Origin of the sequence: Desulforhopalus sp. (genome assembly GCA_030247675.1) — a bacterium.
GTDB lineage: Bacteria > Desulfobacterota > Desulfobulbia > Desulfobulbales > Desulfocapsaceae > Desulforhopalus_A.
Genome location: JAOTRX010000011.1, coordinates 115,344 through 166,351, shown reverse-complemented (window position 1 = coordinate 166,351; position 51,008 = coordinate 115,344). Strand labels below are relative to the sequence as shown.

At 48.8% G+C, this 51,008-nt stretch carries 51 protein-coding genes and 1 tRNA gene (1 of these 52 only partly in view); 31 read left to right on the top strand and 21 right to left on the bottom strand.

The window, feature by feature from the left end:
• Positions 1–793: 793 nt before the first annotated feature.
• The 13 genes from ffh (at position 794) to OEL83_20025 (ending at position 10,500) form a co-directional block, all read left to right on the top strand.
• Positions 794–2,149: a signal recognition particle protein gene (ffh, locus tag OEL83_20085; GenBank protein MDK9709344.1), complete on the top strand. Its 1,356-nt coding sequence runs from the start codon at positions 794–796 to the stop codon at positions 2,147–2,149.
• Between the two features lie 70 nt (positions 2,150–2,219).
• Positions 2,220–2,468: a 30S ribosomal protein S16 gene (gene rpsP / locus OEL83_20080; GenBank protein MDK9709343.1), complete on the top strand. Its 249-nt coding sequence runs from the start codon at positions 2,220–2,222 to the stop codon at positions 2,466–2,468.
• Between the two features lie 2 nt (positions 2,469–2,470).
• The gene (locus OEL83_20075) at positions 2,471–2,701 is read left to right on the top strand and encodes a KH domain-containing protein (GenBank protein MDK9709342.1); all 231 of its coding nucleotides are present in this window, start codon (positions 2,471–2,473) and stop codon (positions 2,699–2,701) included.
• 3 nt (positions 2,702–2,704) lie between these two features.
• Entirely contained in the window at positions 2,705–3,265 is a 561-nt protein-coding gene (gene rimM, locus OEL83_20070; protein ID MDK9709341.1) for a ribosome maturation factor RimM, read from the top strand.
• A 19-nt stretch (positions 3,266–3,284) separates the two neighbouring features.
• Positions 3,285–4,055: a tRNA (guanosine(37)-N1)-methyltransferase TrmD gene (trmD, locus tag OEL83_20065; GenBank protein MDK9709340.1), complete on the top strand. Its 771-nt coding sequence runs from the start codon at positions 3,285–3,287 to the stop codon at positions 4,053–4,055.
• Entirely contained in the window at positions 4,052–4,621 is a 570-nt protein-coding gene (locus OEL83_20060; protein ID MDK9709339.1) for an RNA methyltransferase, read from the top strand. Before trmD ends, OEL83_20060 begins: the two co-directional genes overlap by 4 nt.
• A 70-nt stretch (positions 4,622–4,691) precedes the next feature.
• On the top strand, positions 4,692–5,045 hold the full coding sequence (gene rplS, locus OEL83_20055; protein ID MDK9709338.1) for a 50S ribosomal protein L19: 354 nt from the start codon (positions 4,692–4,694) through the stop codon (positions 5,043–5,045).
• An 87-nt stretch (positions 5,046–5,132) separates the two neighbouring features.
• Entirely contained in the window at positions 5,133–5,780 is a 648-nt protein-coding gene (locus tag OEL83_20050; GenBank protein MDK9709337.1) for a ribonuclease HII, read from the top strand.
• The gene (locus tag OEL83_20045) at positions 5,770–6,144 is read left to right on the top strand and encodes a YraN family protein (protein ID MDK9709336.1); all 375 of its coding nucleotides are present in this window, start codon (positions 5,770–5,772) and stop codon (positions 6,142–6,144) included. Before OEL83_20050 ends, OEL83_20045 begins: the two co-directional genes overlap by 11 nt.
• Before the next feature lie 216 nt (positions 6,145–6,360).
• Complete coding sequence (gene pdxA / locus OEL83_20040; GenBank protein MDK9709335.1) at positions 6,361–7,341, top strand: 4-hydroxythreonine-4-phosphate dehydrogenase PdxA; 981 nt, start codon at positions 6,361–6,363, stop codon at positions 7,339–7,341.
• A gap of 10 nt (positions 7,342–7,351) precedes the next feature.
• Positions 7,352–7,984 (top strand): dTMP kinase, encoded by a 633-nt coding sequence (gene tmk, locus OEL83_20035; protein ID MDK9709334.1) that lies wholly within the window; start codon positions 7,352–7,354, stop codon positions 7,982–7,984.
• A gap of 4 nt (positions 7,985–7,988) precedes the next feature.
• Positions 7,989–9,698 (top strand): tetratricopeptide repeat protein, encoded by a 1,710-nt coding sequence (locus tag OEL83_20030; GenBank protein MDK9709333.1) that lies wholly within the window; start codon positions 7,989–7,991, stop codon positions 9,696–9,698.
• A complete protein-coding gene (locus OEL83_20025; protein ID MDK9709332.1) occupies positions 9,679–10,500 on the top strand; it encodes a hypothetical protein in 822 nt (273 codons plus the stop codon). Before OEL83_20030 ends, OEL83_20025 begins: the two co-directional genes overlap by 20 nt.
• Before the next feature lie 10 nt (positions 10,501–10,510).
• On the opposite strand, the gene OEL83_20020 is transcribed toward OEL83_20025, so the two are convergent.
• Complete coding sequence (locus tag OEL83_20020; GenBank protein ID MDK9709331.1) at positions 10,511–11,590, bottom strand: AMIN domain-containing protein; 1,080 nt, start codon at positions 11,588–11,590, stop codon at positions 10,511–10,513.
• A gap of 193 nt (positions 11,591–11,783) precedes the next feature.
• On the opposite strand from OEL83_20020, the gene OEL83_20015 reads away from it, so the two are divergent.
• The 4 genes from OEL83_20015 (at position 11,784) to OEL83_20000 (ending at position 16,673) form a co-directional block, all read left to right on the top strand.
• A complete protein-coding gene (locus OEL83_20015; GenBank protein ID MDK9709330.1) occupies positions 11,784–14,333 on the top strand; it encodes a TIGR03960 family B12-binding radical SAM protein in 2,550 nt (849 codons plus the stop codon).
• A 54-nt stretch (positions 14,334–14,387) separates the two neighbouring features.
• Positions 14,388–15,653 carry a D-alanyl-D-alanine carboxypeptidase gene (locus OEL83_20010; GenBank protein ID MDK9709329.1) on the top strand — a complete coding sequence of 422 codons (1,266 nt, stop codon included), beginning with the start codon at positions 14,388–14,390 and terminating at the stop codon, positions 15,651–15,653.
• Between the two features lie 102 nt (positions 15,654–15,755).
• Positions 15,756–16,079, top strand: a complete 324-nt coding sequence (locus tag OEL83_20005; GenBank protein MDK9709328.1) for a cytochrome c — start codon at positions 15,756–15,758, stop codon at positions 16,077–16,079.
• 162 nt (positions 16,080–16,241) lie between these two features.
• Entirely contained in the window at positions 16,242–16,673 is a 432-nt protein-coding gene (locus tag OEL83_20000) for a hypothetical protein (protein MDK9709327.1), read from the top strand.
• Positions 16,674–16,971: 298 nt separating this feature from the next.
• On the opposite strand, the gene OEL83_19995 is transcribed toward OEL83_20000, so the two are convergent.
• A complete protein-coding gene (locus OEL83_19995) occupies positions 16,972–18,213 on the bottom strand; it encodes an isocitrate dehydrogenase (NADP(+)) (GenBank protein ID MDK9709326.1) in 1,242 nt (413 codons plus the stop codon).
• Between the two features lie 436 nt (positions 18,214–18,649).
• Here OEL83_19995 and OEL83_19990 point away from each other — a divergent pair, with 436 nt between their 5' ends.
• Positions 18,650–19,414 (top strand): phosphatase, encoded by a 765-nt coding sequence (locus OEL83_19990; GenBank protein ID MDK9709325.1) that lies wholly within the window; start codon positions 18,650–18,652, stop codon positions 19,412–19,414.
• A 7-nt stretch (positions 19,415–19,421) separates the two neighbouring features.
• On the opposite strand, the gene OEL83_19985 is transcribed toward OEL83_19990, so the two are convergent.
• The 3 genes from OEL83_19985 to rfbB are packed head-to-tail and all read right to left on the bottom strand — an operon-like array spanning position 19,422 to position 21,364.
• The gene (locus tag OEL83_19985; GenBank protein MDK9709324.1) at positions 19,422–19,634 is read right to left on the bottom strand and encodes a hypothetical protein; all 213 of its coding nucleotides are present in this window, start codon (positions 19,632–19,634) and stop codon (positions 19,422–19,424) included.
• Positions 19,635–19,654: 20 nt separating this feature from the next.
• Positions 19,655–20,236 (bottom strand): dTDP-4-dehydrorhamnose 3,5-epimerase, encoded by a 582-nt coding sequence (gene rfbC, locus OEL83_19980; protein ID MDK9709323.1) that lies wholly within the window; start codon positions 20,234–20,236, stop codon positions 19,655–19,657.
• Positions 20,237–20,290: 54 nt separating this feature from the next.
• Complete coding sequence (gene rfbB, locus OEL83_19975) at positions 20,291–21,364, bottom strand: dTDP-glucose 4,6-dehydratase (protein MDK9709322.1); 1,074 nt, start codon at positions 21,362–21,364, stop codon at positions 20,291–20,293.
• 114 nt (positions 21,365–21,478) lie between these two features.
• Here rfbB and OEL83_19970 point away from each other — a divergent pair, with 114 nt between their 5' ends.
• Positions 21,479–23,065, top strand: coding sequence for a peptide chain release factor 3 (locus tag OEL83_19970; protein MDK9709321.1), 1,587 nt, complete (start codon positions 21,479–21,481; stop codon positions 23,063–23,065).
• A gap of 49 nt (positions 23,066–23,114) precedes the next feature.
• On the opposite strand, the gene OEL83_19965 is transcribed toward OEL83_19970, so the two are convergent.
• Positions 23,115–23,417, bottom strand: coding sequence for a DUF134 domain-containing protein (locus OEL83_19965; GenBank protein MDK9709320.1), 303 nt, complete (start codon positions 23,415–23,417; stop codon positions 23,115–23,117).
• 188 nt (positions 23,418–23,605) lie between these two features.
• Complete coding sequence (locus OEL83_19960) at positions 23,606–23,995, bottom strand: dinitrogenase iron-molybdenum cofactor biosynthesis protein (GenBank protein ID MDK9709319.1); 390 nt, start codon at positions 23,993–23,995, stop codon at positions 23,606–23,608.
• Positions 23,996–24,379: 384 nt separating this feature from the next.
• Here OEL83_19960 and OEL83_19955 point away from each other — a divergent pair, with 384 nt between their 5' ends.
• The 4 genes from OEL83_19955 (at position 24,380) to hemB (ending at position 29,753) form a co-directional block, all read left to right on the top strand.
• Positions 24,380–24,940 carry a DUF4390 domain-containing protein gene (locus tag OEL83_19955; GenBank protein ID MDK9709318.1) on the top strand — a complete coding sequence of 187 codons (561 nt, stop codon included), beginning with the start codon at positions 24,380–24,382 and terminating at the stop codon, positions 24,938–24,940.
• A 9-nt stretch (positions 24,941–24,949) separates the two neighbouring features.
• Entirely contained in the window at positions 24,950–27,217 is a 2,268-nt protein-coding gene (locus OEL83_19950; protein ID MDK9709317.1) for an ATP-binding protein, read from the top strand.
• A gap of 90 nt (positions 27,218–27,307) precedes the next feature.
• Positions 27,308–28,675, top strand: a complete 1,368-nt coding sequence (locus OEL83_19945; GenBank protein ID MDK9709316.1) for a sigma-54 dependent transcriptional regulator — start codon at positions 27,308–27,310, stop codon at positions 28,673–28,675.
• 100 nt (positions 28,676–28,775) lie between these two features.
• The gene (gene hemB, locus OEL83_19940; GenBank protein ID MDK9709315.1) at positions 28,776–29,753 is read left to right on the top strand and encodes a porphobilinogen synthase; all 978 of its coding nucleotides are present in this window, start codon (positions 28,776–28,778) and stop codon (positions 29,751–29,753) included.
• A 130-nt stretch (positions 29,754–29,883) separates the two neighbouring features.
• Here the strand turns inward: hemB and OEL83_19935 are convergent, their stop codons facing one another.
• The 4 genes from OEL83_19935 to OEL83_19920 all read right to left on the bottom strand — a co-directional run bounded on the left by OEL83_19935 (position 29,884) and on the right by OEL83_19920 (position 33,341).
• Positions 29,884–30,042 (bottom strand): hypothetical protein, encoded by a 159-nt coding sequence (locus OEL83_19935; protein MDK9709314.1) that lies wholly within the window; start codon positions 30,040–30,042, stop codon positions 29,884–29,886.
• A 166-nt stretch (positions 30,043–30,208) separates the two neighbouring features.
• Positions 30,209–30,631 carry a VanZ family protein gene (locus tag OEL83_19930; GenBank protein ID MDK9709313.1) on the bottom strand — a complete coding sequence of 141 codons (423 nt, stop codon included), beginning with the start codon at positions 30,629–30,631 and terminating at the stop codon, positions 30,209–30,211.
• Entirely contained in the window at positions 30,628–31,140 is a 513-nt protein-coding gene (locus OEL83_19925; protein MDK9709312.1) for an SEC-C metal-binding domain-containing protein, read from the bottom strand. Before OEL83_19925 ends, OEL83_19930 begins: the two co-directional genes overlap by 4 nt.
• A 29-nt stretch (positions 31,141–31,169) precedes the next feature.
• The gene (locus OEL83_19920; GenBank protein ID MDK9709311.1) at positions 31,170–33,341 is read right to left on the bottom strand and encodes an adenosylcobalamin-dependent ribonucleoside-diphosphate reductase; all 2,172 of its coding nucleotides are present in this window, start codon (positions 33,339–33,341) and stop codon (positions 31,170–31,172) included.
• A gap of 606 nt (positions 33,342–33,947) precedes the next feature.
• On the opposite strand from OEL83_19920, the gene OEL83_19915 reads away from it, so the two are divergent.
• Positions 33,948–35,153 (top strand): hypothetical protein, encoded by a 1,206-nt coding sequence (locus OEL83_19915; GenBank protein MDK9709310.1) that lies wholly within the window; start codon positions 33,948–33,950, stop codon positions 35,151–35,153.
• Between the two features lie 305 nt (positions 35,154–35,458).
• Here OEL83_19915 and OEL83_19910 read toward each other — a convergent pair whose 3' ends face one another.
• From OEL83_19910 to OEL83_19885, 6 genes are all read right to left on the bottom strand, one after another.
• On the bottom strand, positions 35,459–36,355 hold the full coding sequence (locus tag OEL83_19910) for a radical SAM protein (GenBank protein ID MDK9709309.1): 897 nt from the start codon (positions 36,353–36,355) through the stop codon (positions 35,459–35,461).
• Positions 36,356–36,413: 58 nt separating this feature from the next.
• On the bottom strand, positions 36,414–36,824 hold the full coding sequence (locus OEL83_19905) for a hypothetical protein (GenBank protein ID MDK9709308.1): 411 nt from the start codon (positions 36,822–36,824) through the stop codon (positions 36,414–36,416).
• 172 nt (positions 36,825–36,996) lie between these two features.
• Positions 36,997–37,587 (bottom strand): N-acetylmuramoyl-L-alanine amidase, encoded by a 591-nt coding sequence (locus OEL83_19900; protein ID MDK9709307.1) that lies wholly within the window; start codon positions 37,585–37,587, stop codon positions 36,997–36,999.
• Positions 37,588–37,636: 49 nt separating this feature from the next.
• Positions 37,637–38,533, bottom strand: a complete 897-nt coding sequence (locus OEL83_19895) for a hypothetical protein (GenBank protein ID MDK9709306.1) — start codon at positions 38,531–38,533, stop codon at positions 37,637–37,639.
• A gap of 186 nt (positions 38,534–38,719) precedes the next feature.
• Positions 38,720–39,367, bottom strand: a complete 648-nt coding sequence (locus tag OEL83_19890) for a hypothetical protein (GenBank protein ID MDK9709305.1) — start codon at positions 39,365–39,367, stop codon at positions 38,720–38,722.
• Positions 39,368–39,579: 212 nt separating this feature from the next.
• Entirely contained in the window at positions 39,580–41,277 is a 1,698-nt protein-coding gene (locus tag OEL83_19885) for a hypothetical protein (protein ID MDK9709304.1), read from the bottom strand.
• Positions 41,278–42,455: 1,178 nt separating this feature from the next.
• Here OEL83_19885 and OEL83_19880 point away from each other — a divergent pair.
• From OEL83_19880 to OEL83_19850, 7 genes are all read left to right on the top strand, one after another.
• A complete protein-coding gene (locus tag OEL83_19880; protein ID MDK9709303.1) occupies positions 42,456–42,848 on the top strand; it encodes a hypothetical protein in 393 nt (130 codons plus the stop codon).
• Positions 42,849–43,181: 333 nt separating this feature from the next.
• Positions 43,182–43,520 (top strand): hypothetical protein, encoded by a 339-nt coding sequence (locus OEL83_19875; protein MDK9709302.1) that lies wholly within the window; start codon positions 43,182–43,184, stop codon positions 43,518–43,520.
• Between the two features lie 85 nt (positions 43,521–43,605).
• Positions 43,606–44,895 carry a hypothetical protein gene (locus tag OEL83_19870; GenBank protein MDK9709301.1) on the top strand — a complete coding sequence of 430 codons (1,290 nt, stop codon included), beginning with the start codon at positions 43,606–43,608 and terminating at the stop codon, positions 44,893–44,895.
• On the top strand, positions 44,885–45,217 hold the full coding sequence (locus OEL83_19865; GenBank protein ID MDK9709300.1) for a hypothetical protein: 333 nt from the start codon (positions 44,885–44,887) through the stop codon (positions 45,215–45,217). The genes OEL83_19870 and OEL83_19865 overlap by 11 nt, the downstream gene beginning before the upstream one ends.
• Positions 45,180–46,073 (top strand): tyrosine-type recombinase/integrase, encoded by an 894-nt coding sequence (locus OEL83_19860; GenBank protein MDK9709299.1) that lies wholly within the window; start codon positions 45,180–45,182, stop codon positions 46,071–46,073. The genes OEL83_19865 and OEL83_19860 overlap by 38 nt, the downstream gene beginning before the upstream one ends.
• A 459-nt stretch (positions 46,074–46,532) precedes the next feature.
• Positions 46,533–47,042: a type II toxin-antitoxin system HicB family antitoxin gene (locus OEL83_19855; GenBank protein MDK9709298.1), complete on the top strand. Its 510-nt coding sequence runs from the start codon at positions 46,533–46,535 to the stop codon at positions 47,040–47,042.
• Between the two features lie 225 nt (positions 47,043–47,267).
• Entirely contained in the window at positions 47,268–47,567 is a 300-nt protein-coding gene (locus OEL83_19850) for a hypothetical protein (GenBank protein MDK9709297.1), read from the top strand.
• 137 nt (positions 47,568–47,704) lie between these two features.
• Here OEL83_19850 and OEL83_19845 read toward each other — a convergent pair.
• The 4 genes from OEL83_19845 to OEL83_19830 form a co-directional block, all read right to left on the bottom strand.
• Positions 47,705–47,780 (bottom strand) — tRNA-Arg (locus OEL83_19845).
• A 134-nt stretch (positions 47,781–47,914) separates the two neighbouring features.
• On the bottom strand, positions 47,915–49,198 hold the full coding sequence (locus OEL83_19840) for a sugar phosphate nucleotidyltransferase (GenBank protein MDK9709296.1): 1,284 nt from the start codon (positions 49,196–49,198) through the stop codon (positions 47,915–47,917).
• On the bottom strand, positions 49,195–50,448 hold the full coding sequence (locus OEL83_19835) for a sugar phosphate nucleotidyltransferase (protein MDK9709295.1): 1,254 nt from the start codon (positions 50,446–50,448) through the stop codon (positions 49,195–49,197). Before OEL83_19835 ends, OEL83_19840 begins: the two co-directional genes overlap by 4 nt.
• A gap of 145 nt (positions 50,449–50,593) precedes the next feature.
• Positions 50,594–51,008, bottom strand: partial view of a DHH family phosphoesterase gene (locus tag OEL83_19830; GenBank protein ID MDK9709294.1) — the 3' portion only. Its footprint extends 605 nt past the window's final position; only the last 415 of its 1,020 coding nucleotides appear in the window; the start codon falls outside the window, past its right edge; its stop codon occupies positions 50,594–50,596.

Here is a 51,008-nt window from a genome sequence, read left to right as displayed (position 1 = left end):
GGCGAACTCCGATGGAAACCCTTGTGGATGGAAAGACAGTATGGCAGGATAAAAACTTGAACTGAATTTGATCTGACAGACACCTGCAAAAAACTGGTAACTGTCAGATCAAGTCGTAACTACTACACATGAGAAGCGTTTCTCCGTGCTATCTCAGATCACTTCTCATTTGCAATGCCAACGTCTATAGTCTACACTGTCATTCTGAACCTCAAGAAACCCTCTCTGCTATAGTATCTTTAGTTAACCTCCCTGGACCGCATGAATCTCTTTGAAAAAGTATATTCCGTCCTAGCTATGACCTTTGCAGTTGGTTTGATCCTTGCTCTAATTCTCCTCCCCCAACTCCGTCAGATAAATTACCTCCTTCCAATAAGCTTCATAGGTTTCACCTTGAACATAGGCCTCATGTTCATTGTTTTAAGAGACATTTTTCTCCGCTCTTTTGAGAGTCAAACCATAAAATTCCTTTGGATCACCGCCGTGCTAATCCTTTGGCCTTCCATTGCCTATTACCTCTTTCAGCACGGAATGAAACCACGCTCCGCATAAGTATCCCTGGCAACAAACGTCGCCAACTTGGGCAAATGAGCGAATTTCCACAAGCCTATTCTTTCCCTTCTTGACATTGATATCAATACACAGTATTTTTCTTCTCTTTTGAATTTCTAATTACCGAATTTAGTGAGCTTCCCACGATGAAAAATTCGTTATTTTGCTGTTGATGCAAAAAAACAGATAAAGATCAAAGGGAAAACCCATATTGGGTGACAGCGAACTCTACTGACATATTATGTTTGAGAATTTATCCGATAGACTAGAAGGGGTTTTTAAAAAACTCCGTGGCCAAAGCAAGCTTACCGAAGAGAATATCGGCGAGGCATTGCATGAGGTGCGCAGTGCCCTTCTGGAAGCAGATGTCAACTTTAAAGTAGCGAAAGACTTCGTTGCCAATGTCACCGCCAAAGCCATCGGTCGCGATGTCTCAAAAAGCTTGTCCCCGGGCCAGCAGGTCATAAAGGTCGTTCACGAAGAACTCGTCGATCTCCTAGGTGGTACAGCCCAACAAATCAAACTCGACGGCAGACAGCCTGTAGTGGTTATGATGGCTGGCTTGCAAGGATCTGGCAAAACCACTACGGCCGGCAAACTTGCCAAACTGCTCCAGGAGAAAGGCCGCCGCCCCTACCTGGTTCCAGCTGATATCTATCGCCCAGCCGCCATTGAGCAACTGCAGGTACTTGGTGAACGCATTAACGTGCCGGTCCATCCATCTGCCCTTAATGTAAAGCCAGTTGACATCTGCCGCCAGGCATTGAACGAAGCTGGGCTCCGTGGCTACGACACATTGATCATTGACACCGCCGGCCGATTACATGTCGACGAGACTCTTATGATCGAATTGCGAGAAATCCGCTCTGCAATTCCTCTTACCGAGATCCTTTTCGTGGCTGACGCCATGACCGGCCAAGATGCAGTAACCGTAGCTGACAAATTCAATACCGATCTTGAGTTTACCGGAGTCATTCTCACCAAAATGGAAGGTGATGCCCGGGGTGGCGCTGCCCTATCCATAAAGTCCATAACCGGAAAGCCAATTAAATTTGTTGGCATCGGTGAAGGACTCGATGACATTGAGGTATTTCATCCAGAACGGGTTGCCTCGCGTATCCTTGGCATGGGTGATATTCTCACCCTGATTGAAAAAGCCGAAGCGGTGGTCGACAAAGAAGAAGCCGACAAAATCGCCAAAAAACTCAGAAAAAATCAATTCACCCTGGAAGATTTTCTTGAGCAGATCCAGCAGATTAAAAAGATGGGTTCTCTCGAAAAAATTCTTGATATGGTCCCGGGTATAAACAAGCTCCGTCAGCTCAAAGACGTCCCAAAGCCTGACCAGAAAGAACTCGTTAAAACGGAGGCTATAATTCGCTCCATGACCCGCCAGGAGCGAAAAAATCATCAGATTATCAACACCAGCAGAAGAATGCGCATCGCGGCAGGCTCCGGCACTGCCATCGGTGACGTCAACAGAGTGCTGAAAAGCTATTCGGAAATGCTGAAAATGATGAAGAAAATAAGTGGCAAGCCCGGAGCAATTTCCGGTATAAAGCGTAGAAAACTGCCGAAAGGCATGAAGAAAAAATAGGGTCTCTACCCGGAAACGGCAAAGAGCCCAGTACCATAACCCCATACAATCAACCGGAGGACTTACCGGAATGGCAGTACGTATTCGATTAACCAGACTTGGCAAAAAGAAAAAACCTTTTTATCGCATCATCGTTGCCAACAGCGAGACCAAACGTGACGGAAAATTCCTTGATATCGTTGGAACGTATGATCCGTGCAAGGAACCGGCAGCAATTACCTTTGATAACACCAAGCTGCAAGAATGGCTCGGCAAGGGAGCACTTCCAACTGTAACTGTAAAAAGCCTGATCAAGAAAGCATCAACGACTGCTGCCTAGTGATGGAAGAGCTTATTTCTGTTATTGCAAGGTCCCTAGTCGATCAACCAGATGCTGTGAAGGTCGCCAGCAAAGTTGAAGAAGACTCCGTGACCATCGAGTTAGGCGTTGCCCCCGAAGATTTAGGGAAGGTTATCGGTAAGCAGGGACGAACTGCCAGGGCGTTGCGCTCTCTTTTGTCTGCTGCCGCGGCAAAGGCCGACAAAAGATGCCGGCTTGAGATAATTGAATAAGCGATGGTTGATGTGGTTGCGGATTTTTCGTATCCCGATGACGAGTATCTGTTGCTGGGCAAAGTTGTTAAGGCGCACGGACTGCGTGGAGAAGTAAAAATCTTCCTGTTCTCCGGTCAGCCCGAGAACCTCAAAGGTTACCGGGAAATAGTCCTCGCCGGCAAAAATGGCAGGCTCTCTGCTCCCCATGTAATTCTGAGGAGCAGAGCCCAAGGCAAAGCTGCGGTTGTCCAGCTGGCATCCATTGCCAATCGGGTGCAAGCGGAACAAATCGAGGGCGATGCTGTACTTCTGGCGAGAAAACACCTGCCGGCAGTCGGTGACAACGAATACTACTGGCATAACTATCAGGATAAATTGGTTGTTGGCCTCGAGGGTAATACAATTGGCCGGGTTACGCATATTTTCACCAACGGCGCGCAAGATGTTCTGGTGGTAAAAACGGCTGGAGAAGAGCTCCTTATACCAATCACCAAAGGCATATTGGTTGGCGAAACGGCGGAAAAGCTGATTGTTGATCTTCCGCCAGGCCTCATGGAACTCAATAGCAACTCTGCCGGTTGAAGGGAAGTGGCGTCCCCGAATGATTTTTGATATTTTAACGATTTTCCCAGACCTCTTCGATTCGCCTCTCAATGAGGGTATCCTTCGAAGAGCTCGGTTAAAAGGACAAATCGCCACCAACATTGTCAATATACGGGATTTTGCCGACGATCCCCAGGCTATGACTGACGACCGGCCTTTCGGCGGTGGCGAAGGCATGGTGATGAAACCCGAGCCTTTGGCGAAAGCAGTAAGGAGTAGACGCGAGCAGGGTCACTCTACAGCGAGGGTCATTTTGCTGACCCCTCAGGGGCGACAATACGACCAGAAGATTGCCGCCGAGTTGGCAAATGAGAAGCATCTCGTCTTAGTATGTGGTCGTTACGAGGGCGTTGATGAACGGTTTCGTGCCGGTTATATTGATGATGAAATCTCCATTGGCGATTTCATCCTTACCGGAGGCGAACTGGCGGCCATGGTGATTATTGATTCGGTGACCAGATTGTTACCGGGTGTTCTGGGGTGCACAGACTCAGCCGAGAAAGACACCTTTAGTCGAAGATTACTCAAACATCCGCAGTACACCAGGCCGCGGATATTTGAGGAACAGGCTGTACCTGATGAGTTATTAACCGGCTACCACGAGAAAATCGAAGCATACCGGTTTATTGCATCTGTCCTCCGGACGATTGAAAGGCGGCCGGATTTAATAAAATTGGAGACGTTCAGTACCAAAGAAATCAAGCTGCTTCGTCAGCACGATCTCTATGAAAAAATAAGGATACTCCAGCAGATACCCCCGGAACGATGACCTATCAGGGCGAAACTACACTGAACATTGCCCTTGTACATCATCCTGTGGTGAATAAAAGGGCGGAGATAATTGGCTCGGCGGTTACCAATCTGGATATTCACGACATTGCCAGATCTGCCCGGACCTATGGGGTAGCCAGGTATTTTTTGGCAACTCCCTACGAGGACCAGCAGCTGCTAGTCAGAGAGTTGCTCGCTCACTGGGAGACCGGACACGGGGCCACATACAATCCGGCTCGAAAAGAGGCACTCAGCATAGTCTGTCTTGTTGACTCTTTGACGTCTGCAATCAATGAGTTGACACAAAAATACGGTAAACGGCCGATGCTGGTCACAACCAGCGCATTGTTACGGGAAACGACCGTTGGTTATAATGAAGTAGCACAAAAGATTAAAAGCAAAGAACCGGTGCTACTAATATTTGGCACAGCCCATGGGCTTGCCCAGGAAATTATTGATTTATCTGATGTAACACTGCCCCCTATCAAGGGTGGCACGAATTATAATCATCTTTCGGTTCGCTCTGCCGTCTCAATCATCCTTGACAGGCTGCTCGGAACCTAAGAAAATTGGCAAAGAACTATTTCAACTACGGGATTTTATCCTAAACATACTTCAACTAATAGAAGACGTTATGAGCACAATACTTGAAAGAATCAATTTAGAGCAGATGCGGCAGGACCTCCCTGATTTCCGTCCCGGCGATACCGTGAAAGTACATATCCGGATCGTAGAGGGTAACAAAGAACGGATTCAGGTCTTCCAGGGTGTGGTAACCAAGCGTAAGCATGGCACCATGAATGCCAGTTACACCGTGCGGAAGATTTCCCATGGTGTTGGTGTTGAGAAGACTTTCTCTCTGCATAATCCCCGGATTGAAAAGATCGAACTGCTGACAAAAGGCAGGGTCCGTCGTGCTCGTCTCTACTACCTCCGCAATCTCACAGGAAAAGCGGCGCGTATCCGCGAGCGTGGTCTGCCACGATAAGGTTTTCGTGTAGCAATCCATACCATCACTGACATACTGCCTTACAGGTCGATGTCCGTGATGGTTGGTCTTTTGCATTTCTAATATATGGCGATGCAAGAAAGCCTTTCAGGTTGTCACACTGGCAAAGACAACTTCAGTCTCGAGCGGCACTTATACGCCAGAGGGTTACGCTGTGTTGCCGGTTGCGACGAAGCAGGGCGTGGCCCTCTCGCCGGTCCTGTTGTTGCTGCGGCGGTGGTATTGCCGTCAGACTGCAATCATGCGGTTTTTCTCGACTCAAAAGTCCTCAAGCACCAAAAAAGACTCGAACTTGAAAAACTGTTGTATGATCTAGGTTCAGCCATAGGTGTTGGCGTAGTTTCCGAGAGGCAAATCGATTGTATTAATATCCTTCAGGCATCACTCCTGGCCATGCAGCTGGCTGTGGAAAACTTGCCAACCCCACTGCCCGATTTCATTCTTGTCGACGGCAAGTTTACCATTCCTCTGTCGACACCTCAGAAAGCCCTCGTTAAGGGTGAATCGAAAAGCGCTTCCATCGCTGCTGCCAGCATTATCGCCAAGGTCACCCGGGACAGACTTATGGAAGACCTCCACCACAAATTCCCTGTCTACAATTTCATTCAGAACAAAGGCTATCCCACCCAGGAGCACCGCTTAGCTATATCCTCCCACGGACCTTGTCCAGCCCATCGCATGACCTTCAAGAGAGTCAGGGAGTATGTTAAATAGAGAACAAAATCTTGGGCAAAGTGGTGAGAATATCGCCGCCGAATTCCTCACTCAAAATGGCTATAAGATACTGGAAAGAAATTATCGATGTCTATATGGGGAAATAGATATAATCGCTAGGGCACAGGAAGTTTTAGTGTTTGTTGAAGTAAAGACAAGAACCAGCATAGCTTACGGCTCTCCCGCCAGTGCCATAACCCCCAGAAAGCAAAGACAAATTAGTAAAACTGCCCAGCATTATCTGGCTGCAAAAAATCTTTTTGACACCCCGGCCCGATTTGATGTTGTCTCTATTTGTATCGGCTTCAAGCAAAAGCCGGAAATTGAACTCCTCACCAACGCATTCGACCTTTACGAAGGATAATTCCATGTCTCATGGCAGGGTAGCATACCGCTGCCGAGGATAAAAATTGCGCTGGAATTGCAATCAGGCATTTGCTGTACCCATGAAAACGGAAATGAGCTCACCATGTAATTTGAAATTGAAGTTACCAAAGGGCCAACCCAAAAGTTATGAGGATGGCTTGCATAATAACTTTTTCACGGTACACTGATTCTTATGGTCACTATTGGAATTACCATGGGTTGCCCCGTCGGGATCGGCCCAGAAATCATCGTTCGCTACTTTGCCGAGAATGCCCAGCCTGCGGGATTCCAGCCGGTGGTTATCGGCGATAGAGGTGTTCTCACCCGTGTAGCTAATCAGCTTGGACTACCGTCACATTTTGTGGCCTGGCAACCCGAGAATCCACTGCCAACCTGGGGCATCCCGGTCATCCAAGTTGCCGATCTTGCTGCCAATGACCTCGTCTGGGGTTGCCCCACTCTTGCCACCGGTCATGCCATGGCAGGCTATATCGAACACGCCGTTGCACTGGCTCAACAGGGTATCCTTCAAGGCATAGCCACCTGCCCCATTTCCAAGTTTTCGCTGCAAAATGCCGGCTATTGCTTTCCCGGGCATACCGAGATGCTCGCCAGCCTGACCAAAACCTCCAACTACGCCATGATGATGGCCGGTAAGCGGCTGAAGGTCACCCTGGTTACCATCCATCGCCCTTTAAGGGATGTGGCCGCAGATCTTACCATCGACACAATTCAAAGATTAATTCGTATAACCCACTCGGCTCTTATGACCGACTTCGCTATTAGTCAACCACGAATTGCCGTTGCCGGTCTCAATCCCCACGCCGGTGAAGGTGGGATCTTTGGTGATGAAGAGACGCTGCTTATTGCGCCTGCCATCGCCCTCAGCAAAAGGGAGGGTGTCAATGTCAACGGCCCATTTCCTCCAGATACGGTGTTTTTCAAGGCCTCGGCCGGAAATTTTGATGCGGTGGTCGCCATGTACCACGACCAGGGCCTTATTCCCTTTAAAATGCTGCACTTTGAGGATGGGGTAAATGTAACCCTCGGCCTGCCTATTGTCCGTACCTCCGTTGATCATGGCACAGCCTATGACATTGCCGGCAAGGGCCTGGCGCAACATGCCAGCCTCGCCGAAGCCATTCGCCTCGCCGCAACTATTGCCACTAACCGGGCAGCCTTGCCTGTATCTTGAGATAAAGATTATGATATCCAGCAAAGAACGCGGAAAACTGATCATTTTTGAGGGCATAGATGGGACTGGCAAAACCACCCAACGCGATCTCCTCGGCAACTATTTGCGCGACAAGGGATATCCGGTTGTGATCACCAAGGAACCTACCAACGGCCCGTTCGGCATGAAGATTCGCGACCTCTACAATCACAGAGACAGATACAGTCGTGAGGAAGAACTTGAGCTCTTCTTGGCTGATCGCCGGCAACATGTAAACGAGCTCCTCTTGCCCGGCCTTGAAGAGGGCAAGATTATTCTCTGCGATAGATACTACTTCTCTACCGCCGCCTATCAGGGAGCCCTGGGCCTTGATCCCGAATCGATCCTGGCCATGAACAGTTTTGCCCCTGAACCCGATCTTGTCCTGCTTTTCCAAATTGATCCGGCGGTGAGTCAGCAACGAATTGTCTCTGGCCGGGGCGACACCCCCAACAATTTTGAGCAACGGGAATTCCTGGAAAAGGTAGCCAGCATCTTTTCCTCCATTAAAAAGCCATATATCCGTCCAATTAATGCTTCGGAATCAAAGGAAATCATCCACCACCTCGTTGTTGGCTATGTAATGAAACTCTTTAAGCCCCAGATCTCCACCACCCTGGTCTGATCCAATGAGTGGAAAAAACTTCCTCCTTGCAATCTGCTGCTGTCTCCTTCTCGCGTCATGCACCGTTTACCAGAAGGTTGTCACAGTCATTAACGAACCGGCAAAAGAAGATCCGGACACCGATCTTGCCTGCTCCTACTTCTATTTCCTCTGGGGATCTCACGCTGAATTCACCGGGCGCTACCCAGAGGCCCTTGAAGCCTATGAAAAGGCCCTCATCTGTGATCCCGGGGTAGAGTATCTCAGAGACAAACTGCCGATACTTTTGCTAAAAATGGGTGAATTTGACAAGGCAGCCAGCACATTGCAACAGACCCTGGTCGAACACCCCGAAGCAAACAGCAACCGGCTTCTTCTTGCCAGCTTATACATTCAACAAGAAAAAATTTCAGATGCCATATCACTTTACAAACAGATACTTGAGCGTGACCCGGAAAACGAAAGTGTGTTTTTGCGTCTTGGCCTGCTCTACAGCCATTTGGAAGACTACCAGAAGGCAGAAGATCTCTTTCGGCAATTGCTGAAAAAAAATGGCAGCTTCTACTACGCCCGCCTGTCTTTGGCCCGCCTCCTGAAACAAACCGGGAAATCCCAAGAAGCCATCGAACAATACGAAAAATCGCTGGAACTCAATTGGTCGAGTGAACTGGCCTTCGAACTCGGTTTATACTATGCGTCCTTGAAAAAAAATGCCGATGCCCTGCGTGTGTACACCACCATCGGCGAAAACGATCCCTTTAATGAGCGAGCCGCACTCAGCCGGGTGCAGGCCTTGCTTGATATGGAGAAAAGTGGTGAAGCCCTGGAGGAACTGAAGAACATTCGTACCTTCAGCAGAAACCCAACGAATATCGACCTTATCACCAGCAAGGTTCTCCTGCGCCGGGAAGAGGATGAAAAAGCTAAAGAAATCCTTGAACGGCTGGCAGAGGAAGCGGATGATTCAGAGGCTCGCTATATGCTGGCGCTGCTTGCCTACCGTGATAAAGACTACCCCTTGGCGCGCAAACATCTCAGCCGTATTGCCGAAAACAGTCCTGATTTTGACGATGCAGTATATCTGCAAACTCGCATCTATCAGGAATCCGGAGAAAAAGACAAAGCCATCGCTCTTTTGAGAAAACATATCGCCAAGGAGTCCGGACGAAGGCCCCTCTTTTACGCCCTCCTCGCTTCGCTGTACCATGAAAACCAAGAAGACCACGCTGCCGTTTCCCTCCTCGAAGCAGCTGTGTCCATCTATCCCGACAACGCTCAGCTATTCTTCCAATACGCTCTAATCCTTGACAAGAAAGGCATGGAAGAACAGGCCATGAACAAAATGATGAAAGTCCTGGAACTGCAGCCGGATCACGCCGAGGCCTTGAATTTTATCGGCTATACCTGGGCCGATAAAAATATCCGCCTCAAGGAAGCCCTGGAATATATTACTAAGGCAGTGGCCCTGAAACCTGATAACGGCTACATCGTTGACAGCCTGGGTTGGGTATATTATCGCCTAGGCGATTTCCAGAGGGCAGTCAGTGAACTCAGCCGATCCATCGAACTGGAACCGAATGATCCAAACATATACGATCACCTCGGCGATGCGTACCGCTCCCTCGGCAACACAGGCAAAGCGCTTGAATACTACCAGAAGGCTTTAGGGATGTTTGAAGATGAAAACAAAAAAGCTGCAGTACAGGAGAAAATTGATGCCCTTGATAAACACTAAGATCCCAAGCATCCCGTTTTCCAGCCTCCTGCTATTTGCTGCTCTGATCCTCTCAGGATGTGCCGGCAAACCCTGGACAAGCCCCCTGGATGGTGACCAGTTCACCACCGCCAGTCAGTTGGTCGATTCTCTGTTGCAAGAACAGCAGGCCTGCGGCCCTGGTCTTGATGGCGACTTGGCCCTTTTCTACACAGATCCCCTCGAAAAACAGGCGCTGAGTGGCTACCTGCAGTTTTCATCCCCAGGATCCTACAAATTTGTCGTCGCCAACCCTTTTGGCCAAACCCTTGTGGCTATTGCCGGAGACCAGAAGTGGTATCAATATGTTAATGTCCCTGAGAGGAAATACTTGGCTGGCAGCATGCAGGCCTTTGGTGTACGCCACAGTCTGCCGAATGAATTCCTTAACGGGCAATGGGGGGAGTGGATCACTGGGAGAAATCTGCGGCCGAGTAATACCATCTCCGCTATCTACGAGGATAAGGATGCCAGGGGTTTGTGGATATCTTTTCGACACGGCAAGACGGAACCGGCGGGCATGAGCCACCTGCTTCTTGAACCTTCCAGCAAATTACCTCTTGCCCGCGTCCTGGAAAACAGCAACGGTAAAATCATTGCCAAGGTGACTTATGGTGACTGGATTACTCTAGGAGAATGTCACCAACCTCTGGAAATACACATCGAAGGCCTCGACTACGGAACCGATATCCGACTTAAGCTGTCAAATGTCCAACTAACCAATGAGGGAAAACAATTCTCCATTCCCGTACCGCCAGGATACACCCAACAGCTTTTTCCATAGTAATCCAGTATTACTTTGCTGATTTCTCCGCCGGCAATTCATTGATGATCAAGACAAAGAGATTGTCCTTTTTAAAGAATACCTGCTGCAAATCATAGTCCCTGCTGGGAGAGAGACTGAGAGTCACCTGGACCTTCTCCGGTTTGCTGTGTTTTGCCGTGCTTATCTTTTGGACATATTTGCCGTTGGCAAGGATGTTTTCCTGCAGCCCTTTGCTGAGTTCTATCCCGGGAAAATCACAGATCACTCTGGGATTGTCTTTTTCCACGGCAGAAACGGTTGGCGGAAGAAATCCGGTGAGATGAAAAAGTACCATTTCGCCTTTTTGCGAGGAATCATCAAAGGTTATATTAAGAAGCTGCGGGCTCTCTGGCACGGAAGGTGCGGCAGGAGTTATAGTTGAGGCCGACGCCGCTTTCTTCTCCGGTTCGGCAGGGAGAGCTGCGGTCGATAGCGGTTTCTCCGTTGCCAATTTTCCGGCCGCTTGCTTGTCAACGGCGGGTTTGTCAGCCACAGCCTTTTCCGCGACAGGTTTTTCAATCACCGGTTTTTCGACGGTGAGTTTTTCAGTGGCAGGTTTGGCAACCGCAGCGTCTTTTTCAACAGGTAATGGCGGGGCCACTGCTTCCTGCTTGACGGCGGGCAACATCTCTTTTGAAGACTGCTCCTTCGAATCGGCAGACAACCGTACGGTGAGAATACGATCCGCCTCGGAATACTCGCTGGTATGACGAACGGCGATGTTCTTGGCAAGATCTACCACCACGCGTATTTTCTGTTCAGGAGCCTGATGCGAACCGGTACGAATGGTTGTGGCCAATTTGCCTTCGGGAAGAGGAATGTTTCCTTTGCCCGCATACGAACTATTAAGGAAATCAAGGACCAAACGAGGATTATCACCCTTCATGGTGAAAATCTTCGGGGCAACCTGGGCCCCGAGCTTGAAGGTCAACTTCTCCTCATTGTCGGCAACCACGGCATGGGAAATCGATTCGATTGCCACCCCACCCGAGGACGCTGCAAAACCTGCCGAAGACAACCCGACAATGATTCCGGTAAAAACGACGAGAAGAAATGCTAACCATTTCATCAGACACATCCTTTTTCACATATTATAACGAATGTTTAACCAAAAACGCCGAGTACAACTTTTCTGATTACCTTATCCCGACTTGAAAAGTCAACCAAATTTCAGTAAATGATTGGCCTGGATGATATTGAAGAATCAAAGAGATATGCCTACTGCAGGAGTATTTCCTCCACCATTTTTCCCTGGGAACCCCATGTCCAACCAAGCGCACTTTGCCTCCGTCGTCAAACCCGGCCGCTACCTCGGTCATGAATATAATTCCGTGCAAAAGGACTGGGATTCCATTTCGGTCCGCTTTGCCCTTGTCTTTCCAGACCTTTATGAAATAGGTATGTCCCATCACGGCCTGCAAATCCTCTATCATATTCTGAACAGCCGGGAAGATTTCCTGGCTGAGCGCTGCTATTGCCCGGACACCGATATTGAGCGGCTCCTTCGTGAAAAAGGACAGCTGCTCACCAGTCTTGAGTCACTCCGGCCGCTGAACAGTTTTGATTGTATCGGCATCACCCTGCCCTATGAACTCTGCTACACCAACATCCTGACAATCCTCGATCTGGCTAATATTCCCTTGTACGCACGGGACCGGGACAGCTCGTTCCCCCTTCTCCTCGGCGGCGGCGCCGGGTCCTTTAACCCTGAGCCGGTCGCCGATTATTTTGACGCCATTCTCCTCGGCGACGGCGAGGAGGCGGTCATCGAGATTGGCGATGTGATTGTCCGGCATAAAGCCGCGGGTGGGAGCAAGGCCGAACTTCTTTTGCACCTTGCGGCAATTGACGGTGTGTATATCCCCAGCCATTTCCAGCCGGATTATGACGCCTCCGGGAACATCCTGGCAATCCGTCGAATGGCCGGCGAAAAAGATGTGATACGTCGGAGAATACTGAAAGATCTTGGCAAGATAGATCACCTCAAACGACCCATCGTGCCAAATGCCAAGATTGTCCATGACCGACTGGGGATCGAAGTCGCCCGCGGCTGCACCAGAGGCTGCCGGTTTTGCCAGGCAGGCATCACCTACCGGCCGGTTCGGGAACGGACCCCGGAGCAAATCATGGAACTTGCGGAAAACGGCATCGACAACTCCGGCTTTGAAGAGCTCGCCCTGTTGTCTCTTTCCACCGGCGATTACAGCTGCCTGGAACAGACTCTTCCAGCACTGATGGACAAGTTCTCCTCACGGTTCATTTCCATCGCCATGCCTTCAATGCGGGTGGGAACCCTCACCCCAGCGGTCATGGAGCAGGTAAAACGGGTTCGCAAAACCGGCTTTACCCTGGCCCCCGAGGCCGGCAGTGAACGGCTGCGCCGGGTCATCAACAAAGGCATTACCGAGGAGGACCTCCTCAGTACCTGTAATGACGCCTTTGCCGCCGGCTGGCAAGGTGTGAAGCTCTATTTCATGATTGGTCTGCCGACGGAGACCGATGAAGACATCCTGGCCATCGCCGACCTGGCTAAAAAGATCATGAATGATAAAAGCAAAGGAGGCGGCCGGGGCAAAAGACAGATCACCATCAGCGTCGGCACATTTGTCCCCAAACCACACACCCCCTTTCAGTGGGCAGAACAGCTGAGCATGGACGCAGGCATGGAGCGCATTCAGCGCATCAAGCGAACTCTTCCCGGCAAGGGCTGCAACCTGCGTTACCACAGCCCCAGGCAGAGTTTTCTCGAAGGGGTTTTCTCCCGCGGCGACCGGCGCCTTGCAACCCTTATTGAAAAGGCCTGGGGTGAAGGAGCCCGCCTCGACGGCTGGGACGAACATTTTGATCTTTCCCGCTGGCAACAAGCGGCGGAGACCTGTCAATTGTCCCTTGAATGGTATCTGCAGGCCAGGAACATAGAAGACATATTGCCGTGGCAGCATCTGAGCTCAGGGGTCACCCCGCAGTTTCTCCTTGATGAGCAGGAAAAGGCCTGGCGCGAGGATTACACCCCCGATTGCCGCTACCACGCCTGCCAAAAATGTGGCCTCTGTGACTTCAAGACAATCCAGCCGGTAGTCTGCAACCGGGGCAAGAACGTTGTGACAGAACAGTCTGCTTCTCCTCAGGTACCAGATTGTGCTGCGCAGGAGCATAACCCCTTTACCGGCCACTACAAATATATCGTTCACTACTCCCGCCTCGGAAATATCTGCTATCTCGGCCACTTGGAGATGCTACAGGGAATCTTTCGCACCCTCCGCCGAGCGGCGATACAAACCAATTTCAGCCAGGGCTTTAATCCGTCACCAAAGATCTCCTTCGGCCCGGCCCTGGCGGCTGGAACAGAAAGCCTTGCCGAATTTTTCATCATGGACCTCCCGGAACCGCTCAAAGACTGCGCGGCAACTGCGAAAGTCCTCAACGAAAAGCTCGTCCCGGGCCTGAAAATCAATAAAATTGAGCCCCATTCGGGGAAAGTGCCGCAATGCCTTCTCACCTCCTACATTCTCACCCTGCCGCGAACAATCACCGACTCGGAAAAGGAGCGGATCACCAATTTTTCTGGTAGTGTGAGTTATCCTGTCACCAAGACGAGGAAGGGGAGGTCCAGCGAGATCGACATTCGCCCGCTTATCGCCCGTATTGAAGTCTCCGGCCCCGCATCGATACAGCTTGACATGGTCGGAGTAAGCGCTCAACCCGGGATCAAACCCTTGGAGGCGCTGGCACAGATCCTTGGTCTGAATCAAGAGGAATCCTTGGCCACCACAATTCTTAAAACTGCTTGGCGATCCATGGATAGCCAGTAACAGAACACAACAGGCTTCGAAGACTTTATGAAATTCCCTGCAAGAAATCAAATCGTGGCACAAAAGATTCCCACTGCAGCCGCTACCTCCTGGTTACTTGCTCTCTTGTTTTTCATGCTCACCGCCGGCGTCCAGGATACACTTGCCGCCGAGGACAATATCGACCATCTGATCAGTAACGGTGGCTACATGATCGAAGACAGCAGCGGCCGTCACCGATACCGGGCAGATGACCTTTTTGTGCCGGCTTCAACCATGAAGGTTCTGACAAGCCTGATCGCGCTTGAGCTCCTCAGCCCGGAGTACCGTTTTGAAACGCACTTTTTCCTCGATAGCCAAGCGAACCTGTATATCAAAGGTTATGGCGACCCACTTCTCACTTCCGCAAATATCCTCGAAATCGGCAAAAAACTTGCCGGCATGGGAATAACGAAACTGCGCTCGCTATGTCTCGACGACAGCGTCTTCAGCCTGAACGGCGAAACAGCCAGCGACGAAAATTCGGCAAACAGTTATGATGCCCCAAACGGCGCCCTGGCCGTCAATTTCAATGCCGTGCCGATATTGGTCGGTAAAAACGGCAAGGTCAGCTCCGCTGAACCGGAAACCCCTCTGCTTCCACTGATGAAACAAATAGGTAGCGGACTTGCTCCCGGCTCCTATCGTCTCAATATCAACATGCTGCCCCCTGAGGCGGACAAATCGCCGACCCTTCGCTACGCTGGTGAACTTCTTACGGCGCAGCTGCAAAAAGCCGGGATAACCATTCAGCATCCTTTCAAAAAAGAAAATACTCCAGGCAGCCTCAAACCTGTTTTCATTCATCAAAGCCCTGCGCCTCTGGAGGAAATTGTCAGAGAATGTCTGAAATATTCCAACAACTTCATCGCCAACCAGCTATTTCTCACCTGTGGCCTGCAAGCCTACGGTTTCCCTGCAACCTGGGATAAGGGTAGGCAGACCTTCGGCAATTATGCAATGACCTCCCTTGGCCTTCCCAAAGAGGTGCTGATCGTCATGGACGGTGCCGGTCTATCGAGGCAAAACCGGGTAAGTCCTGCCGCCCTGATTCAGATCCTTGGCCGCTTCAAACCATTTGCCACCCTTTTAAAGCAATACGAATCAATACCGCTGAAAAGTGGCACCCTCACCGGTGTCTACTGTTACGCCGGATACTTCCCGCAAAATGACACGCTTATACCTTTTGCCCTCCTGCTCAACCAGCCGGAAAACACCAGGAAGCAACTGCTCAAGGAGCTTCAGGCCAGGGTGCCCATTGGTGACACAGGCATCCCGCTGGCCCGGCTCGACAAACGCTGAAAATGTCCTTGCCATTTGCGCTGGCCTTTTTTACCATGCAAGCAGCCTGCACCTTCGTCTGTCATTCATTTTTCAACAATTTATTACCACCAAGGAGTTTGTATGCTGCCTGCCGATCATTGTAAAATTGCCGTAAGCTGCGGTGCTTTTCTCCTTTTCCTGACCCTTTCCTCTTGCGGAACAGCCCCGGTTGGCGACCCGGGAAACGGCCAAACATGGTACAAGATGAACAACTGCGGTGCCTGTCACGGTGAAACAGGTAAAGGTGGCCGAGCTCCCGACATCACCAACCTCGACATGAGCTTTGGTAGTTTTGTCAAAAAACTGCGAAAGAAAGATGCGCCAATAATGCCACCCTTTCCAGAGTCAAAAATCTCCGAACGAGATGCGGCAGATATTTATGCCTACTTGAAAAGCGCCAAATAACCACACCTTGGCTTAACAACCTTGGGCTGAGAAATGATCGGTGTGCGAAATGTCCTTTGTAATTGTAACCAGGAATGATTATCACTTACTACAACAGGGATCGCGGTTGTTCCATATTGGAGGTTTGCCACCGCAATCATTCTCTTCACAAAGGAGGGCATTATGAACTCAATGGTTGAAAGCCTTTACACCTTTCTGGCGGCGGTGGGATTTACCCACCCGCTCCACCCCATGCTCACCCATGTGCCGATGGGCATGATTATTGGCATGGTGGTGTTTTCCCTCCTCGGTCTAGTCATGAAAAAAGAGGTCTTTGATCAGACTGCCTTTCACTGCTGTGTCCTTGCCCTGCTCTCCATTGGCCCGGTTATCGGTGCCGGTATGCTGGATTGGCTTCACTTACAGCAAGGGGCGTGGAATGGCTTTATCATTGCAAAAATGATTCTCGCCACGGTGCTTACTGTTCTCTTGATAGCCGCCGTTATCATAAAGAGAAAGGGAGCCAGTCAGAGAAAAATGGTGATTTTCTATTTTCTCTGTCTCGCCTGTGCGGGAGGATTGGGCTACTCGGGCGGGTCACTGGTTTACGGTTAATGGTTCACCCCCTCTGCCGCCTGCTTCCGGGATGAGGGGTTATTCTTGCACATGCCTCAGCACTATCAGTCCATCGGGATTAGTGCCCTTTGGGGCAGATGCAGACGAATCGAAAAGCATAAAAAGCACAAAGGGATGACCTGTTTTTTGACCATCCCTTCATGCATATCTAAGGTTTTCTAAACACTGCCCCCTTAAAACAGTTATAGTATCCACAGAAAATTGAATCAAAAAACAAGAATATAATTCTACACAAGGTACGAAGCGCACTCTGAAAAGCAGTATGCCAGGTCCACTCTTACTCCTCGAAGCCTTTGGCCAGCTTCTCCTGTAGATTTGTGGCAAGGACCGCCAAAAAGGCCTCAGTCGTTAAATAGTGGTTCGGCTGGAGATCCTTCCCGTAAATGCACAAGGCCAGGTCTTTGGTCATTTTCCCATCTTCCACCGTCTCGATACAAACATCTTCCAGCGCCTGGCAAAAGGCTATGAGCGGCCGGTTACCATCCATTTTGCCGCGGAAGGCCAAGCCCCTCGTCCAGGCGAAGATCGAGGCAATGGGGTTAGTGGAGGTTGGTCTTCCCTGCTGATGCTCCCGGTAATGGCGGGTGACGGTACCATGTGCGGCCTCGGCCTCCATGGTCTTACCATCCGGAGTCACCAGGGTTGAGGTCATCAAGCCAAGCGAGCCGAAACCCTGTGCCAGGGTATCCGACTGGACATCACCATCATAATTTTTGCAGGCCCAGACAAAGCCACCATCCCATTTCAGCGCTGAGGCCACCATGTCGTCAATCAGGCGATGTTCATAGGTGATACCCAGGGCATCCATCAGCCCTTTGTAGGTGCTTTGGTAGAGTTCGGCAAAGATGTCTTTAAACCGCCCATCATACTGTTTTAAAATAGTATTTTTTGTTGAAAGGTATAATGGCCACTTTTTATGAATGGCCTGGTTAAAACACGAATGAGCAAAGCCGGTGATCGAGGCATCGGTGTTATACATGGTCATTGCCACCCCGCAGCCCTGGAAGTTATACACGTCGTAGCTCTGGGGCTCGCTGCCATCCTCAGGAGTAAAGGTAACCGTCAATTTTCCCCGTCCTTGAACAACAAAATCAGTTGCCTTGTATTGGTCGCCGAAGGCGTGGCGCCCAATACAAATCGGCCTTTTCCAAGTAGTTACCAGCCGGGGAATATTCTTCACCACGATAGGCTCGCGAAACACCGTCCCGTCAAGAATATTGCGGATCGTGCCGTTTGGCGATTTGTACATCTTTTTCAGCTTGAATTCCTTCACCCGTCCTTCATCGGGTGTGATTGTCGCGCATTTAATGCCGACCCCGAATTGTTTGATAGCGTTGGCCGCATCAATGGTCACCTGATCATCACTGGCATCTCTCGACTGGATCGACAAATCGTAGTAACGGATATCCAGATCAAGATAGGGTAAGATCAGCGATTCTTTAATAAATTGCCAGATAATCCGCGTCATCTCATCGCCATCCAGCTCCACAACCGGGTTAGTTACTTGTATCTTTTTCATCGATTATTCATCACAGTAAAAGTTGATAAATGAACCTTTGCCCAGTGGCAAAAATTGTCCTGATAAAGAAAATGGCCAAAACTAAGGTTCGTTCGAGCCCGCCGAAAAGGGAGAAGGTTTTTACAAGCTGCGTTGAGCAGCTTGTCTGCTCAAACGAAACATATGCCCTTGCGGTATACGTATTTCATATTAACGAGAAACCGATCAACTTGCCAGTCTCCAAATGGTAATTTGGTCGAACGGCAGAATGTCACAAACCGCCAAAACGACAGTATCGATCCGCTGGACAAATCCGCCACAAACTGTAAGATAAAACTGAGCTGAGCAGCTATCTGCTCAAACTAATCGTATGCCCTTGCGGTATAAACGCGGTACCTACCGGAGGCGGATAAAAACCAAGCTTCCATCCCGCCAATCTCTCGCCATGAGTGTCCGAATGCACATTGAGGTTGATAGCCATACCCACACAATCGCCAGCGGCCACGCTTACAGCACACTGGGTGAGAACGTCGCCGCCGCCGCTGCCGCTGGAATCAAGCTCCTGGCTTTAACAGAACATGGCCCGGCCATGCCGGGCAGCCCACACATCTGGTACTTCAGGAACATGCGGGTCATCCCCCGGATCCTTAACGGGGTAGGGGTTCTCAGGGGTATAGAGGCAAACATCATCGACTGGCAGGGTAAGCTTGATATCGATGACAGCCTACCACCACTGTTGGATATCGTCCTCGCCAGCCTCCATGAGCCGGTCATCGAACCTTCCACCAAGAACCGGCATACCGATGCGGTTATCGGGGCCATGGCCTCAGGGAAGATCGATGTCTTCGCCCACGGCGGCAACCCCGCCTTTCCAATCGATGTCGAGGAGGTAGCCAAGGCGGCAAGTGCCTATAAGGTCCTGGTCGAGATCAACAACTCCTCGCTCACCACCTCCCGTCCCGGCAGTGAGAAAAACTGCAGCTCCCTCGCTGAGGCAGTTGGCCGTCATGGCGCCTGCCTCACCTTCGGCAGCGACGCACACATCGCCTACAACGTTGGACGATTTACCGAATGCACCGAATTTATAGAAAATATCGGCTTTCCAAGCGACCGAATCCTCAGCACCAGCTGTTATGCCTTCTTGACCTTTCTCCAAGAAAGGCACAAGGAAAATCTCGATGCCTTCTTCGAGATAGGCGCCCCAATGACAAAATCAGTGTAGGCCGGCCTTACCTTTCCCCCCAAACAACGAACCCCTGCTTCTTATACCCTTCAACGCACTCTTCATTTTTGCTGTAGGATGCGGGCGTCACAAACTGATCGCTGACTTCGCATTCAACGAAGTCCATGGTTTTAGGATCCTGAAGAATGACCATCTTTTTCTTACCTGAGTACGACGCACAACTGCTGCAGAGCAGGAACAGGACACACAGTAAATTCATGTATTTTTGCATGGCTCACCTTACTTAGGACTCGTGAATCTGTCGTTGCCCGGATCTGCCTCGAAAACTTCGGCACTGCGGAAGGGAAGGCCGGCGGCATCTTTTGTGGAAAGGACTGGCGGCGCCGATATCGGCCACTCAATGCCCAGTTCAGGGTCATTCCAGATGATGCAGCGCTCATACTCTGGGGCGTAATAGTCGGTGGTGCGGTAAAGAAACTCCGCAGTCTCGGACAAAACGACAAAACCATGGCCAAAACCTTCGGGGATCCACAGCTGCAACTTATTCTCCGCCGACAGCAGGGCTCCGACCCATTTGCCGAAGGTGGCGGATGATCGCCGCAAATCAACAGCAACATCGAAGACCTCACCGCTGACCACCCGCACCAGCTTCCCCTGGGATTGCTTGATCTGATAGTGCAGACCACGCAAAACCCCTTTATTTGACCGAGAATGGTTGTCCTGAACGAAATCCCGCTTCAGTCCGGTCTCTTCCAGCCACTCGCGCTGATTAAAACTCTCAAAGAAAAAACCCCGGTCATCACCGAACACCCGTGGCTCGATGAGCAAAACTTCTGGAATGGCTGTTGCTGTAACTTTCATTGATATCTAAATATTCAAAAGGTTCGGATATTGCCGTGCAATGCATCCCGGCACTTACAAGCGATACATCTCGGCATAATACATCTGGTATTCGCCGCTGACGATATCGGCCACCCAATGAAGGTTGGCAAGATACCAATCGACGGTTTGGTCCATACCCTCGGCAAAGGTCATCCGCGGCTGCCAACCAAGCTGCTCCTTGATTTTCGTTGCATCGATGGCGTAGCGGCGGTCATGGCCCAAACGATCGGCCACGAAGGTGATAAGCGAGCGGCGCGGCTGCCCTGATTCGCCCAGGCCAAGCTTTTTGTCAAGAAGATCACAGATAAGGGTGACCACCTCAAGATTTTGCTTCTCGTTATTGCCACCGATATTGTAGCACTGGCCGTTCCTACCCTTGGTCAACACCTCGACAATCGCCTCACAGTGATCCTGCACATACAACCAGTCGCGGACATTCTTGCCGTCACCGTAAACCGGCAGGGGTCGGTTGTTCAGGGCGTTATTGAAGATGAGGGGGATGAGTTTTTCCGGAAATTGATACGGCCCGTAGTTGTTCGAACAGTTGGTTATGCGCACCGGCAGACCGTAGGTGTGGAAATAGGCACTTGCCAGGTGGTCGGAGGAGGCCTTCGATGCCGAATACGGCGACCGTGGGTCGTAGGCCGTGGTCTCGGTGAAATACCCGGTCGAACCAAGAGAACCGTAGACCTCATCGGTACTGACATGGAGAAAACAGTGTCCTGCCTCCTGCGCCTTGTCCCCCGGCCAATTCTGCCGCGCTGCTTCAAGGAGGGTAAAGGTGCCGCCAATATTGGTGCGGATGAACTCTCCGGGGCCGGTAATCGATCGATCGACATGCGACTCGGCGGCGAAGTGGACAACCGTGTCAAAGCCTTCCTCATGAAAAAGCCTCTCAACCAATTCGGCATCGCAGATATCGCCCCGGACAAAGCGGTAGTTTTCCCCTTCGATAATCCCCGCAAGGTTTTGCAAGTTACCGGCATAGGTGAGTTTATCAAGATTTACCACCCGCCAATCGCCATGGTGGCTGTGCAGCAACCGAACAAAATTCGCCCCGATGAACCCACAACCTCCGGTCACCAGCACGGTACGCTTATTTTTCATTGGTGTCAGTTTTCTGTTTGCATTATCGGAAAAAGAACATATCCTACTCACTTTTTTTCTGCATGTTCTTATAATAAGTTCATTCCATAAATCAAAGTTCTATTTTCAGCAGCCATGAGTAAACAACAGCACCAGGAAATCGCCAGGAGGCGGACCTTCGGGATCATCAGCCATCCCGATGCGGGGAAGACTACGCTTACCGAAAAACTGCTTCTATTCGGAGGGGCCATCAACATGGCCGGTGCAGTGAAATCGCGGAAAGTAGACCGTCATGCTACCAGCGATTGGATGGCAATCGAACAGGAACGCGGCATTTCCGTAACGACTTCGGTGATGAAGTTCACCTATCGGGATTATGAAGTCAACCTCCTCGACACCCCCGGCCACCAGGACTTTTCAGAGGACACATACCGGGTACTTACTGCTGTCGATTCAGCGGTGATGGTCATCGACAGCGCCAAAGGCGTTGAGGCGCAAACCGAGAAACTGATGGAGGTGTGCCGGATGCGCAACACCCCGATCATGACCTTTATCAATAAGCTCGACCGCGAGGGCATGTCGCCGCTCGATATCATGGCAGAGATCGAAGAAAAGCTGCAGATTGAGTGTACCCCCCTTTCCTGGCCGATCGGCATGGGCAAGACCTTCAAGGGCGTATACAATATCTACCGCAAGGCCCTCCATCTCTTTACTCCTGGTCAAAATACCCGCGATGTGCAGGGTATCTTTATCGACGATCTGAACGACCCGCAGGTTGATGCGCTGCTCGGCCGCCAAGCCGACGACCTGCGCCAGGACCTGGAACTCCTCGCCGGCGCCGCCAATCCCTTTGAATACGACCATTATCTGAAGGCCAGCCAGACCCCGGTATTCTTCGGCAGTGCCATCAATAATTTCGGTATCAGGGAGATGCTCGACTGTTTTGTTGAAATGGCTCCGCCGCCCGGCCCACGCCAGGCGGTAAGCCGCATGGTCGATCCGGAAGAAGAGGATTTCACCGGCTTTGTTTTTAAAATTCAGGCCAATATGAACCCGGCGCACCGGGACCGCATCGCCTTCTTTCGCATCTGCTCCGGCCAATTCACCAAGGGGATGAAGGTCAGACACCATCGCCTCGGCAAAGACATCACCCTTGCCAACGCCACTATCTTCATGGCCCAGGAACGATCCAACGTGGAAGAGGCCTGGCCGGGAGACATCATCGGCCTGCACAACCACGGGACAATCAAGATCGGCGACACCTTCTCACCAAAGGAGCCTCTGAAGTTTACCGGCATTCCCAATTTCGCCCCGGAGCATTTCCGCCGGGTCCTGCTCAAAGACCCGCTGAAGATGAAACAGCTGCAGAAGGGCCTCGTCCAGCTAGCGGAAGAAGGCGCCATTCAGGTCTTTCGCCCACTTATCGGTTCAGATTACATCATGGGGGCGGTAGGCGTCCTGCAATTCGAGGTGACCATGGCCCGGTTGCAAAACGAATACAGTGTCCGGGCTATCTACGAATCCGTCGATTACCAGGCAGCGCGCTGGGTATATTGTGATGACAAGAAAGCCCTTGAAGAATTCGAAAGGAAAAATCAGGCATCCCTCGCCAGGGACACCGAAGGTTTTCTCACCTATCTGGCGCAAAGTGAGTGGATGTTGAACTATTTCATGGAGAAGTGGCCCGCCATCATCTTTCACAAGACCCGCGAGAATATCTGATTCCTCCGCCAGGGCTACGCTGCGGTGAGCCGCACCGGCAAAAAACTGCCTACTCTGTTTCAGGTGTCTCTATCTGGTCTACAAATACCAGGGCGTGACCGCCGGTCAAGGCCTCGGCGACCTTCTGCCTGGCGGCGGTGATAATCCGCTGGATAGTGCCGCGGGACACCCCCATGCTTTTCCCTGCCTCTTCCTGGGTCATCCCCTCTTTATCGCAAAGCCGCAAGGCCTCGAGCTCGTCATTGTGGAGGGAAATCTGCCTGAGGGAGACAAGCGGGGTTCCGGTGGGCTTAAAGGCCTTACCACAAAACTGGCCTTGGCATTTCCTCTCTTTTTTAGGTCTTGGCGACATATATCCCTCCGGAAACCGGCTCCAATGCAATAGGCAAACACCTTGCTTTGACGAGCTACCTTGTTACCACCGATGCAAATGAGGTATAAATCTCAACCACCTGCAATGATACGGCAAAAGGGACGCTCCAAGGAGGAGCGTCCAGCTAAAGGCCCCTTATACCGGTTGTGAAGGGAAAAATCAATCCATCAGTGCTGACAGTTCCCCGACCCTTGACAGGCCTGATCGGCATGCATTACGGGCAGGCTGTTGCCTACAAAACCGTCAACCACATCACTGACGGTCTGCATGCTTCCACGATCGGCAAAATAGACGGTGATCCCTACCTCGGCAAAGCCACGCAGGGGTCGTCCCCCCATGCCACCGACGATTATTGCCTGAACTCCTGCGGCGTGCAGAAGTTGCACCGGCACTAAACACCCGCCAGCCTCATGTCCACCGTTGGCTATGGTCTTTACATTTTTGACATTTTTTTGCTCGTCAAACTCGACGACGGTAAAGATGTCACAGTGGCCAAAATGGTCTGAACGTTGCGCCTCAAGGCCCCCTGGACTATTAGTTGGAATTGCTACCTGCATGTTGTTTCTCCTTATTAAAGACATTTAAAGAATGTATTGCTAATTGCCAAGATCATCATTTTGTGCATTTGCACGATAACCTTCACCCGGCCGATTGTCAAGGAGGCAATCTTGCAAACCGGCAAAACGAACAGCCGACTCACAGAAAGAGGGTGGAACAAGCCATGGACAACCGATCGAAGATCAGGTAGATTACCGGCAAACTGGGCTTGCTTGCTGTCACGACAGATCACCACACACCAAATGGCCCTCCTTCCTGAAGAGGAGGGCCGTCGTCACATCCTGCGGCACAGGCGAGGTAGGCAAACGATTCTCCACCTCACCCAGTACCGAGGTCTCACCGCCGATCACTTCTTTTATTCGGATATATTCTTGAAACTCATTGTGATTTTTCTCACATTCTGGCTCTTTTGTCTAAGCGCTGCCCAACCTGCTTCGGCGGCCGATGCAAAAAGGAAGGCTGCTTTCAAGGAAGTAACGGCCACCTCTTCCACAACACATCTTTTAGCCTTCGGCACCCTTGATTACGACTTCACGCCGGAAATGGTGGCCATACTGCGTAGCGGCATAGCCCTCAAATTCTCATTTTTTATCGAACTGTACAAAACCAAGGAAAACTGGCCGGACGAACAGATTGCCTCCCTCGTATTTCAACACATAATGACCTATGACCCCTTGAAGGAAAATTACCGGATCACCCTCGAAGAGGAAAACAACAAAACCCTTTCTTTTAAAACCCTGGAGGAGGCACAAAAGGCCCTCAACGAGCTTAACGGCACCAAGGTCGTCGCACTGCAGCAGCTCATCCCCGACAATAGCTACAAACTGAAACTTCGCGCCGAACTGTATCAAAAGACCTTGCCGCTTAGTCTCCACAATGTCGTGCCCTTTCTTTCGTGGTCGGAAGTGGCGACGGACTGGTATTTCCTTAAATTTGCCTACTGATAGCCGACAATGAATAATCCCCCCGAGAAAGAGCAGACCGAAAACAGGCGGCCCTACAGTGCTGAGCAGATACAGCAGAAACGAAAACTCGTCCGCCGGACCATTTTCATCTGCCTGCTCCTCATCCCCTTCTTTGTCTGGCTGCAAAGCACTTTTCTCAAAGGCGGAACCGAGGTCCCTTTAACAAATAATATCTTAATCTTCGCCCTCATCAACATTAACGTCCTGTTGGTGTTGTTCGTACTCTTTTTGGTACTCCGTCACCTGGCTGAACTCCTCTTCGAGCGGCGGGCCAACCGGCTCGGCAATAAACTCAAAACAAAACTGATTGTCTCCTTCCTCTCCCTGACACTCATTCCAACCATTTTGCTCTTTTTCGTCGCCCTCCAGTTTGTCTCCACCAGCATGGATTACTGGTTTAATACGAGCATCGAAGACTCCCTTACCGAATCACTGAAACTTGCCCAATCCTTGCTCCACGAAAAGGAAGACCAAGTTGCCCTCATGAGCAAGGGCATCGACGAACGATTAAAAGACCTCGATATCGGATCCTATACACCGGAGGACATCAGCAAGACCCTGGAGAATATCCTTTCCTTCAACCCGATTAATGGCCCCGACAGCCTCAGCCTGTTTACCAACGACAAGAACTTGGAAATCATCGTGCGGGGCCCGCAGCTGCGCAGCACCATTCTCCCCAAAGTGCCGGTGGAGGTACTAGAAAAGGTACGAGCCGAGCAAACTCGAGAGACCCTCATCCAAGAGGTCCAGGTAGGAGATCTGGTAAGTTGTGTCGCCGAGATCCAATTGGGCAGCGGCCAACTCGGCAAGGCAATCCTGGTGACCTCGCTCCTGGTTAAAAGTGAGCAATTAGCCAGAATGACTAATATTTCCAAAGGCATTACCGGTTACCGGCAATTAAAGCATTTCAAGGACCCCTTTAAGTTCTGGCTGCTGATTATCCTGCTGATCGTCACCCTCCTGGTGATTTTTGCCGCTATCTGGTTTGGCCTATATATCTCCCGGGGCATCACCGAGCCTCTGGAAAAGCTTGTTCTGGCGACCAGGCGGGTTGCCGATGGTGATCTTGAATTCGTCATGGAACGCGACTCCAACGATGAGATGGGACTTCTTGTCGACTCATTCAACCAGATGACCCTCAACCTCAACTCCAGCAACAAAAAACTGGGAGAGGCCCATGCCGCCCTGCAGCAAAGCTCCCAGGAATCGGAACAGCGGCGGCGCTACACCGAAATCATCCTGCAAAACGTCTCGGCAGGGGTTATCTCCCTTGATGAAGCAGGAAAAATCACTACGATTAACCGCTTTGCCGAAAAGCTTTTAAATATAGATAAGAATCTTTTCCTCGGACTCAGCTACAAGGATGTGCTGCCCAGCTACCAGGCGACCATCGTTGACGGCTTTATCGAGGAACTGCACATTACCGGCAAGACCACCGTCGAGCAACATATCCGGCTGAATGTCCTCGGCAGAAACTACTCTCTCCTGGTAAATTTTACCCGGCTTGAGGACGAAGGGGGAAAACCCATCGGCTTCGTACTGGTCTTTGACAATCTGACCAAGCTCGAAAAGATGCAGCGCATGGCGGCATGGAGAGAAGTGGCAAAAAGGATCGCCCATGAGATCAAAAACCCGCTTACCCCAATCCAGCTTTCAGCCCAGCGCCTGCGCCGCCGTTATCCGGAAATCCTCAATGAGGAGAACAGCATCTTCGACCAGTGCACAAACACCATCATCACCCAGGTCGATGAAATGAAACGGCTGGTGAGCGAGTTCTCACAATTCGCCCGCATGCCCAAAGTGCAGAAATCACCGGAAGACCTCGGCAAACTCGCCAAGAGCACACTTTTCCTTTACCAGGAAGGCCATAAGAATATAAACTTTACCTGCCGGGAAATGGAGGCGATTCCGATCTTCAACTTTGATGCCGAGCAGATCAAACGCTGCCTTATCAACCTTTTGGACAATGCTGTTGCGGTTTTACCGGATGGCGGTAATATAGATATCGAGCTTTCTCTCGACCCGGAAAAAGACAAGGTTTTTCTTAAGGTCTTTGATAATGGGCCGGGCATCTCCAAAGACAACAAACTCAAGCTCTTTGAGCCCTACTTTTCAACGAAAAAGACCGGAACCGGCCTGGGGCTGGCGATCGTCTCGACGATTGTTGCTGACCATAACGGCTACATCCGAGTTGAGGACAATGAACCCACCGGGTCAGTTTTCATTATTGAACTGCCACTCCTGAAACAGGGTTAAAGGCAACGTCGATGTCGAGCAGAGCTTAGTTGCTATTGCTAACGAACCGGGACTTGCCTCCCTCCGCGCACCCGAGGCACAGCCAATTCCATGAACAAACGCATTCTCATAATTGATGACGAGATCAGCATCCGGGAGACGCTGGCCGGTGTTCTTGAAGACGAAGGATTTTCCTCTATCACCGCTTCTTCCGCCGAGGAGGGCCTTGACCTCCTCGAATCGACGAACATTGACCTGGTACTGCTCGATATCTGGCTGGGGGACAGCATGGACGGCCTGGCCGCCCTGGAGAAAATCCGCGAACGGTATCATATGCCGATAATCATGATATCCGGCCATGGCACCATTGAGACAGCGGTTCAGGCAACACGCAAAGGCGCCTTTGATTTCATCGAAAAGCCCCTGTCCTACGACAAGATTATCCTCGCCATAACCAACGGCCTGCGCTTTGCCAAACTGGAACAGGAAAACCTCCTTCTGCGCCAACGATCCCCCGAGAAACCGATTCTCACTGGGGAATCGGCGGCAATACGGGCCTTGAAGCAACAGATCGATATGGTTGCCCCAACCGATGCCTGGGTTTTGATCAGGGGCGATCATGGCACGGGCAAAGAATTGGTCGCCCAATCGATTCACCGTTCTTCAAAGTCCTGCGACCAACCGATGATTGAGGTCAACTGCGCGGCCATACCCGAAGAGCTGATCGAATCAGAGCTGTTTGGTCACGAGAAAGGATCCTTTACCGGAGCCCACGCCAGCAAGCGCGGTAAATTCGACCAGGCCGACGGCGGCATTCTCTTTCTTGACGAAATCGGCGACATGAGCCTCAACACCCAGGCAAAAATCCTGCGCATTCTTCAAGAGCAAAAGTTTGAACGGGTTGGCGGCAGCAAAACCATAAAAGTCAACGTCAGGGTACTTGCCGCCACCAACAAAAATCTCGAAGAGGATATAGAGGCCGGCAAGTTTCGGGCCGATCTTTTTTGGCGTCTTAATGTCGTGCCGATTCATGTTCCCCAGCTCAGGGATCGCCTGGAGGACATCCCTTTACTGGTAACAGCCATCATCCAGGACTTGACCGGCAAGGGCCTTAAGGGCAAACACTTCACCCCTGATGCCTATCAGGCGATGATGGAGCATCATTGGCCGGGAAATGTGCGGGAACTGCGCAATTTTGTCGAACGATTGGTGATCATGTGCCAAGAGCCGGTCATCAACGCCGGACACATTTCTCTCTTTTTGCATCCGGGACAAGCGGCGGGGCCAGTGGGCTGCGAAACCAATCTGGGGTTACTTCTCGCCCTCGACTATAAAACTGCCAAGAGGCTTTTTGAAAAGGAATACCTGCAGAATAAGCTCCTCGCCAACGACAATAACATTTCGAAAACCGCCGAACTCGTTGGCCTGGAGAGGAGTCATCTTCATAAAAAGCTAAAATCTCTGAACATCATTCAATAGGTCGACGTGCAACTACCGAAACCAACACGGGAAGCGCTGATGTCTGGCAATTTGCAATTTCCCAATGATTCGGCCCAACCTCACCACTACAGGAGCATCCATGGTTTTTCCAGAAAATAGACCCAGAAGACTTCGAAAGAGCAGTGCTTTTCGTGCACTTATCCGAGAAACACAGCTCACCGCGAGCCAGTTCATCTATCCCCTGTTTGTCATGCCGGGCAAGAACAAGCGCGAGGTCATCCCCTCCATGCCCGGTGTATTCCGTCTGAGCGTCGACCAGCTGGCGGCAGAGGCCAGGGAGTGCTTGAAACTTGGTGTGCATTCCGTCATTCTCTTTGGCTTACCGGAGAAGAAGGACGGTGTAGGCTCGGGTGCCCACGCTAAAAACGGCATTATCCAAACGGCGATCAGAGAACTGAAAAATAAGGTGCCCGAGCTGCTCGTTGTTACCGATGTCTGCCTGTGCGAATATACCGACCACGGCCATTGCGGCTGTCTGATCAATAATGTCGTCGACAACGACGCCACCTTGGAAATTCTTGCCAAAACAGCCCTGTCCCATGCCGAGGCGGGTGCCGACATGGTGGCGCCTTCCGATATGATGGACGGCCGGGTAGCAGAGATCCGGGCCGCTCTTGATGAAAACAACCACGAGTCAGTGCCGATCATGTCCTACGCGGTCAAGTACGCCTCGGCCTTCTACGGTCCATTTCGGGATGCCGCCGACTGTGCCCCGCAATTCGGCGACCGCAAAAGCTATCAGATGGATCCGGCCAACAGCCGAGAGGCCTTACGGGAAGCGACCCTCGATGTCGACGAAGGTGCCGACATCCTTATCGTCAAACCAGCCGTCGCTTACCTGGATATTGTCTCTCGCCTGCGTGACGAGTTCGATTTGCCGATTGCCGCCTATCATGTCAGCGGCGAATACGCAATGATCAAGGCTGCCGCCGAAAAGGGCTGGATCGATGGTGACCGGGTTATGGAAGAAACCCTGCTGTCGATAAAAAGGGCGGGTGCTGATATTATCATTACTTACTTCGCCAAGGATATGGCAAAGCGTCTGCAAGCGCTCTAAACAAAAGAATCCGCTTGCTTTCAAAAGAAAACAAGCGGATTAGAGCGATTGAAACAAAACCGGGGGAGCTTATAACCTGCCCCCCCCGGGCACAGCACTAAAAACAAGACGCATCACACCCGGATATCAATCAATCTGGCCGACCCGCTACGATCTCCCCCCTGCCCTCGCCCTTGTGATTGCGGCTGTTCTTGCTCGGCAGAAGCTCCGGCTGGAGTAACGTTTCTTGCGAGTGCCAGCGATTGCGGGGAAAAAGAGGCAACATCGGCATAGCTTTGTTGCTGTGCATCTTCCTCCTCCTGCCCTCCTCCGGGTCGGATCTGATTCCCCCGGGAAATTCTTTCACTATGAATGAGAGTGGAAATATTGCTCGATTCGCCTAGCATCACTCACCTCCTTGATTGGTGCCTTATCCTTCGTTGTCTACTTTCCAGTATAGGGAGGAGATAGCTGTTTTACAAGACGGCCCGCATTTCTTTTACTGCCGGAGCCGTTCGCGCCTGTCGATTTCTTTTCCACCCCAACCAAAGACCACAAACAAGCAAAGCACCACAGGCATCGGCAAAGATATCGAAACCGCTGGGCGACCTTCCCGGCACAAACACCTGATGCACTTCATCGGAGATGCCGTAGCCCAGACAGAATACAACGGTGAAGGAGAAAACGGTTGATGGTTTGCTTTCCCGGAACCCTGAGCTGAAGGCAAAGAGTACCGAAGCGGCCAACACACCATAAGCAGCAAGATGGGCGAGTTTATCGATTCCGGGGAAAGGGGGAAGATACAGGGTATCACCTGGTTGGGCGGAAAGAAAAAAAATGATCCCCATGACCAGGGCCATGGGAATTGTCCGTAAACCGGCAATCAGTGTCCTGCTCATGCTTCGATGGGCGGTTCCGGGTTTGGAAGATGGACCTGCTGCAGTTGCTTACCGGAAAATTTCTTTTTTATGCGACGGATGGCGGCATTCAATTCGCGGGTCGGCGCATCCGCCATGACCTGCATCACCTTGTCTGCATAGGCAGTAAGCACCAACTGCCTGTTGTCCACCTTAAAGGTGTGGCTATAATTGATCTCTATGGTTTCGGTGTTTTCGTCAATAGGTGGTTCAAGGGCCACGCCTTCCCTGGCAATCTGAACGCAATCGGATTCGGTCATTTCCAGCAACCACGCATCGCCAAGCTCTGTGGCGTAGAAGAAAAACACTCCCAGTTCACGACATACGACCCGCTTGTTCACAGCCTCGGCCTGAATATCCCGCACCGCACTCATCAAAGACACGTTGACCGGCGGTGGGGCAATGGCGCCTTGCTCTTTGTAGGCGCAGCAATGCTTATATTTTTTCCCGCTTCGACAAGGACATTTGTCGTTTCTGCCTATCTTTGCCATCTATCGAACCTCTGCATCTTAATAATGTATTACGAACACTTGCTGTAGCCGCATTCGTAGCAGGTTTCACAACCTTCTTCAAAACGAAGCATCCCTGAACACTCGGGACATATGGAGGAAAAGCCTTTTTGCGTTCCAGCCAAAAAGGACTTAAAGAGCTTCCCGAGCTGCGCGGGAAGGTCTAGCATATGGCCGCTCGACCTGTCAAGTTGTTTGATAATCTCATCCATTGGTACATTAAACCGCAAAGCCAGTGAAACCAGGCGACAGGTGGTTGTCCACATGGTCGATTTGTCCTTCAGGTCGACCCTGTTATCAAAAGGAAACTTGGCGAACACCTCCATGGGCTTTTCGTTTTCATCAAAACAGACGATGATGTACACCGACTTCTGATACTGATCCTTCACCCGATAACGCTTGGCATTGAGTGTATCCGGCAGTATCTGTTTGACCGGCCCGCGCTCCGAAACAATGGCGGTTTTTTCTTTGGGGTGCGCCTCCGTGGCATTCAAAACCTGGTTGTCCCTTGACCCGTCACGATACACGGTCAAGCCCTTACAGCCGAGCTTATACCCGCTAATATAGGAAAGCTTGACCTCTTCCCGCGTTGCGTTTGCCGGCAGGTTGATGGTTTTCGAAATCGAACTGTCAACCCCGCTTTGCTGCAGACAACCCTGCATCTTGATATGATCCTCAGGGACGATATCCTGGGCAGTGCGGAAGATTTCCTGCCATCGCTGGGGAATCTCTTTATGTCCCATTACCGTGCCGCTGTCCGCCACCTTGCTCATCAGCTCGGGAGAATAAAACCCTTCTTCCCGGGCCACCTTCTCAAAGTATTTATTGACGAGAATGAGCCGATCACCGTCCATGACATTTTTCACCATGACGATAGAAAAGTACGGTTCGCACCCGGAGGCACAGTCGGCAATCATCGATACCGTTCCGGTCGGCTGGATGGAGGTGAGGGCGGCGTTACGTCGGGGGCGATAGGTGTTTATCTCGGGATTGTAGGCAGGGAAAGGGCCCTTTTCGGTTGCAAGCTCGGAGGATCGTTCCTCGGCGGTGTCTCTAATAAAACGCATCACCTCACTGGCGAGGGCACGGCCTTTCTCATCGGCATACGGCGTTTCCAGCTGAATAAGCATGTCATGCAATCCCATGATCCCCATCCCTATTTTTCTGGTTTTCAGGGTCATTTCTTCGATCTCGGGAATGGGAAAACGGTTGCAGTCGATGACATTGTCCAGAAAGACCGTGGCAATACGCACTATCTTTTTCAACCTGTCAAAATCAACGGCACCCTTGCTGACAAAATTCGCCAAATTAATTGAGCCGAGGTTACAACTCTCGAATGGCAACAACCACTGCTCTCCGCAGGGATTTGTGGCCTCGAACTCTCCGAGCTGCGGGGTCATATTGTCGCGATTGGCAGTATCGATGAAAAGTACGCCCGGCTCGCCGTTATGCCAAGCCAAGTCTATTATTTTATCAAAAACCATCCTGGCACTGAGCCGTTTAACGACCTGCCTGGTGGATGGTTCAATAAGGTCAAAATCACCATCTTCTTCCACCGCTTGCATAAAGACATCGGTGATGCCCACGCTGAAATTAAAATTATTAAAGCGGTTTTGATCGGCTTTTGCGACAATAAAGTCCATAATATCGGGGTGATCTATACGTAACACACCCATATTTGCACCACGTCTCTTACCACCCTGCTTGATGGTTTCGGTAGCTGCGTCAAAAACTGCGGCGAAGGACAAGGGACCGGAGGCAACACCTTGGGTCGAACGTACCGAGGCGTTTTTTGAGCGGAGACGGGAAAACGAATAGCCGGTACCGCCACCGGTTTTATGAACTAAGGCTCCATTGCGAATGGCGGAGAAAATGCCGTCCATCGAATCATCAACGGGCAAAACAAAACATGCAGAAAGCTGCCCAAGATCAGTTCCAGCATTCATCAAGCAGGGCGAGTTCGGCAGGAAATCCAGCCGATAAATCATATTAAAAAAATCTTCCCGGAGCTGCTTATGATACTTCTTATCACGATCGACATCTGCGACCGCATTTGCCACACGTCTGGCTAAGGTCTCCCAAGTCTCTGTTACGTTACCATCAGTATCCTTAAGGTAATATCTTCTTGCCAGAACCGTTTCAGCGGTAGTAGTCAAAGCCTGTTTGGTCAAGTCCGGTGTCATGCAGGGACCTCTTTTAAGAGAAATGGATGATAACAATATTCCGGTCAATCTCTCCTGGGGGAGACGTCCGATAAACGCAGGGAATCTTCTTTTGAATCTTTTTTGCTCGTTACAACTCAGAGGGCACAGGCCATCTTATACCCCACATTTATGGCTTGCTCAATATCAATCTACAACATATGGTGGTTTTCCTAAAACCACAGAAAATTAGGGAGGTTCATAGAGTGCAGGTTTTTTCAAGAGAAATCAGGCGATATGATAAAATTTATAAGACGAACACAGAAAAGAAAAAAAACCAAATTTCGGTGTTCAGGAAATATTCCAATTCGATGGATGTCCGCTAAACCAACCAATGTCCTAAGCATACCCCCCTTCACCTTGCCGTTTGCGTGACGTAACTGAGGGGATGAGCGAACATTTTTAAATTTTTTTGAAATTTCTTTATGATTGTGATAGGATGACTCAGGAAAATCAGATTTTTCTCAATTGTTTTCTAGGAAAATGCTGTTTTTCGAGTTATGATCGGATGCAGCGTTATACGGTATGTTTCATGTGCGCATGTAAATTTTTAAGTATCTATCATCTAACATGGTGAGGAGGAGAGAATTGAAACAGAAAGCTTTTTCATTATTCGTCATGGCATTGGTGCTTGTTTCTGTGAGTGTGGCGAATGCGGCCACCACTTTAGTAGAAATAGGCAGAAGTCCTTTTCATCAACCGCCGCTGAAGACCAAAGAAGACCTGCTGTCCATGTTAAAGCTGAAGGCCCCTGAGGTTGCCAAGGGCTTTGCTCTCGCCGGCAGAAGTGACTTGTATGAAGATTTTATGACCCAGGTCGCCAAAGGCAAAATTGATTTGGTTCAGTTTCCGAAGGGGTCACAGTTTGAGTGGATGTTTTACAAGAAAAAGGGCAAAGGGACCATTCGCATAGTTAAAGACGTGACTTGGGGAAATGATAAACCCTTCCCAGGATTTCAATTTTTTGTTGATAAGGCTGGGGTTCGTTATAACTTCGTTATTCCACTTGGTTGTGGGAACGTTGCGTTGATGGGTGAGAGCAAAATTCCTGAGGTTGCTGTTGCTCCCCCACCAAACAAAGCTCCACAGTGTGGAATGACCGTTACTCCGGTTAAAGCCTTCTGTGGTGAAACTGTTACGGTTGATGCGCGCACGTCTTCCGACCCAGATGGTGAGATTGCCAAAATGACCGTTGCTGTTGTTGATAATACCGGCAAGGTTGTCAGCCAAAAAGTGGTTGAGGGCAAATCCCTTACCAGTGAAGTTGCTATGCCATGTGGTACCAATACCATCAAAGTTACCGTTGCCGACAATAAGGGACTGGAAGCCACCTCTCCTGCGTGTGCCGCTCAGGTTACAGGAACCAACAGACTTCGCTTTGTAGGTGATCTCGGCTATTACCGGCAGTTTGATCCTTCCAATTACCTGTTCGCCAGAGCTGGTATTGAGTACAAATTAGCTGAACAATTTGCACTTCTTGGATTGGTTGGTTGGGCTCCTGAGGTACATGGAAAAGACGGTGCCTCGGCATTTATGGCTGATCTGCTGGCTGAATACAGTTTCTCCAGATATTTCGTTGATCTCGGAGTTGGCGGTTGGGTCACCAACGGTGACGACGATCTGCCTGGCGAAGACAGTCAAGTGGACATGATTGCTGGATTTGGAGCCAGAGTATACGGCGAACCTGATCAATTCAACGCTTCTCTGTTCTTCGAAGTGCGGTCAGCCTTTGACGAAATCGACGAACTTGCTGACTATGGTCGCTTTGGCTTAGGTGTACGGTTCCGTTTCTAAGATCTAAGAGTCTGCCCCCCATTCTTTAACGAGAGTGGGGTGATTGATGCTGGTATATAAATACCCCAACAACTTTCAAGCTGTTGGGGTATTTTTTTGCCTTCACTCCAAGATAATCTCTAACGGAACCGGAGGGGCATCAATAACTATTGAGACCGCGGCAAATTGAAGCCTTGGTTGCCGATATTCTGCAGATCAAGTACTCCCAAAGGAAGCAGCTTGAGATCAAATGCCCCCACCGTCGCAACTTTTTTGGGATGTATTTGTCATGTGCCACATCCCCGGGACAGAGCCCAGTGTAGACATCAGTTCAACCCGCTGACGCAGAAGGAGGTGGCACGCTGATAAATTCCGGCCAGGCGGTCCCCATTCCAGATCTCGTCAAGAGTCTCCTCTTTCAGGCTACCGACGACCGTGCTCACGCATTTGTCGCAAGGCCGAACATCAAGGTTCGGATCTATCGCCAGCTTCGTGAACCCTGCCATGCACGGCGCCCCGACAGCCGACGTCTCCACACTATTACAGAGGTCGTCCACAGGCGTTCGTACCCTGACCCCGTACTTGTCCCGCAGCCCGATAAGCTTTTTCCACACCTGATCCATTCGTGGAGGGTCTACCTGGAGATACCAATCCTTCCCCTTCAGAAACGGTACCGGTTTGATCGGCATGACGTGGAAATGGCGTGTTACGTCCGCCAGCGAAGCAATGGTTTCTTCAATCCTGTCGATGTTCTGGGACGAAACAACGATAGCCGCGGTTATGCTCGCGCCAACCTCCTTGAGCCTCTGCAGGTTTTTCAGGACTACAGCAGTCTTCCCCCGAGTGTTATCGTTTATCTCAGGTTCCGTGGAGTCCACTGAGACCTGTATGGGGAAGAAGCCTTTCTTTCTCACAATCATGTCAATTGTTTCGAAATGCTCATCCTGCAGGGCCGTGCCGTTCGTCAGGATCGAGGTGTGTTCGAAGGTGTCGTGGGCCAGATGAAGCAATTCGCTGATCTTGGGATGTAGAAACGGCTCCCCGCCGCTGAGAGTCAGAAGAAAAATCTCATGCTCCCGCAATATGTTAAGGGTCGTCCGGTAGTCATCGAACGGCATGTGGGTCTGCAACCGTGGCTGAAAATAGCAGTAACTGCAATTCAGGTTGCAGACCCCGGTTACATTGACTGTTACAAGCAATGGAGCACCCGGCCTATTGTTCATAATCACCTCAGGAATGCGTGCTATTTTGGTGTCTTCGAACCATTACCGCAGCCTGCCGTTACAGCTGCTGGGTAACATCAGCCAGCAGCGAGTAGAGCTCGCTTTCGCTGACCCCATGCTCCTTGATAACCTCATTCAGGCTCTTGCCCCTCGCAAGATCAAGGCATAACTTCGTTTCCTTTTGACCGAGTTCCCAGATATGGCCGGTCCGGCGGTTCCATACCAGGCCACCGAACTTCTCTTTTCTCAAGACCAGTTCCGGTCCCCACTTCCTGACGCGCTCCTCATACGTAACAAGATCCCCAGGATGGACCGGCCGGCTGCAATCCAGAATGCAGCAGAACGCATCGCAACAGATCACAATTGCCTTATCATCCTTCTTGAAATACTCTTTCACAGGGACTTTTCCGATCTTGTCGGGCTTGATTCTCTCCTGGCTAATATCTCCCAAATATAATTTTGCTTTCATCGAACTCCCCCCTTCGTTCTTTGTTGAATAAAGTGGATTCCCAGTTCAATCCCCAATCAATACTGCAGCCATTTGTCGTATACACTTCTCTGGAGATGCTTATTTGACTGTCTTCTGTTCCCCGCCCATGGAAATGCGAAGGGCGACAAAACAGGCCCCATCCCCATCCTTTTTAAGTCTGCGGTTTATATTTATCAATTTCTGCCGGTGTTGGTTGCCACCAATCGAGATCATGCCTTGCCGCTATTTCCTGGCCATAAATTCCCACGGGATCCGAGCGATTCCATGGCTGGACTACCGCATGGGTTGTCAGCATTTTAAGCGAAGGCACTTCATTTTTAACCAGGATAATAAGAGCATTAAGTGCCAGCATTTGTTGTTCAGTATATTCTTCCGAACCCGGATTGGGATCGTTTGGGACGTGTTTTTGCAAATTGGCGAGACTAATAGCAATAGAGCAATCGTTAATACCTTCACCATGGGTTCCTGGCACAGGGATGGTTGAGGAGGCGTGCCTGCCACGATGGTGGTACCGCACGCATTGATATACAAGCGACTCGGTTCCATCGGATTTGTACGTCCAATCAGAATCCAGGGAATCCCTGGCAATAATAAAATGGTAGGCGTTTCCCTTGGAGCGCAAATAATCTATACTGGATCTTGCGCTGGCTCCTGCCGTTGCATGAAGAACAAGCAAGGTAGGTTCAATATTGTGCAGTCGCGGCGTTGTGCTCAAGAGATTGGTCAGTCGCTGAAGAATCATATCGTTTAACCTCCATGTATTGAAGATTGACACTGCCGAGCAGCGCGAGTTATTCCAGGTTTTGGTCAAAATATTTAAGTGCTCGTAAGCTGTCCTCAACCGCAGATTTCATATAGTGAACAGCTATGTCTTCGAACACACTCGGCATGATCTTGATATCCTTTCCTTGGACGTTATACGTAGTGCATACCCCAAATTTTTTACCGAGATGACCAAACCTGCCAAACCCCTTGATTCTTAGCGGAACAGTATCTGCATCTTGACCATCATAAAAAAGCCAAAAGGCATCAGACGATACTTTTGCATCAGGATAGTCATTATTGATTACGACGGGAAACAAATTGAGAGGCGCCTGTAATTCGCTCAACACTCGGTGAGCGGCCTTATTATAAAGGCTGGTAAAATCCTCTGTAGCCACTCCGGACAGAACGGCATCAAAATAGCCTTGCATATCCTGGAGTCTTTTCTCGATCGCCTCCCAATGATTGACTGGAGAGGTCATTGTCAAATAATTTTCAAAGGAATCTTCCATTGATGGCCCATGATAAACAGGAACGACATGAGATGGAGTACTCATATCCTGAATATGGTGGAGTATACGGCCAAAAGTTGAAAAGAGATGTTTACTTGCACCGTCCTGTATGAGCTCCAGGAAATCTCCTTGTCTTTTTGTAATCCAAAACAGGCTTGTCGGACGGAGCTTGAAATTGGGAAAGAAGATCGGAACAAGTGAAATTTCACCATTTGCAATGGTGGTGTTTGAAGGAAAGAAATGCCAGTTTAGGCCTCGGGAAGGACTTATATTGTCCTCATCCATACTTCCTTCCCAGGTGGCCTTTAATAATCTTTCATCTTGTAATGCGAGGGCAAGTTTTCCACCGGATGCAAATTTGGTATAAATCCCTATAGCCAAATTAGTTATATTTTTATGCGATTCTGGTTTCATATGTTCCTTCCGCCGTTAGATGATAAAGCAACCGTTCTGGACCATGAGACTTACGCTCATCAAACATGCTAATAAAACTATCCATTTTTATGCCAGCCATGCCATGGATCACTCGGAATCGTTGGAGGTCAACGCATCTTCTCCCATAAATATTTCACAATATTCCATTATGTATCGAATAATTTCTTAGATAGATCCGGAGACCATAATAACCCAAGAAATTTCGTCTTCGTCCTTGTATTCAATCGATGAATATTCAGAAGGTAATGGTTGTCCATCCACGATTCCCTGTCCAAGCGTCCTTGTCCTATGCCATGCCGGTCCGGCTGAAATATTAATCGTCTGAAACCATAATTTTTCGTCCCTGGCAGTATCATTATTTTCCTCTTGTGCTTCTGTGCTCTCCTTGTTTTTATTTCTTCCTGCCCATAAACCATTCCTGAACCAAACCAAAGAAACACCAATACTTGCTCCATCAAACAATTTACTGTCTTCGGATATCACTTTGGCTGCCATATATATTCCAGGTGCAAAGTTATCGTATTTGTTTTTCCCGCTTCTTGCCCAGTCCTGAAATACATACTGCCCCATCATCCAAATGGATGCACTGTAATCGTAGGAATCCGTAATCCTAACAATCTTATTGTCTCCATTTATTTTTGCTTCCTTTACATATGCATCGGAAAAAGCCTCTAAGGCTATAGCCGGAGCTAATTGAAAATATCCGACACCGTTCTTGCTTTTTTCCTCACCGGAATTTTCTCCGCCTAAACAGATAACTCCAGGAACCAGTAATAGCACTTCAATCATCAAAATTATAATATTTAGTTTCATTTATCTCCTCCTAATCGTTGGATCTATCTTCCAGGCTCATTCCTTTCATAATCAAACTACCTATGTCATAATTCATTGAATTCTAGGAGAAAAAAGGTCGTTCGGCTAATCTACAGCTAATACTCCTATATTATATTTGTAGCTTCCAGCTAATAATATCGAGCCTAAAAAACAAAGATGCTCGCACACAGTTTGAAGATCACAAGCAACGGTTATAGGTGACTGAGTTCCGAAATATACACCTCATGCAATTTGTCGACAGCGCGATTATTACGGATGTACATATGCCAGATGAAACTGAGATCAAAGAGGATGGCGCTCAGCCACCAAAGGCAAAAGAAGGCTATGGCCATTGTGACCACGGAACTGGAGGAAAGTACCAGCTTATCGCCGAAGACAATATATCCAACGACCCACATAACGACAAAAAATCCACCGAATAAGAGCGGTTTGAGGCTGTACCTTCTAGATAGGAGCCCACAAGCGGCGATGAGTACTGAAGCCGCGAAAATCGCCATATTTGTATTTTCATAACCCAGCAAAGCACTCAATGCCTTGCCTATGTTTGCCCTTGTTTCGAGCGACACAAATTGAATAACCAGACAGGTTGTCGCGAGGTAGAAAACTAATGCAAACAATTGAGCCAACCAACGCCGCGACAGTCTCACAACTCTTGACAGCGCTGTAGTTCCGCTGAGCAGTAATGCTATGAGCAGCGAGTTAAGCACTATGCTTAAGTTGGGTTCTGTATAGCACATGTATTTGTCTACCGCCTGGTAGAGTAGATAGGTTCCTACAAGGAGAGGGACAAATGCTGCTGCATAAGGCAGGATATAGTTCAGGATTTTTGCAAAAATATTGCTCTTCGGATCTGGCTGGTCCGGCTGGGGGTCAATCACTGTGTTGATTATGTGGCCAAAGAGCTGCGTATCGGTCATATAATCAACATGGGCTTTGCCGGGTAGGTAACTGCGGGTAAAGCTGAAATCGTTCTGTTCCGGGAAGTCAAAGCACCCACAGCCGATCTTTTGCAGCCAGTCTCGGGCTGTATCGAGCTTGAAACCGACTGGATCTCCTAAGTCGGAGTAGTTGTGCCAGCGGATGAGTGTTTCTTTCCACGTGCCGCCGCTAGATTCAAATTCAGTTCGCAGCTCTGGCCACAACACAAGATGCTTGTCGATAGGGGAACCGAGGGTTACGAATCCCTTAACGGTGTCGATCCAGGAAGGCTGTGGAACCGCGCCAGAGTCTTGTCGCAAAGCCCGGAGAAGCCCCAAGAAAGAGATGACAGTCCCTTCACTGTGGGCGAGTATATAGATCTCTGTGGCAGGATTATAGTTGTATAGAGCAGTCATGGCCTTGTCGAATTCTGCGAGAATCAGTTCCCGGACAACTCGGAACTCCGTCATAAGCTGCACATCTCCCAGATAATTGGTGAGGACATTCTCAAGTTTCGGCTTGTAGGCGCCGACATGTTTAAAGACGGTCATGAGCACCTCGGAAACTGAAATGGCGTTGATTATCTCCTGGAGCACGAGTTTGATCAGCTCGTAATCCTTCAGTGTGAACAGCTTATTGTTTTCCTGGTGCAGCTTTAACCGCTCGATAACCGTTCGCGCCCAGTTGCGAGTATCTTCTAGTTGGTAGCCTTTGTTCTCTACCCCACGGGCAATGTCTGCCCAGTAAACTTCGGTAAAGGCGACATTCAGTGGGAGCTGGGGATCGAGGGGAGGTGATAAAACGAGAGCGTTCCGGGTTGAACGAATTTCGCTGTCGAGACGACCAAGGGATACCGTTGCTGGCTGCCCGTAATGTTTACAGAACTGTTTGACGACAGCCTGGACAGTGTCGAATGCAGTCTGATTGCCTATGCCATGCACAGCAACAATAGTCTTTTCGGGTTTCTGCATACTGCCTCCTGTTTTTCTATCCAGGATTTTCAACCTCTCTATAAAATTGCCAGTTGGCAGATGGAGAAGTTGTTAACGGCTTAAATCTCATATATGCGAATGGCTTCCACAAAAATTCCCCTCACACAAAATTGCCAACGGTTAGCATCAACAACGTACCTGCTGCATTTAAATGCCCAGAAACTAGGATCGGCACCTCATGATTCAATCTGTTCCCGGTGGGCCACTTTGTGCCCTTAGACCAAACGACGCACAAACCGGCCCCATTCAGCCGGAAATGAGATTGTATTCAAATGGGAGCCTCTGGCAGAGGCAGTGGAATCTACCTTTTTTCCAAAGGTATTCAGCAAACTGGAGTAACTTTCAGATATGGTCTTACTTGAGGGCAGGCCACTCGCATCATGCGAGATGTTGGCGGTAGAGATGGTGTTTTTCGAAGATTGGAAGATTTGAGCGCCCATGCCATTCCCCCCTGAGATAGGATGAACAGTGTTTGCGTAACACAGGCCCCACACTTTGACAATCCGTATATATACCTATTTTTCCGTTTTTAAATCATCTTATCTGGCTGCATTTTTGTGGCCATTGCAGCCTGTATTTTTGCCGGCTAGGGTTTTCCTGGATAGATATACTTTGTATTCTCGATGTACTATCAGTTTGTAAATCAACAATTAGACAGCCATTTCCTTTCAATCTCGACGCATTTATGTCGGACGGTACTGCGCATCGCCACAGGTTCCTGAAAAAAAATCCACCTCCTAGACTCAGGGGCAAATAATCCATGGCATCGGCGCCCCCGAGTCCATTTAAAAACAACACACAAACAATTCCTGTCATGAGATTAAAGAGCAGCCCCAGCAAACAAGAAAAGGATTAACAAGTTGAAATCACCTGTTAATCCTTTCAATGACATTGGTACCCTCGGCGCGAATCGAACGCGCGACACCAGGATTAGGAATCAGTCCCTTCCCTTACATAATCACCACATCCCCTTCTTTTTACACGTTATATTTAAACACGATATAGCGTTGTTCCCAGTCAATACAGCTCGTTTTCTTGCATTATTGGCTTCTTTCTCACACAAAATCCCACACGGAAAAGCTGATAAAACCTACACAGGATCAAATATCCTGAGGCCGTTTTTGATGCTTCAACAACCAATCATCTAAGGAACACAAATGAACAAGCGAAATATTTTAAGAGCACTTGAAAGGCGAAAATCTAATCAAAGTTCAATCATGAATTTGAACAAAAAAGTTGCAGAATATGTTGTATACGCAAAAAACTGCATAATGAAACTAGAGAGATATGGACAATTTATCATGTTTTCTAGCCTTTCCGGAGAAGCATGGCTTTTAGATCAAAGAGAAAATCTTGCGCTACGGATTGCCGATCATAGCATCCCCTTGCAATATCGAATCGAAGAGACAAAAACCAAGCTCTTCATCGAATGGACAGAAAGGTATCAAATTAGTGATGGCGCTTTTATTGCCATAAGAGGTGAGAAGCAGAGTGTCTTTTTGGACTATCCTGTGTCGGAGTTGACTAACTTATTAGCGAAACTTCAATAGAGCTCTACGGGATTGTTGTTATTGAAGGAAGAGGAAGCTGGGTATCGGCAATTTTGCCGATACCTGCTTGCTCTTCGGTTTCAATTACCAAAGAATAGCGAACAGCACGGAGGTAGCTGCGGGAATGGGCGTTTTGGGAGTGACGAAGACGAAAAGGGCCTTAAAAGTGTGCCCGGTCGAGGAATGAGCCGAAACGCCCATTTCCACAGCGGCAAAAGGCTTGCGAGACTGCCCGTTTGGGCCGTGGTAGTTCGAGTCTATCCAGCATCTGCCGATTTGCCCTACGGCCAGCGCGATAGAAATCGCTTGACATTATATCCACAGGATATATAAATGAACTATCCGCTGGATATAACATCGGGCGATCAAACGGAGGAATCCACGATGGCTAGGAAAAGAATGATTCTGTCTTTGGATGAAAATGTACACAGCGTACTTATGGAATTCTCCAAAGAGACCGGCACTCCTGCTGCCACATTTGTTACCCAGTTGCTAGAAGAAACATTACCTAAGATTATTCAAATTACAGAAATGGTTAAATTGGCAAAAGCCAATGCTGGGGACAAAGCACTTGAGAAATTGATGGATATGACTATTGCAGCCGACGAACAGATCAAAACACTCAAAGCTGACATGGAAAAAACAAAAGAAGAAAGGCTTAAAAAGAGTTGAAACAAAAAAGCCTTCAAACTGATCTCGAATCTTGGCGGATCTGATCAGTAAGAAGGCTAAACCCCAAACAAAGAAAGGAGTTAGCATGAATGTAGACAACAACACAGTTAATGTCAAGGACACTCAGATTTCCGGGGGGCAAGCCCGAATAGCATGCCCCCCTGCACTAGCCAGGAATGTAGATAAACTTAAAGTCAGTTTCTGGATAAATTGGCAGGAATCTTCATTTCTAGATGAATTAGCAGAAATCAAATTATCTCTTCAACACACCGAAAGTCTGCAAGAAAAACCTTATTATTGCCCGGGTGGTTTCAACTGGAATGTTCATCGAACCGGAACCCGTCTTTTCACATTCCGGTTGACATCCGGTGACCTTACTTTTCTTCTCAACACCAGAGTAAGCAAAGATAAAATTCCTAATACCAGTTTTGAAATTGGCTCAGAATCATGCTGGCTTCCAGGCTTCGAAGAACTTTTCTATCGATTTTCAAGATGGATTGCTGTTCTGGGTGGAGTCATCGTTAAAAATCAGATTTCCGAGGTTCACCTTGCAGCTGATTTCATTGGGACCAAAATCTCAGATTTGAATATCGCAGATAGAGATTACTGGATCACTCGCTCTCAGTTATTTACTACATACCTCACCAATTACCAGCTATCCAGCATTGCCGTTGGCAAGGGTGACATAATGCTCAGAATATACGACAAGGTTCTTGAGTTAAGACGTGATGCAGTCAAACAGTTTACTTTTTCAGAGGTCTGGGGCCAACCTCGGTATGATGCTCAACCTGTAACACGAGCCGAATTTCAGTTAAGAAGACCTATCTTAAAGACAATAAAAACTGACGAAAAATCAGAGACTGGAATCGATACCTTTGCTGACCTCTGTGAATCCTTTCAATCTATCTGGACGTACTGCACGCTTTCTTGGGCTCGACATTGCTCTGAGAGGATAGAGCATGACCAGAATCATCAATCGAGAGCTAACCTTTCAAATTTTTGGAAAGATCTTTCATCCGTAAAATGGGATGGAAATGAAATCAGAACAAGACAACGCCCCCTACCCAAGAAAGACTATGTTGCATTAAGAAAGCAATACATTGGAATAGCAATGTCACTTGCAGCCTTTCATGAAGTTCATGCAACTGACCCTGACCATATTATTGACATTGGCAAACACATTTTAGATGAGGATATAATAGCCTTTTTTCTCGATGATGAACCAGAATTCGTGAGAAGAATAGAGAAGAAAAAGCGAGAAATATACGAGTCAGTTTCTATCTTGCATTCACTGAAGTCAGAACACCCAAAAGAAGGCCTCTACCCTACTCCATATCCTCCGATAGACTTAAAAGAGGAACACCATGCTCGATGAGAATCCATTGAAGCCTGCTGACATTGCAAAAATGTTCAACCAGAGCATTTCATGGGTTAGCAAAAATTCTAAGAAATTTGGTGGAATAAAAATAGGAGGGAGAATGTTCTTCCCTCCTAAGGAGGTTTTATATGAGCGTTTATTTTGTGGAGAAGAAGGGGTGGAGATACGACTTCATGATGAAGAGCATCAGGTACACTCTGGCATGGTTTACAACCAAGAGAGAGGCAAAGGAAGCAGAGCAAAGAAAAAGACTGGAATTGGGCAAACCGACGTCAACAGACATGGACTTTTTGACGTTGGTCAATCTGCGACTCGATGAAGTAAAGCAACGACTTTCTCTTGAACATTACATGGATACTCTCTACCACGCAAAGAGATGGGCAAAGTTATGGTCAGGCTTATCTTGCTCGGAAATCACAATGGAGGTAATAACAAAATTGAGAGACGAAAGAAGCAAAATTTCTAATCAAACCGCCAACAAAGAACTTCGATACCTCCGTTCTCTATTCAACTGGGGAATAAAAAAGGACTACGTGCAGAAAAATCCAGCTTTAAAAGTTGATATGATGAGGGTGGAGAAGGAAGAGATATATGTTCCTTCACTAAATGATATCAACAAAGTCTTTGAGGCAGCATCTCAAGAGCAGCAGGACTATCTCTGTTGCCTTCGAGATACTTTTGCTCGTTCTAGAGAGATCAATAATCTCAGATGGCAAGACATAGATTTTAATAACAGAACAATCACCTTGTACACTAGAAAGAAAAAGCATGGGACAAAAACACCAAGAGTCCTTCCAATGACTGAGGATCTTCAAAAAATCTTAATTAATCGTTTTGCGAGAAGAACAGACTCGGTCATTTGGGTTTTTTGGCATAATTACTATTCACGCAATCAAGGGAAAAACGTCATAGGACCATACCAGGATAGGAAAAAAATTATGCGATCACTTTGCCAAAAAGCTGGTGTGAAATATTTCCGATTCCATCCTCTAAGACATGCTGGTGCAAGTTTCATGGAAAGTATTGGCGTTCCTATTTCACATATTCAAGAGATCCTTGGCCATAACAACCGTAAGACAACAGAAGGTTACATTCATTCCCTTGGAAACAATAAAGTGGCGGCATTTGAGCGATTTGAGAAAGTAAGATCACAATATAAGGATCAAAACAAATAGTTCTGGGTCCTTTTCCATGCCCCCATGCTTTCGAGTTGGGCAATGATGAGGATAGAATTTACCGCCAAGACTAATATAAAACCGCAGGAAAACCCATCAACTCATTCTCTTGTAGAGTTATTAAACAAAACATGGTATGTCTTGCCAATATGCAACTAAAGTTTAGTTGCATATGTCCGATACAAGTACTACCATAAAAGAATAAGGTATATTTGTGGCCTCAATCGATAAAAAAATATTAGAACTCCAAAGCAAACCGAAAGGTTTTAGGTGGGAGGATATTGAGGCCATAATGATTCATTTTGGCTACAGTCTCCTTGAAGGTAGCGGGTCGAGAGTAAAGTTTTATCATCCAGAGAAAGACTCAGTACTGAGTTTACATAAACCGCATAACCCAAAAACTTTGCGACCATACCAAGTCATCGACATCCTGAGAAAATTAAAAGAGGATGGATATTTATGAAAACGAAAAACTTAAATTACAAAGACTACTTTGGTTCGGTGGATTTTGATCTAGAAGATCAGATTCTTCATGGCAACATTTTGTTTATAAACGATTTAATCACTTACGAAGCTGACAATCTTGATAGTCTAAATAAAGAATTTAAAGCAGCTGTAGATGATTACCTTGAGACTTGCAAACTATTGGGACGGCAACCACAAAAGGCTTTCAAAGGTTCTTTCAACATCAGAGTAGGCGAATCAATCCACAAAGAGGCTGCTGTTGAAGCAAGCAAACGAGGACAAAATCTAAATGATTTTTGCAAAGAGGCAATTACAGAGAAGCTTGCAAGATTGAAGCAAAGTCGATTACCGACATCCCCAAAAATCGATATTCAAATAGTCAAAATAGATGCAACTCAGCCCAACTCTGTGCAGACCAAACACCAAAACGCAGAAACAAATTTTTTAGAATTAAAAGAAAGAGTAGATTTTGACGCCCCTAGGTGGACAAAACATACAAATTAAAGCTAAAGGTTTACAATGATACATCACGTTTGGACCGTACTATGCCAACATGTACTAACTAATCAAAAGCAAAGTTCACTCAGTTATATTAATACACTGAATTCAATTCCTTTAAGTAAAATAAACAAAGAAACAGGTGAGTTAACCCTTTCTTCATTCTCGATCAACACGAAATGGTTTCATGACAACAAAGACACACCAGAAACTGTTAACATGAAGTTTTCTATGAAACACCAGTCGAGTAAACCTGATATTATTGGTGAACATGAATTTGGCATGGAAGCAAACACCATGTTTGCAGAGTTTCATATGGACGTGTCACAAATGAAACTGAAGAAGAAAGGACTCTATTTCATAGTATTGGAGTACAAAGTTGGAGCTCAGCGAAACTGGAGGAAAGCAACTCAGATCCCTGTCCTTGTTAACAATAAAATACTTTTGCAGCAGAAAATAGATCTGGATGGTCAGCAGGAAATAGATCTGGATGAAACGGAAAAACAAGAGAAGGAAAATCAAGAAAATTAAAAGGTTATTATCTGCGAGTTAACAATTCACACATAAACAACACACAAACAATTCCTGTCATGAGATTAAAGAGCAGCCCCAGCAAACAAGAAAAGGATTAACAAGTTGAAATCACCTGTTAATCCTTTCAATGACATTGGTACCCTCGGGCGGAATCGAACCGCCGACACCAGGATTAGGAATCCTGTGCTCTATCCCCTGAGCTACGAGGGCAACTGACTATTTAAAAATCAGGCGGAATAATACCTAAGATTTTTCAAAGCGCAATCTTTTTAATCTGTTCTCCTACACTGCCATTCGTCTTTCGAAATCCGATACCTTCGAACACCAGGCAATCAGCCTGTCTCCTAGCTTTCATCGCTGTTCAACAACGATTCGCCGTCCTCCAACACCCTTCCGGGGAAAAAGCTCTCCGGCACACCACTGTCTATGACACAGTTTCTTCCTATCTTCTGCTCATTAGGAATTCTCGCCCCTTTTCCAACGAGAGTGATTCCTGTGTAGAGATGGCTGGGTTTGCGGCGATTGGCGCAGGTGTGATTGTCTCCGTAACCAATGGTGGCATTCGCGCCTACCTGCACACGTTTGTCCATAATGGCGAGATCAACAACCGCGCCTTCCTTGACAACGCAATCTTCAAAAAGGATAGAATCCTTAACCACCGCCCCTTCTTCGACTACGACTCCGGGAGACAATACCGAGTTAATTACCGTTCCGCGAATAAGGCTGCCGGAGGAAACCATGCAGTTTTTAAGGTGACACCCTTGGCCGAAACGGGCAGGAGCGCGATCGGCAGTCCGCCCTTCGGTGTCGATATTGGTCCTGATTTGCCATCTCTGAGGAGAAATGCCGCTGTCTTTTCTCAGGACATCCATATTGGCTTCCCAATACGCCTGGATTGTCCCGACATCGCGCCAATATCCATAAAAAGGATAGGCGAAGACATTGTCTTCGGCGATAGCCCTAGGCAGGATATGCATACCAAAATCGTGCTCCTCCCTGTCATGGGCTAGAGCCTTGAGCAGATATTTGTAATCAAAAACATAGATCCCCATGGAGGCGAGATTGGTCTTTGCCTCTTTCGGCTTCTCCTCCCAGTCAATGATCCGATCATTACGATCAACGATCCCCGCCCCAAATTGATGGATCTGGCTTTTCGGCACAGCCATCATCGCGATCGTCACATCGGCCTTCTTTGATCGATGGTATTCTATCATCGCATCGAAATCCATCCGATAGATGTGGTCACCGGATAGAACAACAACCTCTTCCGCTTGATTATGTGCAAGAAAATCAATATTTCTTCTCACTGCGTCGGCTGTTCCTTGGTACCAATCAGATTCTTTTTCTCCGGTTCGCGGCGGCAGAATTTTAATCCCTCGGCTTCTCCCGGTAAGGTCCCAGGCCTCGCCTGTTCCCAGATGGCTCATCAACGACAGCGGTTTATATTGAGTGAGTACCCCAACCTTGGTAAGCCCGCTATTCATGACGTTGCTGAGGCTAAAATCAATTATCCGGTAAATCCCAGCAAAGGGCACAGCTGGTTTGGCGCGCTTCTGGACCAGAATATTCAACCTGCTACCAACACCTCCTGCAAGGAGGAGAACTAGTGCCTCTTTCACTCTTTTCATCGCAACACCTCGCCGGCTTTGACACAATCAGGCCAGTTAGTTTGGCCAAGATCCGGATAGATTGTCGCACCCTCACCAATTACGGTATTATCCGGCACCTCATTTTTCCAGCCAATGACCGTGACCTCGGTGCTTTCATCACAAACCTCCGGGCCAATGACCACGTTTTTGCCAAAGACACTGTTCACATCGGCAACGACCTTATTTAACCGGCAATTCTCTTTGATCTGATTGCTGAAAAATAAAACAGAATTTTCCACAACAGCGCCCTTCCCCACCTGAACCCCCGGAAAAAGGATAGAGTTCCTAACTTTTCCCTCAACCTTACAACCATTATACACCAAGCTGTTCTGGACGACAGCATTGTCACCTATGTACGCTGGTTCAAAGTCGCGAATACTCCGGTGGTCGAGGTTGGTTCGAAATACCCACTTCTCCATATCAATGCGTGGTTCCTTGCCAAGAAGGTCCATATTCGACTGCCAGTATTCATTGATGGTCCGTGTATACCCCCAATACCCGCAGAATTTATAGCCGTAGACCCGGCAATTTTGTTTGAGTAAAACAGGAATGATATCCCTGCCGAAATGATACGAATCACCCTCCTGATTTTTTTCCAGTGCCTGGTACAACACCTCGGGTTTAAAACAAAGCACGGTCATTGACGCCCAATCCGACTCAGGGTTTTCCGGCTTTTCCCAATAGTTGACTACTCGTCCACCTCTATCGCCATCCTCATCATTAAGGGTGGCAATGCCAAAACGGTCGGCCCCCTTAAAGGGAACCTTGGTAAAGGCAATTGTGAGATCGGCGTCTTTGGCAATGTGGTAATCAATCATATCCTGATAATCCATCTTGTAGATATGATCCCCCGACAGGATCAAAATCTCTTCGGGATCGTGGTAGTGGACATAATCGAGATTCTTAAAGATGGCATCGGCTGGCCCGCGATACCAATCAGCTGCCTCGGTTCCAAGAAATGGCGGAAGGATGGAAATTTGCCGATAGCGCCCTATCATATCCCAGGCAGCTCCGTTGCCGATATGATTGATAAGGGAGTAACTCCGGTACTGGCTGAGAATAGCCACCTGTTCTATCCCGGAATTCATGAGATTGCTCAGAGAGAAGTCAATGACCCGGCCAAGCCCACCGAAAGGGACTGCCGATTTGGGACGGTAATAGGTCAAGACGTTAAGCTCGTCGACCCTGCCTCCTGCCAAAATCATCGCCAGCGTAGTAGGTTTGAGCATATTGCACCTCAAGGAGGACGTTGGGCCTCGATAAAACCACGAGGGGAATAATCAACTATTCACCGCTCTTATCAAAGAAATTACCTTATGGTAAAGGCAATTGGCCCCATGTGCAACCCTTCAGGAGGGAAAAATCAAAATAACATTAAATATGATGCATAATAACACGCTTCAGCGTATCAGAAGTAAACTCCTTTTCACCAAGTTGCAGGCTTTTTAGCGGAATCTCAGCCCGTGCCGCACCCTTATGGCCACCTGCCGATCCGATGAGTCCGAATATCCTTTCCGCGAGTTTTCCAGCATTTTTGCGGTACCCATCGCATCGAAAGATCACCACCAACTTTTCACCATGAATTCCTGACACGAATGCCCAGTCTATCTCCCCAACATGATTGAGAAAATCTGCAACAATCACAAGAACGTCGGGACTTCTCACCCTACCCAGGTGGGTAAAGTATCGTCCTTTGGAATATTTCAGTTCAGCCAATGCCAGGGCAAAGTATCGAAGCTCTGAACGCCGCAAATCGGTGAGTTCGAACTTTCGAACCAAATCTCTGTTG

Coding starts and splice junctions, on each gene's coding strand:
- OEL83_19920 (MDK9709311.1), bottom strand. CDS start 33,341: ATGACACCGGACTTGACCAAACAGGCTTTGACTACTACCGCTGAAACG.
- OEL83_19995 (MDK9709326.1), bottom strand. CDS start 18,213: ATGAAAAAGATACAAGTAACTAACCCGGTTGTGGAGCTGGATGGCGAT.
- OEL83_20045 (MDK9709336.1), top strand. CDS start 5,770: ATGTTAAATAGAGAACAAAATCTTGGGCAAAGTGGTGAGAATATCGCC.
- OEL83_19870 (MDK9709301.1), top strand. CDS start 43,606: ATGAATGTAGACAACAACACAGTTAATGTCAAGGACACTCAGATTTCC.
- OEL83_19865 (MDK9709300.1), top strand. CDS start 44,885: ATGCTCGATGAGAATCCATTGAAGCCTGCTGACATTGCAAAAATGTTC.
- OEL83_19985 (MDK9709324.1), bottom strand. CDS start 19,634: ATGAATTTACTGTGTGTCCTGTTCCTGCTCTGCAGCAGTTGTGCGTCG.
- OEL83_20025 (MDK9709332.1), top strand. CDS start 9,679: ATGCCCTTGATAAACACTAAGATCCCAAGCATCCCGTTTTCCAGCCTC.
- OEL83_19935 (MDK9709314.1), bottom strand. CDS start 30,042: ATGCACAGCAACAAAGCTATGCCGATGTTGCCTCTTTTTCCCCGCAAT.
- rplS (MDK9709338.1), top strand. CDS start 4,692: ATGAGCACAATACTTGAAAGAATCAATTTAGAGCAGATGCGGCAGGAC.
- OEL83_19950 (MDK9709317.1), top strand. CDS start 24,950: ATGAATAATCCCCCCGAGAAAGAGCAGACCGAAAACAGGCGGCCCTAC.
- trmD (MDK9709340.1), top strand. CDS start 3,285: ATGATTTTTGATATTTTAACGATTTTCCCAGACCTCTTCGATTCGCCT.
- OEL83_19970 (MDK9709321.1), top strand. CDS start 21,479: ATGAGTAAACAACAGCACCAGGAAATCGCCAGGAGGCGGACCTTCGGG.
- OEL83_20005 (MDK9709328.1), top strand. CDS start 15,756: ATGCTGCCTGCCGATCATTGTAAAATTGCCGTAAGCTGCGGTGCTTTT.
- OEL83_19860 (MDK9709299.1), top strand. CDS start 45,180: ATGGACTTTTTGACGTTGGTCAATCTGCGACTCGATGAAGTAAAGCAA.
- OEL83_19895 (MDK9709306.1), bottom strand. CDS start 38,533: ATGAAACCAGAATCGCATAAAAATATAACTAATTTGGCTATAGGGATT.
- OEL83_20015 (MDK9709330.1), top strand. CDS start 11,784: ATGTCCAACCAAGCGCACTTTGCCTCCGTCGTCAAACCCGGCCGCTAC.
- OEL83_19930 (MDK9709313.1), bottom strand. CDS start 30,631: ATGAGCAGGACACTGATTGCCGGTTTACGGACAATTCCCATGGCCCTG.
- OEL83_19850 (MDK9709297.1), top strand. CDS start 47,268: ATGAAACACCAGTCGAGTAAACCTGATATTATTGGTGAACATGAATTT.
- OEL83_19835 (MDK9709295.1), bottom strand. CDS start 50,448: ATGCTCAAACCTACTACGCTGGCGATGATTTTGGCAGGAGGCAGGGTC.
- hemB (MDK9709315.1), top strand. CDS start 28,776: ATGGTTTTTCCAGAAAATAGACCCAGAAGACTTCGAAAGAGCAGTGCT.
- OEL83_19945 (MDK9709316.1), top strand. CDS start 27,308: ATGAACAAACGCATTCTCATAATTGATGACGAGATCAGCATCCGGGAG.
- OEL83_19990 (MDK9709325.1), top strand. CDS start 18,650: ATGCACATTGAGGTTGATAGCCATACCCACACAATCGCCAGCGGCCAC.
- OEL83_19910 (MDK9709309.1), bottom strand. CDS start 36,355: ATGAACAATAGGCCGGGTGCTCCATTGCTTGTAACAGTCAATGTAACC.
- OEL83_19890 (MDK9709305.1), bottom strand. CDS start 39,367: ATGAAACTAAATATTATAATTTTGATGATTGAAGTGCTATTACTGGTT.
- OEL83_20060 (MDK9709339.1), top strand. CDS start 4,052: ATGACCTATCAGGGCGAAACTACACTGAACATTGCCCTTGTACATCAT.
- rfbB (MDK9709322.1), bottom strand. CDS start 21,364: ATGAAAAATAAGCGTACCGTGCTGGTGACCGGAGGTTGTGGGTTCATC.
- tmk (MDK9709334.1), top strand. CDS start 7,352: ATGATATCCAGCAAAGAACGCGGAAAACTGATCATTTTTGAGGGCATA.
- OEL83_19960 (MDK9709319.1), bottom strand. CDS start 23,995: ATGCAGGTAGCAATTCCAACTAATAGTCCAGGGGGCCTTGAGGCGCAA.
- OEL83_20000 (MDK9709327.1), top strand. CDS start 16,242: ATGAACTCAATGGTTGAAAGCCTTTACACCTTTCTGGCGGCGGTGGGA.
- rpsP (MDK9709343.1), top strand. CDS start 2,220: ATGGCAGTACGTATTCGATTAACCAGACTTGGCAAAAAGAAAAAACCT.
- OEL83_20030 (MDK9709333.1), top strand. CDS start 7,989: ATGAGTGGAAAAAACTTCCTCCTTGCAATCTGCTGCTGTCTCCTTCTC.
- OEL83_19855 (MDK9709298.1), top strand. CDS start 46,533: ATGAAAACGAAAAACTTAAATTACAAAGACTACTTTGGTTCGGTGGAT.
- ffh (MDK9709344.1), top strand. CDS start 794: ATGTTTGAGAATTTATCCGATAGACTAGAAGGGGTTTTTAAAAAACTC.
- OEL83_20020 (MDK9709331.1), bottom strand. CDS start 11,590: ATGAAATGGTTAGCATTTCTTCTCGTCGTTTTTACCGGAATCATTGTC.
- OEL83_19925 (MDK9709312.1), bottom strand. CDS start 31,140: ATGGCAAAGATAGGCAGAAACGACAAATGTCCTTGTCGAAGCGGGAAA.
- OEL83_19965 (MDK9709320.1), bottom strand. CDS start 23,417: ATGTCGCCAAGACCTAAAAAAGAGAGGAAATGCCAAGGCCAGTTTTGT.
- OEL83_19840 (MDK9709296.1), bottom strand. CDS start 49,198: ATGAAAAGAGTGAAAGAGGCACTAGTTCTCCTCCTTGCAGGAGGTGTT.
- pdxA (MDK9709335.1), top strand. CDS start 6,361: ATGGGTTGCCCCGTCGGGATCGGCCCAGAAATCATCGTTCGCTACTTT.
- OEL83_20075 (MDK9709342.1), top strand. CDS start 2,471: ATGGAAGAGCTTATTTCTGTTATTGCAAGGTCCCTAGTCGATCAACCA.
- OEL83_20050 (MDK9709337.1), top strand. CDS start 5,133: ATGGCGATGCAAGAAAGCCTTTCAGGTTGTCACACTGGCAAAGACAAC.
- rimM (MDK9709341.1), top strand. CDS start 2,705: ATGGTTGATGTGGTTGCGGATTTTTCGTATCCCGATGACGAGTATCTG.
- rfbC (MDK9709323.1), bottom strand. CDS start 20,236: ATGAAAGTTACAGCAACAGCCATTCCAGAAGTTTTGCTCATCGAGCCA.
- OEL83_19880 (MDK9709303.1), top strand. CDS start 42,456: ATGAACAAGCGAAATATTTTAAGAGCACTTGAAAGGCGAAAATCTAAT.
- OEL83_19885 (MDK9709304.1), bottom strand. CDS start 41,277: ATGCAGAAACCCGAAAAGACTATTGTTGCTGTGCATGGCATAGGCAAT.
- OEL83_19900 (MDK9709307.1), bottom strand. CDS start 37,587: ATGATTCTTCAGCGACTGACCAATCTCTTGAGCACAACGCCGCGACTG.
- OEL83_19875 (MDK9709302.1), top strand. CDS start 43,182: ATGAACTATCCGCTGGATATAACATCGGGCGATCAAACGGAGGAATCC.
- OEL83_19905 (MDK9709308.1), bottom strand. CDS start 36,824: ATGAAAGCAAAATTATATTTGGGAGATATTAGCCAGGAGAGAATCAAG.